Genomic DNA, 56,270 nt, shown 5'->3' with positions numbered 1-56,270 from the left:
GCTATGATCGCTATGATCGCTATGATCGCTATGATCGCTATGATCGCTATGATCGCTATGATCGCTATGATCGCTATGATCGCTATGATCGCTATGATCGCTATGATCGCTATGATCGCTATGATCGCTATGATCGTGATCACTAGGCTCCTCGCCTTCGATCGCCGCCATCAAGCCAATCACACGTGCCGATGTGCGCTGCAGAGGTCGCTGCAGAAACTGCTCCATCTCAGGCCCAACCCAGTAGACTAGATCCGCCTCCTGAAGTCGCTGCATATCCGAAGGGCGTAAGTTAAAGCCATGAGGTGACGCATTCGCTGGCACTAAGAGTTCAGGTTCAGCAATCCCCTGCATCACGTCCTGTGCAATCAACTGTAAGGGCTTGACACTGACCAACACTTGTTGAGCCGAAAGTGACGAACTCACGAAAAAGGCGGTGGCCGCCAAGGGCAAACTGAGGACGAATGGCTTGAATTTTGGCATGATGAGTTTTTTCCTGTAAAACGAACCTTAAGTTATAATATAACACACTCTTTTCTGCATTCGTTGAGTAAATCATGTCGGTTGATCACTGCGCTTTTGCCGGACACCATAATCACCAAGACTGCATCGACCAAGCGATGAGCCGTGCACGTGCCCTCTGTCGTCAGCGCGAACAACGTCTGACACCGATTCGTGAGCTGGTGCTTAAGCTGATCTGGCAAAGCCACAAACCACTCGGTGCTTATGATCTTCTGCCAGCCTTAGCTGCAGCCGGATTCAATTCGGCCCCCCCAACAGTCTACCGTGCACTGGAATTTCTTCAGGAACTGGGGTTGGTACACCGCCTGGCTTCGTTAAATGCCTTTATAGGCTGCTCGCAACCGCATCAGGAACACTCCAGCTATTTCTTTATCTGCCAAATCTGTCAGCTTGCGGAAGAACGCTCCATGCCTAGCCTTCATCAAGCCTTACAGGCTCAAGCGGACGAGTTAGGTTTTAAAATTCTACAAGAAACCGTTGAAGTGCTTGGTATCTGCCCAGCGTGCCGGAGTGAGCACTCACATCATGCCTAATACACACCGTGACTTGATTCGACTTGAGCAAGTGAGCGTCGAATTTAATCGCCATAGTGCACTCAAGCAGGTTTCTCTAGGGCTGCACGATGATTGCATTACCACCTTGATCGGTCCGAATGGCGCCGGCAAAACAACACTCGTGCGTGTCGTACTGGGATTGATTCAGCCAAGTTCGGGAAAGATCTGGCGCCAGCCGAATCTGCGCATAGGTTATATGCCCCAAAAACTGCAGATTGACCGCACCATGCCACTCACGGTGAAGCGGTTTCTGCATATAGGTTTAAAGCCCAACCCTGAACAACTTGAGGAAACACTGGGTCAGGTCGGGGCTGAACATCTACTTGAACACTCCTTTCATGACCTCTCGGGTGGGGAAACTCAGAGGGTGATGCTGGCGCGTGCGCTTCTACGTGATCCACAACTCCTGGTATTAGATGAACCCGTACAAGGCGTGGATTTAAATGGACAAGCGGAGCTTTATCAATTGATCGCTTCAATTCGAGATCAGCGCCAATGTGGAATCCTGATGATCTCGCATGATCTGCACCTGGTGATGTCTTCAACTGACCATGTCATCTGCTTAAATCAGCATATCTGCTGTTCGGGTCATCCCGCTAATGTAAGTCGTGACCCCTCATTTGTTGCACTCTTTGGTGAACGTCACGCGCAAGCTTTTGCCCTATATAACCATCACCATGACCACGAGCATGATATTCATGGTGACATCATCCTCGATCATCCTTCTCCCGAAGAAGGATGTAGCCATACGGGCAGTTCAGGAGAGACACCTCATGCCTGAGTTTCTTTGGTTAGCGCTTCTCGGCGGGCTGGGTGTGGCACTGGTGGCCGGGCCACTGGGCACCTTTGTGGTCTGGCGACGCATGGCCTACTTTGGTGATACCCTGGCGCATTCCGCACTGATGGGCGTCGCGCTCGGCTTTTTGTTCAAGGTCAATCTCAATCTGGCGGTGATGCTCTGCTGTGTTCTACTGGCTGTGATTTTAGTCTTCCTGCAAAAGCAGCATTGGGTCGCGACCGACACTCTGTTAGGAATTATGGCGCACTCCACACTTTCAATTGGCTTGGTCACTGTAGCGCTGCTGGATTCCATACGAATCGATTTGATGGAATACCTGTTTGGAGATCTATTGGCCTTAGCCCCTACGGATCTACTCTGGGTATGGGGAGGCGGTGGATTGATTCTCCTCCTGCTCTGGCGCTTATGGAATCCACTGCTGGCGATTACCATCAATGAAGAGTTAGCGCGCGTTGAAGGGGTACGCGTCGGTCAGGTGCGTCTAGCACTGATGCTGATGATCGCGGTCGTCATCGCCATCGCCATGAAACTTGTCGGGATCTTATTGATCACTTCACTGCTCATTATCCCCGCTGCTGCCGCACGACGCCTGGCACGCACACCAGAACAGATGGCCCTGTTTGCTTCCGTACTAGGGATGTTGGCCGTGAGCGGGGGCATCCTAGCCTCTTGGCATCTTGATACCCCTGCCGGGCCGTCTGTAGTGGTCTGTGCGTTATTGCTATTTTTATTCCTCTATAGCCTGCCGAGCCGACGTGTCTAATCTCGCCGCAGACTGAGATCTGAAACTCTAGAAGGCGGCATGATGGCTCGGTGTTTAGCGGTCTAACAGTTTCGACGCTGCGGCCAGCTATTCGCTAGAGCACCGAACAGGATGAGCACACCGCCTAACAGTGTCCACAGACTGGGAATTTCTTGGAAAAAGAACCAGCCGAGTAGGGCAGCAAACACCACCTGAACATAAGCATAGGCACTCACCTTCGCGGCGCCTTCCAGTGCCATCGCTTTAGTCAAACCTACCTGACCTATCTGAGTAAAAACCCCGACACCCAGCAATAAAAGCAAAGCCGGCAAGCTCGGCATCACAAAATCCTGGCCGAGAAACAGCAAAGAGCCGGGCAGAGCTACCAGCGGGAAATAGAAAATAATCACCGAGCTGTCTTCCGTCTGGCTTAAACGCCGAACCAACACATATGCCACGGCACTGCCAAAAGCGCCCGCTAAAGCAGCCACCAGACTGAATAGAGGCAGCGCATCCATCCCCCCGCCAAGCCCAGATTCTTGCCACTGCGGTTGCAACATCACGAGCAAGCCGAAGAAGCTGAAACCTAAGCAGAGCAGCGTCCGCAACTGTATCGCTTCACGCAGAAAAATCAGCGCTAAGAGTGCGGTAAAAGCGGGATAGGTAAACTGTAAAACACTGGCCTCAGCCAAAGGCAAGGTACTCACAGCGTAGTAAACACACACTAAGGCTAGAGAACCTACAAGACCTCGTGCAAAGAGTAAACCTCGCTCATTCCCCCAAACTGAAATGCCTTTACGCTTCACATCCAGATAGCTAATCAGCAGTGAAATCGCGGCACGTGCTGCGACTATTTCTAGCAAAGGAATTGCGTAAGCACTGACCGCTTTCACACAAGCCGCCATCAAGGCAAAACCCAGGGCTGAGATCAGCATATAGACAAGGCTGGAATGCATAAACACTCTCAGCCAGATCACCCTGCGGGTGTCTGGCGTATAGAAGGAAAAGCAGGGGGATCAGTGATCTTTGCGTGCCTGTTTGGGTTTTACATAGAACTTGAGCGGTTGTACCTGCACTTCATCGGCTTCCAACCTTGGAATCGATTTCGGTTTCTCACTATTCACGCGGGTTTCCAGCTCTGTCGGCTCAGGGCGGCCATCTAGGCGTAATGAGTCACTAAAACCACACTCCACACATTCGCGATGCTCACGCTCCTCATCACGATACATCCGCACACAATCCATCTTGCCACAGCGCGGACAAACCGCTCCCGCAATAAAACGCTTTACCACAGACATACATTTTACCCTTGCGTAATGCCGGAGTGGCGCAATAAAGCATCAACGCTTGGTTCGCGGCCACGGAAGGCAATAAATAGATTCATGGGTTCTTCTGAGCCACCCTTCTCTAGGATCTGCTCACGAAAATCACGTCCAGCCTCAGCACTAAAAATACCCTCTTCTTCAAAACGTGAGAAAGCATCGGCCGAGAGTACTTCAGCCCATTTATAGCTGTAATAACCGGCGGCATAACCTCCGGCAAAGATATGGCTGAAACTATGTTGGAAACGATTTTCACGGGGTGGTTTCAGCACCGAAACCTGATCCCGAACATCATTCAATACCGCCTGAATTTGCGTCTGTCCGGGTTGATACTCACGGTGGAGTCTGAGATCAAACAGGGAAAACTCCAATTGGCGCACCATCATCATACCGGCTTGGAAATGCTTCGCCGCCAGCATCTTATCTAACATATCTTGGGGCAGAGGTTCTGCACTCTGATAGTGTGCGGATATTTCAGCTAAGCCTTCCGCTTCCCAACACCAGTTTTCCATAAACTGACTGGGTAACTCGACGGCATCCCAAGCGACACCATTTATCCCACTGATATCGCTGTACTCCATACGCGTCAGCATATGATGCAGACCATGACCAAACTCATGGAAGAGGGTTGTCACTTCATCATGGGTCAGAAGTGCCGGCGTATCTCCCACCGGCGGTGTGAAATTACAAACCAGATAGGCCACTGGCAATTGTAAACTGCCATCCAAGCGTCGACGCCGTACGCGACAGGTCCCCATCCAAGCACCACCACGCTTGTTGGCACGCGCAAAAGGATCGAGATAACAATACGCCAGTGTTTCACCTTCACGACTCAAGCGGAAGAAGCGTACTTCGGGATGCCAAGTGTCAGCATCGTCCAGCTCTTCCACCTCAACACCAAACAGGCGCTCAGTCATCTTAAATAAGCCTTTCAACACCTGAGGCAAAGGGAAGTAGGGGCGTAATGCCTGCTGTGAAATGGCGTAGCGAGCTTGCTTGAGCTTTTCCGCAAAAAAACTGATGTCCCAAGGCTCTAGTTTATCCACACCCGTCGTTTCTTGAGCAAAAGCTTGTAAGGCGTGCAGATCCGCCTCTGCGACAGGGCGGCTACGTTGAGCCAAATCCTCTAAAAACCCTTGCACCTGCTCCGGTGTGTCGGCCATTTTAGTCGCTAAAGAGTAATGAGCATAAGACTCAAACCCCAGGAGCTGGGCCAACTCATGGCGCAAACTCAGGATCTCATCCATCACGGCTGAGTTATCCCACTGGCCCGCATTCGGACCTTGATCGGAGGCGCGTGTTGAGTAAGCCCGATATAGCGTTTCGCGCAGATTTGTGTTCTCCGCATAGGTCATAACGGCATAGTAAGCTGGAAAGTCTAAGGTAATCACCCAGCCCTGAAGATCACGGCTGCGAGCTGCCGACGCTGCGGCTTCCAGCGCATCTTCAGGCAAGCCCGCTAAAGCTTCAACCTGGGTAGTGTGGTAATACCAACCCTGAGTCGCATCTAGGAGGTTTTCAGAAAACTTATTATTCAATTCAGAAAGACGTGCTTGTATCTCGGCATAACGCTTCTTTTCCGCTTCCGGTAAAGCAATACCAGAGAGACGAAAATCACGCAGACTATTTCGAATCACACGCTGTTGAGCCGGATTCAGCTGTGCAAAGGCTTGGCTTTCAGCAAGACGCTCATAGGCTTTGAACAAGCCTAAATTCTGTCCCAACTCTGTCCAATAAGCCGACATCTTGGGTAAGCAGCGGTTGTAGGCTTCACGCAGAGCATCCGAATTCATCACGCTGTTAAGATGTGAAGCCACTCCCCAAGCTGCTGACAAACGATCACCACTCTCATCTAATCGAATGACCAGATCCTGCCATGTAAGTAACTGCTCACTTTCTGCAATCTCTTTGATCAAGGCGCGATTTTCTTCTAACAACTGATCGATAGCAGGCTCAATCTGTTCCACCTGAATTTGACTGAACGGCGGTAGAAGATGGTTTTCCAACAACGGATTATTCATGGTGCAGACTCCGAAACAAAAAAGACCTCAGCCGACAGCGCACGGCGACAATTGTTATACAATGGGGAAAGGCTTCTTGGTTTTCAACTGATTCAGGTAAGTGTAATGAAAATACGTTCCTATCAAGGTAAAACACCCAAACTGGGTGAGCGTGTCTTTGTCGATCCAAGCGCCGTGGTGCTTGGCGATGTGGTACTCGGTGATGATGTTTCCATCTGGCCACTGGCGGTCATTCGGGGTGACATGCACTTTATCCGTGTCGGGGCACGCACCAGCGTGCAAGATGGCGCCATTCTCCATATTACGCACGCAGGTCCCTATAACCCAGACGGCTTTCCTTTGATTATTGGTGAGGATGTTACGCTGGGTCATCAAGTGTTGTTACATGGCTGTGTGATCGGCAATCGTGTTCTGGTCGGTATGGGCTCGACCGTGATGGACGGTGCCGTGGTTGAAGATGATGTGGTGATTGGTGCCGGTAGCCTAGTGCCACCGGGAAAACGTTTGGAATCTGGCCATCTCTATATTGGCCGTCCGGTCAAACAGGTACGCCCCCTGACAGAAAAAGAGCTGAGCTTTTTCACCTACAGTGCGCAAAACTATGTGCGCTTGAAAGATCAACATCTAGAGGAAGACTGGGCACAAGACTCAACCCAGTCATAACCCTCTTATCAGGCTACAACTGCCAAGCCCAGAAGATTCCAAGCCCAAGGCAACAGTAGTGCTGTGAAGACACCCGTCAGCCCCATGCCCAGTGATGAAAACGCACCGGCAGTGGGGCTGATTTCAAATGCCCGCACCGTACCGATCGCATGCCCATTGATTCCCAAAGCAAACCCTATGACACGATGATCGGTAATCTGCAAAGCACGACAGAGTAGATTCACCCACAGAGTCGCCATTACCCCTGTAATCAATAACCCTCCCATCAGCAGAGGAATTTGCCCTCCCAACTGCTCGGTAATACCAATCGCAATCGGTGCGGTAACGGATTTAGCCGCCAAGGAGGCCAGCAACACGGAACTGCCTCCTGCCAGCCAAGCCAAAAATACCGAGTAAAAAGCCGCTAACATTGCCGCTAAGGGAAGTGTCAGCAAAATCGGGCGCCAGAGACGACGAATATGATGCATCTGCTGATATAAAGGCACACCCAAGGCAACGGTTGCAGGCCCCAATAAAGCCACCAACCAAGCGGCGCCCTGTTGATATTCCTGATAACTGATCTGCATCAACCCAAGAAATAGGCCCACCAAAAGCGCTGCCAATAGAATGCCTGGGCACCAGGTCGGACGGCCCATTTTTTGAAATAGATAATTGCCTAGAAAAAATGCACTGAGTGTCAGAGCGATGGCTAGGTAGGGGGTGAGCAGTAGCTGTTGTTTGAGCGACTCAAGGATCATGACTGAACATCCTCAGCCGTCTCTTGCTTAGATGCTGTAGGGGTCAATTTCGACATCAACACTAGGGTGGTAAAAACACTCAAGCAAGTGCCGATCACCAGCGCCAGAAAAATGGCCAGCCATTGATCCAAATAATCACCGGCCACAAAAAATACCCCGACAACACCCGGCATAATCAAGAGAGCCAACAAGCCGATCAGAGGCTGCGCCACGGCTTGTAAATCCTCCTGCATACGTCCACGCACTAGCAACCAAAAGGTCAAGCACAGCATGCCCAACACACCTGCTGAGATGGGTAGATTGAACAGTGCCGCCAGCACATCACCTAACAACAGAAAGCCCAGCAGAAACAGAAACCCTTTAATTACTGACATCTTTGACTCGAATTATCCCGCTGTCGTTTAAGCCTTGGCTTTCGCTACTTCACGCAAGCGATTCACCACCGCCGCATTGATACTGCGTTGGGTAAAATGACCATCGTCTTTGCGGATGCCGGCTTTACGACCCATCAAGACTTCCAAACACTCATCGACATGGCCAACGGCATGTATCGAAAACTCACCCGCCTTCACCGCATCCACGACCTCTTTTTTCAGCATCAAATTGCGAATGTTAGCTTTGGGAATGATCACACCCTGTTCTCCGGTCAGTCCGCGGGTTTTGCACAAGCGGAAAAAGCCTTCAATTTTTTCATTCACGCCACCAATCGCCTGCACCTCACCATACTGATTGATCGAACCGGTTGTGGCGTAATGTTGGCGGATAGGAATATGCGTGAGCGCGGAAATCAACGTACAGATCTCCGCTAAGGACGCACTGTCACCATCGATATAGCCATAGGATTGCTCCATTGCGATACTCGCAGAGAGGCTTAAAGGAAAATCACGGGCATATTTATGGCCTAGATAACCGGTTAGGATCAAAACTCCTTTAGAATGAATAGGTTGACCCAGGGTCACTTCCCGCTCTATATCAACGATCCCTCGGTTGCCAGGATTCACCGTCGCGGTAATACGTGCAGGTGTACCAAAAGAAACATCGCCCACCTGTAAAACGGTTAAACCATTCGCACAACCTATGGTTTCACCTTCGGTATCGATCAGTACCGTACGGTTCAGAATACTTTCCAAAATCTTTTCCGAGAGACGAGCCGTGCGGCGCTCCTTGGCCTGTAATGCCATTTCAACATGTGCCGCGGTAATCAGCTCCTCACTTTTTTGTTTACGTCGATAGTCGGCCTCACACAGAAGATCCACCAGCTCACCGATATGAGCAGATAAGAGTTCTTGATCTTCGGCTAGACGTGAACTGTGCTCAACCAAGCGCGCTACCGCCTGACGCTTGAGAGGTGCCAGACCTTCTTCTGTTGCCAGCGTTTTCATCAAACGAGCATAGTTACGAATGCTGTTCGCTGTGCGTCGTACATCTTCATCAAAATCAACGACCACACGAAACATCTTCTCAAAATCGTGATCCAGCTCTTGCAGTAGATAATAGGTTTCACGACTCCCGATTAAGACAATCTTAACCTTTAACTTAACCGGCTGAGGATTGAGTGTGATGGTACTCACCCCAGTGTATTCACTGATCGGGTTTTCGATCCGAATCTCATGGGATTTTAACGCACGCTTGAGCGCACTGTAGACAAAAGGCTGTTCGAGTAGTTTTTCCGCTTCCAACACCAAATAACCGCCATTGGCACGATGCAACGCTCCCGGACGGATCAGTTTAAAGTTGGTGATCATCGCCCCCATTTCGCTGGTGTACTCGATGCGCCCAAAGAGATTTTCATAGCTGGGATGCGCTTCATAGATCACCGGAGCGCCTTTGGTTTTATTGTTATCCACAATTAGATTCAAGCCGTAGCTCTCATCTAATACACTACTCCGCTGTTGGTCAGCACGTGCTTCTAACAAGCGCTCATCTGTGGATAACTCATTGGCATTTTTGATCAGATCTCTTTCCAGATGATTGAGATAATTCACCACTCCGGGTAGAGCGTTGTAGCGTTCACGCAGGGCGGAAAAGAGCGGATTCAGCGTGCGCTGGGCAGTCTCTCGATCCAACTTTTTAATGTCAGCCGAAGCATCACGACGCCACTTTGGCAGCTCCGTGAGCGCCTCATTCAACTGTTCTTCTAGCTCTTCTATATGGCGCTGAAAGGTTAAGCGTTCCTCTTCAGGCAGCTGTGAAAATACCGCCTCATCCATCGCTTGACCGTCAGCAACCGGTGTAAAACCGATACTGGCCGCATCGCGATACACCGCAATATTGTATTCACGTGCCTGACGCTCAACTAGATCGATAGCTTGGTCATAACGCCGGTTAAAATCACGTTCGATACGGCTTTTCATGCGCTGATAACCGGGACTTTCAAACGCAGCCGGCAAATCTGTCAACAAACTTTCCAACAGGTTATCCACATCTTTACGCAGTTGTACGGCTTTGCCTGCGGGCAATTCCAAGATGACAGGATAACGCGCATCCGAGAGATTATTTAGGTAACACCAATCACTGGGCTTCGCTTGTTTTTTAGCGTAGCCACGCAGACTTTCCATCGCGAAGGAAAAACGTCCGGTGTGCGGATTTCCCATCACAAAGAGGTTGTAACCCGGACGTTGCATATTGATCCCGAATTCCATCGCTTCAATAGCTCGTTCCTGACCAAAAAAGCCGCTGAAGGGTTCGAGAGTTTCTGTGGTGCGGAAAGGAAGGTCCTGAGGATCACATACCTTATAGAGCTGATCGGGCGTTAAACGGCTAGTGACAGTCATGGGCATTTCCCTCTACTGGACGCTTTCCCAAGTTTATAGCCTGATCCTGATGACAGACGCAAGCAATTGAATAGCTTGGGTTTCAAGGATTCATCTTGTTAAGTGCCTGAACTTGTGCCTGAGCTCGATGAATTAAACGTTCTGCAGTGCCTGTCGCAGCGCTTGCATGACACTCGCCGTCTGAGGTCGGACGCCACGCCAGATATAAAATGCCTCAGCCGCCTGCTCTATCAGCATCCCTAAGCCATCCAAGGCACGGCCACCTTGCGCTTCTGCCCAAAGACAAAAGGCCGTTGGCTCCGCCGCATACATCATGTCGTAACACAGGGTGTGAGTAGAGACTAACTTGGTAGAGATGGCAGGTAGAGCTCCCTGTAAACTGGCTGAGGTCGCATTGATAATGAGATCAAAAGGCGCCTCTCCCAGATCTGAAAAAGCACAGGCGTGTAATCGTGCTGCATTCAGCGCAAAAGGTGCTAAATCGTTCACGAGAGTTTCCGCCTTACTCAGCGTGCGGTTAGCGATCACCAATTCGGCAACACCGGCCTGAAGTAAAGGCAACACAACCCCGCGTGCCGCACCACCGGCTCCCAGTAACAAAACCCTTTGCCCAGATAACATCACGTGATGATTTTTGATCAGATCCGTGACAAGGCCACAACCATCCGTATTGTCACCACACAAACGACCCTGCTCATCTCGCCACAGAGTGTTTACCGCACCGGCCGCTTGTGCTGCTTGCGAGCGCACCTCAGCTAGCGCCCACGCTTGCTCTTTAAACGGGAGCGTCACATTCATTCCCTTACCGCTGCCCTGCAAAGCCTCCTGCACTTGTTGGGCAAACCGCCCCTCTTCACCCAGCAGGGGAGCATAGTTCAAAGACTCTTGTGTCTGTTCAGCAAATAAACGATGAATCAGCGGTGATTTACTGTGCGCGATCGGATTCCCAATCACCCAATATTGATCCATCAGTGATTCTCCTCTGTTAGATTGACCCAATCACGCGGTACAAGATAACGCTCATACAAACGCGCCTCTTCGCTACCAGCTTCTGGAGCCCAATCGTAACTCCAGCGGACCTCAGGTGGCAGTGACATTAAGATGGACTCGGTACGCCCACCTGACTGCAAACCAAACAGCGTTCCGCGATCAAACACAAGATTAAACTCAACATAACGCCCACGTCGATGCAGCTGGAAATCACGCTGACGTTCACCGTACGCACTATCACGACGACGCTCAATAATCGGCAGATAGGCAGGGAGATAACTGTCACCGATCGAGCGCATCAACGCAAAAGCTGTCGCAAAATCAGGCGTATTCAAATCATCAAAAAAGAGGCCACCGACACCCCGCGGTTCCTGGCGATGTTTTAAATAAAAATACTCATCACACCAGGTTTTAAATTTTGGATAGATCTCCGCGCCAAACGGCTCACAAGCGGCTTTAGCCGTGGCATGCCAATGCTGGCAATCTTCATCAAAACCATAGTAAGGCGTGAGATCAAAACCGCCACCAAACCACCAAACCGGCTCTTCACCCGGTTTTTCTGCAATAAAAAAGCGTACATTGGCATGCGAGGTCGGCACATAAGGGTTACGCGGATGGATCACTAGGGACACACCCATCGCCTGAAAATCACGGCCCGCCAACTCAGGACGATGCGCGGTCGCCGAAGCGGGTAGACGATCACCAAAGACATGGGAAAAATTGACACCACCTTTCTCTATCAGCTGTCCTTCCGCCAAAACACGGGTACGACCACCGCCACCGCCTTCACGTTGCCAAGCGTCTTCACTAAAGCCATGCCCATCCACCTCACTCAAGGATTGGCAGATCTGATCCTGCAGTGCCAACAAATAGGTTTTGACGGCTTGCACATCGACTTGGGACATTTGAAGACTCCTGTTCAGCTAGGTAAGCAAACACTTACTACGGTCGGATGATATATGAATCGTGTAGCGAACGAATGGTGCTGGGCTGACTATACCCCCCTGTTTGGCCATGCACGACCAAATCAAGCTTAGATCCGAAGTAAGTCATTACTCGCAGCCTATCCCTTGCAGGAGGGTAGCTCGCTGGATTGGCTGAAGTCGAAATTAGAGGGCGTCCCCAGGCTGAACACAAACGCTGCACCAGAGGATGATCACTGACTCGAACGGCCACACTCGCATGATGACCTTTGACCCAAGTGGGCACAAAACCCTGAGGATCCGGAATCAGCCAAGTATTCGGACCCGGCCAAGTGGCGGCAATACGCTCACGCTCTTGCTGTGTTAAGGGTGCCAGCAGGGGGTGTAGTTGCTCCATATTGGCGGCAACAAGGATTAAACCTTTATGTTCAGGACGACGCTTAATGCGCAATATATGTCTTACGGCATCGGCATTCCAAGGATCACAACCCAAGCCCCAGACCGCTTCGGTCGGATAGGCTAGCACCCCTCCCTGGTGAAGGATCCTGACAGCCTGATGTAACTGCCAGTTATTCATCTCATCACTCTCGTTACTGTTACACAACAAAACTAAATTTAGGAGCTGGTGCATCCGGTAATTTTTGGCTAGCTTGCTCAACGTTTTTGAGCAAACTTGCCGTATCCGCCGCCACCAGATTCAGATGACCCAGCTTACGCCCAGGGCGCTCTTCCTTACCGTAAAGATGCAAATGCGCCTCGGGTAAAGCTAATAACACCTCGGCAGGAGCCGATTGTCCAATAATGTTCACCATACAAGTCGGCGCTAAGGCTCGGGTATCCCCCAGAGGCAAGCCTTGAATGGCACGCAGATGGTTTTCGAACTGGCTGGTCACCGCGCCATTTTGGGTCCAATGACCCGAGTTGTGCACTCTCGGTGCCATCTCATTGGCCACTAAACGCCCATCGGCAGTTTGGAAAAGCTCAAGCGTGAGCACACCCACATACTCCAAAGCATCGAGTAGGGCATGAATATAGCCCTCGGCCTGACGCTGCACTTCAGCCGCAAGATCCGGCATAGGCGCCAAGGAGTAGCGCAGAATACCTTCGCTATGATGATTTTCCGCCATGGGATAAAACACCACATCCCCTTTTTGCCCGCGCACGGCAATCATGGACACTTCACGCACAAAGTCGACAAATGCCTCAACCACTAAACGCTCATGGCCAATCGCCTGCCAAGCCGCTTGAGCGTCTGAGGCATCACGCAGCACGGCCTGCCCCTTACCGTCATAGCCTTCTGTAATCGATTTAGCGACCACGGCGGCAGCACCCTGCTGCATCAACTCTCGGCACGCCTCAGCCAACTCTTCGGCACTGGCCACAAGACGATAGGGTGCAACAGGAATATTTAAGCGATCAAACAGTGCTTTTTCTTCAGCACGATTCTGGCAAACACGTATCGCTTCAACACTGGGATATAAAGGCTTAAGTGCCGCAACCTGGCGCACCAGCTCAACCGGCAGATGCTCAAACTCGTAAGTGACGAGATCCACCTCTTGCAAGAAGGCTTGCAGGGCGCTGCCATCTTCATTCGCATTGAAGGTGCGGCCTATATCGGCACTCGGGCTGCCACTGGTATCAAAAAAGACAAAGCGATTACCCAGTGGATAACCTGCCAGTGCCAACATCTGTCCTAATTGACCGGCACCCAGAATACCTATGCGCATAGGGCGAAAGACCTCATGGTTTTAAAATTGAACGAACCCAGCTTAGGGAAGCTGGGCTTAAGGACGCGGATCTGGATGATCCAGCACGTTTTGAGTCTGTTGTTGACGAAACTCAATCAAGGCCTGCTTAACCGCTGCATCCTGCAGAGCCACGATCTGTGCCGCCATAATGCCAGCGTTGGTCGCTCCCGCTTTACCTATGGCCAAAGTCCCCACGGGAACACCACCCGGCATCTGCACAATCGACAGGAGTGAATCCATACCACTCAGTGCTTTAGATTCAACAGGTACACCCAAAACAGGCAACTCAGTTTGTGAGGCGGCCATACCCGGCAGATGGGCAGCGCCCCCAGCACCCGCAATAATCACTTGTAAACCGCGTGATGCTGCACTTTTCGCATAGTCGAAAAGAAGATCTGGGGTACGATGGGCGGATACCACCTGAGTTTCATAAGGAACACCCAAGCGTTCCAACATTTCTACCGCATGTTCCATGGTCGGCCAATCCGACTTGGATCCCATGATTACGCCTACTTTTGGCTGCATCTGTCCATCCTGCGTTGTGGGCGCTCGGCGCCGCGCTTAACCTTGGAAAATAAAGCCCTGCAGGATACCTTGTATTGAAGAACTGGAAAAGTGAAACCCTTTCATTTCTGCTCAGCAAACACGTTCTACACGCTCAGCTTCTGCACGCACATAACCAAGTAGCTCCAACTCCATCAAGGCCTGCTGTAAGCGTGGAAAAGGCCATTGTAAGCGCTCACACAGCTCATCAAGACTCACAGCACTGAACTCTATCTTGTCCAGGACTTGATTCAGCTCAGGTGCTAAACCCGCCACACACGTCTGGGCAGGCAACTTAGTGTCAGCATCTGAGCGCAGGGTGTCAGCATCTGAGCGCAGGCTCATCGCTACGTCCGTTTCTGCAGCCTTAAGTAGAGCCGCGTCACTCAAGGATGTCATGGTCGATAATGAAGCCCTTTGAGCGGTGATTCCAGGAGCTAACGCGGTGAGCAGATGTTCCACTTCATAGACCAACTCAGCGCCCTCACGAATCAGTTGCAAACATCCACGACTCATCGGATTTTGTAGCGATCCAGGCAAGGCAAAGACCTCACGACCCTGCTCTAACGCTAAACGTGCGGTAATTAAGGAACCACTCAACTCAGCCGCCTCCACCACCAGCACCCCTAAACTTAATCCACTCAGGATACGATTACGTTTGGGAAAGTTTTGCGCCACAGGCGGTGTGCCCGGTGGCCATTCTGAGACTAAACAGCCTCCCTGTTCTAGAAGCGACTGAGCCAAACCCAAATTACGCCTCGGGTAGACCTGATCCAAGCTACTGCCCAAAACGGCAACACCTGGCATTTTTTCCTCGATACTCGCCCGATGCGCCTGACTGTCTACGCCCAAGGCCAAACCGCTGGTCAGAATCAAGCCTCGTTGTGTCAATTTCTGCCCGAACTCTAAAGCCAAGGCTTGCCCTTGGAAGCTAGGACGACGACTGCCAACCACAGCAATTTGTGGCCAATGTAGAATTTCATGATCACCCCGCACCCATAAAAGAGGAGGGGGATCAGGCAGTTGTAACAAACGAGCGGGATAACGCGGATCTTCTAAACAGAGACACAGCTGCTGATCCACTTCGGCCTGCACCAAGAGAGATTCAGCCAGGGCCAGCCAGTGATGGGGCTTGCGAGCAAGAGCCGCGTAGGTTTCATGGCGCAAACGCCAGCCGGTGGGTAATTGATTTTCCAGCAAGGCGAGGGGACGAATGCCTTGTTGATAGAGTTTAAACAGAGTTGCCGGGCCAATACCCGGCAGTAAGCTGGCGGCAACCCATTCCTTGGGTAACATAGGCCACTCCTTGGCAAGATGAAGAGCGTTGATGGTCGATGGATACTGAACCGCACCCGATCAACCCAATCATGTTAAGGCGCACGTACCTCATCACCGACCGTGATCACATCGGTTGCACGCATCACTAAACCATAACTGACTTTGTCGAATACACGATACACCATCAAGATACCGGCACGCTCGGCAGGCAACTGAATCGTTTCACGGGTGATCGGATCATTCAGCGTTTCACCCTTACGGAAAACCGCAAAAACATGACCTGGCTCAACCTGATCACGCTCACCTATATTCAACACAACCGAATCGAACTGACCGATTTTAGCAACGCCTTTCAGGACATCCATTATCTGTGCCTGCTCAATTTCTGGCCCAGGTTGCGGATAAAAGACCGACTGGATGCGCCGAGTATCTGAAGGCATCACACGATATTCAGAACGCACCTCTTCATGTGAACTGCGGATCTGCAAAGTCAGAATCTCTTCTTGCACCGATGTCACGGTGGCATCGGCCACTTTAAACAGCTCATGGCCAAGCAGCTCACCGGTCACCGGATCATAATAAGGCTTGGCGGGACGATAAATGACTTGATGGCGATCATCGGATTTCAAATGCCCACGCGCATAAACCCGATCACCGGCACCGGTAATGATACGGCGGTTATCCCCCCCCACGACATAAGGCGCATCCTGCAACAGATCTTCATCGACCACGAGGTTGTTATTGATAAAGCTGATGATATCGCGCAAAGGAATCGCGGGGATCGCCTGATCCAGTGGCAGAACACGAACCTGCGGCGAAAGCTTGCGCACACCGGAAGTTGGACGCAAACTCAAACGCGGCTGACCATCTACCCAAGTCAGGTAGATAACATCACCTGGATAGATCAGATGAGGATTATCAATTTGGGGATTCACACCCCATATTTCTGGCCATAACCAGGGACGATCCAGAAAACGACCGGAGATATCCCAAAGCGTATCACCCTTGACCACGACATACTCCGTCGGATGGCCTTCTTTTAATTGCAATCGATCTTGCCTGACCTCGGCCAATACCGATCCGGTCCAAAGCACGCTGGCTGTCAAAAGCCCACAAAGCAGTCGTTTCATATCCGGTTCCCTGTGAAAAACGCCCGCAAACAGGCTGTTTGGCTACGGGCCTTGGCATCTTAACAATGCATTCAGAAATCTATTGGTTATAATAGGCGGAACTGATAGGTACGTCACCTATCTGTGTCCGATCCTGCAGGTTAAAAAGTTGAATTCCTATGGCCCTACTGACAATTCTTGAATTTCCAGATCCGCGTCTGCGTACGATTGCCGAACCTGTCGAGCAGGTCGATGACGAAATCCGTCAATTGATCGATGATATGTTTGAAACCATGTATGACGCTCCAGGGATAGGCTTAGCCGCAACCCAGGTTAACGTACACAAACAAGTGATTGTGATCGATCTCTCAGAAGATCGCAGCGAACCGCTGGTCTTGATCAATCCTAAAGTTACCCTCCTGGCAGATGAGCTGGAAGAGATGCAAGAAGGATGTTTATCGGTTCCCGGTTTTTATGAAACGGTTGAGCGCCCAAATCGCATCCGTGTTGAGTGCTTGAATCGCCAGGGAGAAACCCAGATTTTTGAAGCGGAAGGCCTGTTAGCCGTTTGTGTGCAGCACGAGATGGATCATCTCAATGGCAAGCTTTTTGTTGATTACTTGTCTAATCTCAAGCGCACGCGGATTCGCAGTAAGCTGGAAAAAAAACACAAACAGGAACAGCTGCAACATTGATTTCTGTTCGCTGAATGTTTTGACCCTTTCGACTGCGGAGCCTGATATGAACGCCCCTTTACGTATAGTCTTTGCCGGAACGCCTGAATTCGCGGCCCAAAGCCTGGCCGCTTTACTGGAGACTGAACACGACATACTGGGCGTTTATACCCAGCCTGACCGTCCGGCGGGTCGAGGACGCAAACTCACACCTAGCCCCGTGAAGGCGCTGGCACAGGAACATCAATTGCCCGTGTTTCAGCCTCTCAGTCTGCGTACCCCAGAAGCTCAAGCGGAACTGGCGGCTCTTCAGCCTGATCTGATGATCGTGGTCGCCTATGGTTTACTCCTACCGCAAGCCGTACTCGATATTCCGCGCCTTGGCTGCCTCAATGTGCACGCCTCGCTCTTGCCACGTTGGCGCGGTGCCGCACCCATTCAACGTGCTCTCTTGGCCGGAGACCATGAAACTGGCATTACCTTGATGCAGATGGATGTGGGTCTTGATACCGGTGCGATGCTGTACAAAACACATCTCCAGATCGCTGAAGATGAAACCAGTGGCCAGCTGCATGATCGACTCGCTCAACTCGGGGCTCAAACCCTCGTCACTGGGCTAGAGCATTTAGTCGCCGGTAAGCTGACCCCAGAAGCCCAAGATGACACGCTCGCCTGTTATGCACACAAATTGAGTAAAGAAGAGGGGCTGATCGACTGGACACTTTCCGCTCAAACCCTGGCTCGACAAGTGCGTGGCCTGAACCCTTGGCCGGTCTGTTACACCCAGATGGCCGAAGCAACGCTACGCATCTGGGAGGCCGAGCCCAGTCAGCTCGCCCATACCTCAGCCGCACCCGGCACACTCATCGCTCTAGATAAGCAGGGCTTACATGTTCAAACCGGTTCAGGCGTGCTGTGTATTCGTTATCTGCAATTACCGGGCGCTAAAGCTCAACCCTTAGCAGCCTTACTCAACGGCAAACATCCCTTCCAAGTAGGCATGAGGTTTGGATCACATGAGGTTTAATTAAGTGAGTCCTTTTCGCCTCCAAGCCACCAAGCTGATCGAATCCCTAATTCTTGGACAGGGCTCCTTATCCAGCCTCCTGCCGCCTGCCTTAACCCAGGTGCGTGAAGAAGAACGCCCCTTACTACAGCAACTCTGTTATGGCACGTTACGAGAGTTTTTCCGCCTGGAAGCCATCGCTTTGCATCTACTAAGAGAACCTCCGCGTGAGCGAGATGCAGATGTCCTCGCACTCATTTTAATCGGCCTCTATCAGCTGCGAGAAATGCGTACAGCAACACACGCCGCTGTGGATGAAACGGTCAAAACGGCGAGGCTATTGAATAAGCCTTGGGCCAAGGGCTTGATTAACGCCTTACTCAGACGTTACCTGCGCGAAGAAGATCAACTGATTGCCGAGCTGCATGCAGAATCGAGCACTTTTCGTTATAACCATCCGGACTGGATGCTCGATAAATTGCGCCATAACTGGCCTGAGCATTGGCAACAATTAGTCTGGGAAAATGATCAAAGGGCACCGATGACGCTGCGTGTTAACTCACGCTTAACCTCTCGCGCAGCGATGCTCACCAAGCTACAAGAAGCCGGTATCCAGGCCCATCTCGGCGCACACAGCCCGACCAGCATTTATCTGCAAACACCTTGTGATGTGACACAACTTCCGGGATTTGCTCGTGGCGAGATCAGTGTTCAAGATGAGGCCGCGCAACTGAGCGCCGAACTGCTTCAACTAGCCCCCGGACAACGGGTCTTAGATGCCTGTGCCGCACCCGGTGGCAAACTCTGCCATCTTCTGGAAAAAGAAGAGAATCTGGCAGAGGTTATCGCCCTTGAACTCAATCCAAAACGCGCCGCACGCATCAACGAAAACCTAGAGCGCTTAGGTTTGAGTGATGCGTGTCATCTGATCTTGACCGATGCCACACAAACAGACTGGTGGGATGGGCGTCCCTTTGATCGTATTTTGATTGATGCGCCCTGTAGTGGCAGTGGGGTGATTCGACGTAACCCTGATATCAAGCTCTTGCGGCTGAGTGAAGACTTACTAGCTTTAGCCAAAATCCAGTTATCCCTACTCGAAGCGCTTTGGCCACTTTTGGCACCCGGTGGTTTATTGGTCTATGCCACCTGCTCCATCTTTCCACAAGAAAATGAGCGCGTCATCGAGCGTTTCTGCCGCCAACACGCGGATGCAGAGATTGATCCCATCCCCCTTAGCCTAGGCGTGGATCGCCAAGGGATGCGCCAGATTTTCCCGGCGCTGGATGGGCCTGACGGCTTCTTCTACGCACGCTTGCGTAAAGGGTCACCCGCTGAGGGAGAGCAAACAGGATGAACATCATTATCCTTGGTGCAGGTCAGGTCGGCGGTACGCTCGCTGAGAACCTTGCGAGTGAGGCCAACGATATCACCATTATCGATACCGACACTGCCCGTCTACGTGAATTAGCGGATCGTCTGGATATTCGTACCCTCGATGGTGCGGCCTCCAATCCTTCGGTCTTAGCTCAGGCCGGGGCTCAGGATGCCGACATGTTGATTGCAGTGACCAACAGCGATGAAGTCAATATGGTGGCCTGCCAAGTCGCACACACGGTATTTAATATCCCCACTAAGATCGCCCGCATTCGTGAACACGATTATCTCTATAACGATCGTGTCTTGTTTGCTGACAAAGCTATGCCGGTGGATGTCTTAATCAGCCCAGAAGAGCTGGTCACTCAACATATCAAAAAGATGATTCAGCATCCTGGCGCATTACAGGTACTGGACTTTGCTGAAGGGAAAGCCCAGCTGGTCGCCGTCCGCGCTTATTACGGTGGGCCCTTGGTCGGTCGTGAAATCTCCTTTCTGCGCTCACACATGCCCAATGTAGACACCCGAGTCGCCGCAATTTTTCGTCAGGATCGCCCCATCATTCCAAAAGGGGATACCGTGATTGAAGCCGATGATGAAGTGTTTTTTATCGCGGCGAAGAAGGATATCCGTGCGGTGATGAGCGAATTGCGTCGCCTCGACAATCCTTACAAGCGTATTATCATTGCCGGCGGGGGGAATATCGGTGCACGCTTAGCGGAAAGTCTGGAACAGGATTTCCAGGTTAAGCTAATCGAGCGCAATCTCTCGCGCTGTCATTACCTTTCACGTCATCTTAATAACACGATTGTTTTGAACGGCAGTGCTTCGGATCGTGATTTATTGATTGAAGAGAATATCGAAGATACCGATGTTTTCTGTGCGCTGACCAACGATGATGAAGCCAATATCATGGCATCCATGCTGGCAAAACGCTTGGGTGTGCGTACCGTGATGACTTTGATTAACAACCCCGCCTATGTTGAGCTAGTGCAGGGTGGGGTGATCGATATCGCCATTTCACCTCAGCAGACAACGATTGGTGCGCTACTGACTCATATACGTCGTGGCGACATTGTTGCCGTGCACTCTTTGCGCCGCGGTGCAGCTGAGGCTTTAGAAGCCATCGCACATGGTGATCGTAACTCTTCGAAAGTGGTCGGGCGTGCGATAGAGGAGATTCATCTACCTCCGGGAACGACCATCGGAGCGATTATCCGTAACGACAAAGTGCTCATCGCGCATGACGATATTGTGATTCAGAACGATGACCACGTAATTCTCTTCTTAGTCGATAAGCGGCGTATTGTTGAAGTAGAACGCCTCTTCCAAGTTGGCCTGACCTTCTTCTGATGGCTAACAGGAGATCTGCATGCACTTTCGCTTAATTCTCCGCGTCCTAGGTTTGTTGCTGATGCTCTTCAGCATCACCCAGCTGCCCCCCTTAGCTGTCTCCATCTATTACCAAGATGGTGCCGATATGGCGTTTGTGGCGTCTTTTTTCATTTTGCTGTTTAGCGGCTTTATGCTCTGGGTACCGGTCTATCGGGTGAGAGGCGAGCTAAGGGTCAGGGATGGCTTCTTAATTACCGTTCTGTTCTGGACAGTTCTCGGCTTGTTTGGAGCCGTGCCCCTGTATCTGGCACCCAATCCCGATCTGATCTTAGTGGATGCTGTGTTTGAGTCCATCTCAGGCCTTTCCACCACCGGAGCGACGGTCATTACCGGATTGGACGATTTACCCCGCTCAATTCTTTTTTATCGTCAACTTTTACAATGGCTAGGGGGTATGGGGATTATCGTCTTAGCCGTGGCCATTCTGCCGATGCTCGGTATCGGGGGGATGCAGCTGTATCGTGCTGAAATTCCAGGCCCGGTGAAGGACACCAAACTCACCCCCCGCATCACGGAAACAGCGAAAGCGCTCTGGTATATCTATGCCAGCCTGACTCTGCTCTGTGCGCTGGCCTATTGGGCCGCCGGGATGCAACCTTTTGATGCCATCGCGCACAGCTTTTCTACGGTGGCCATAGGAGGTTTTTCCACCTATGACGCCAGCATCGGCCACTTTGACAGCGGCTTAATCGAGCTGGTCGGCATCATCTTCATGATCATTTCAGCGATGAACTTCGCTTTACATTTTTTTGCTTGGCGACAACGCAGCCTTGGCCACTATTTTGCCGATCCCGAGGTGCGCTTTTTCCTTAGCATTCTGGCCATCACATTTATCATTACCTTTAGTGTGCTGCTGATCCATCAAGTCTATGAACCTGAAAGTTCGCTACGTCGCGCTGCATTTATGACCGTATCCATCGCCACTACGGCCGGTTTTGGTAATGGCGACTTTTCCTCCTGGCCGGTCATGCTGCCCTTTATGCTGTTTGTCACGGCGTTTGTCGGCGGTTGTGTGGGCTCTACAGGGGGCGGGATGAAGGTGATCCGTATTCTACTGATTTTGAAACAGGGCTACCGTGAGCTGCAAAGACTTGTCCACCCTAATGCTGTAATCCCGGTTAAGCTGGGTAAGCGTGCAATACCGGATCCGGTGTTACAGGCGGTTTGGGGGTTTTTCTCCGTGTATCTTCTGGTCTTCATTTTAATGATGATTGCACTGATGGGGACGGGTTTAGATCAGGTCACGGCCTGGTCAGCGGTCGGAGCGACCATTACCAACCTAGGCCCAGGCTTGGGTGAGGTCTCCTCTAACTTTGGTGGGATTAACTCCACCGCGAAATGGATTCTCTGTATCTCAATGCTTTTAGGGCGCTTAGAGGTCTTTACCCTGCTTGTACTGTTTACGCCTGTCTTTTGGCGGCGATAGGAACGTTATGCCTTCTGTATCGCCTGTATCGCCGCTTGCTGCACCCTAGCCTCAGTAAAAATGCGTTTCTCCTTCAGGGCGTGTATTAAAGCGCTTATATTCCCACTGATACTGTGCCGGTAGGGCGCGTACACACTGCTCAACAGAGCGGTTCATCGCCGCCGTCGCCTGCGCTAGATCCTTAGCATTCGTTTCAGGATCCGCTGCTACAAAGTAGATCTCAAAGCCCTTGCCTGAATCTAGGCGCTTTGCGTAACCACAAACCACCTGAGCTTGGGTTTGTGCCGCTAACTGTGGCAACAGCTTCATCGTCAGCGCAGGGATATTAAAGAAAGGAGCAAAAATCCCACCTTCAAGCTCGGGTTCTTGATCCGGCAGAATCCCCACCATCTCACCTTTTTTCAGTGCTTTCATCACCATCCGTACCCCCTGGACACTGGCCGGCGCCATACGGGTACCTAAACGCGCACGCATTTTCTTGATCAGATCATCCAAACGTTTTTGTTTCGGTGGTTTATACATCGCCGTGAAAGGGTAGCGACCCGACAGGTATAAATTCAAGATTTCCCAATTTCCCAGGTGCGGTGCGATTAAAATCACGCCACGCCCCTCGGCCAAGGCTTGAGTGATCAGTGCTTCATTCTCGACCTTCACAATCGTCTTCAGGCTGCGTTTAACCGGCCATAACCAGGACATGCCCATCTCAGCGAGCGCACAGCCTGTCTGCTCAAGACTCTCCTCTAATAACTGCTCCTGCTCTGCCTGCGACAACTCAGGAAAGCAACGTTGCAAATTACGTTGTGTAATCTGATACAGCTTAGATTTCTCTTTGCGCCGATAAATACGCTGACCTATAAAGCGCCCGATCGCCTGCGCCCAGCGCAGTGGCAGCAGAGAGAGGAGTCCGAGTAAAACGATTGCGAGCGTGGTTTTTAAAGCTTTCACTGTCTGTTCCCAATGCCAAATCGGTTTTTATTATACCTCGCACCCATGCGCTTGCCTGCTATGTCGAGATTATCCTTCTGAAGAAGGTTTCACGCGCAGGTTGTTGTATAATTGCGCACTTGTTTTGATCAATTGACAGCTAAGGTGATTCGCGTGACTGACAAGGCATCTCCAGACGTTAGCACATTTCAAGGGCTGATCCTCGCATTGCAGCAGTTCTGGGCGGACCAGGGCTGTGTCCTTGTCCAGCCACTGGACATGGAAGTAGGGGCCGGCACTTTCCATCCCGCAACTTTTTTACGGGCAATCGGCCCTGAATCTTGGCGCTCAGCCTATGTGCAGCCAAGCCGTCGCCCGACAGATGGTCGTTACGGTGAAAACCCAAACCGCCTGCAGCACTATTACCAGTTTCAGGTTGTGCTTAAACCCTCTCCCGATAATCTGCAGGAACTCTATCTCGACTCGCTGCGCCACCTCGGTATAGACCTGGCGATTCATGATGTGCGTTTTGTTGAAGACAACTGGGAATCGCCCACTTTAGGCGCTTGGGGTTTAGGTTGGGAAATCTGGCTGAACGGCATGGAGGTGACTCAGTTCACCTATTTCCAACAAGCCGGTGGCTTGGAATGCTATCCGGTAACGGGCGAACTGACGTATGGTCTTGAGCGTATCGCCATGTACCTGCAAGAGGTCGATAGCGTCTACGATCTGATTTGGGCCAAGCAGCCTGATGGCAGTGTGGTGACCTATGGAGATGTTTTCCATCAGAACGAAGTCGAAATGTCAGCGTATAATTTTGAACACGCCGATGTGCCGACTCTGTTTACCAATTTTGATCATTACGAAGCGGAATGTCTAAAGCTACTCGACGCTGGTTTACCGCTACCCGCCTATGAGATGGTGCTTAAAGCCTCCCATACTTTCAACCTGCTGGATGCACGCCATGCAATTTCAGTGACAGAACGTCAGCGCTTTATTCTGCGTGTCCGCACTTTGGCGCGCCAGGTCGCACAGGCCTACTTTGATGTACGCCGAGCTCTAGGTTTCCCACTCGCACCAGCAGATTTACGTGACGAAGTTTTGGCTGCATCTGAGGAGAAAGCGTAATGTCAGTTCAAGATTTTCTAGTTGAATTAGGGACAGAAGAACTTCCACCAACAGCACTTAAGGGCCTAGGTGAAGCCTTTTTATCCGGTATTGAAAAGGGACTGATGCAGGCGGGTTTAAACTATTCTGCCGCGGAGTTTTTTGCGGCACCACGTCGTCTAGCCGTTAAGGTGTCCGATCTAACCACTCAACAACCGGATCGTGCTTTTGAAAAGCGCGGCCCGGCAACCTCGGCGCCAACTCAGGCGGTTGAAGGTTTTGCGCGTTCTTGCCAAGTGAGTGTCGCGGATCTTGAAACAGCTGAGATCGGCAAAGGCACCTATTATATCTATCGTGCTCAAGAGCAGGGTAAAGCCGCTACTGAGCTTTTACCTGAGATTGTCTCACAGTCTCTGAACGATCTACCGATTCCTAAACGTATGCGCTGGGGAGCTCGCCGTACTGAGTTTGTACGTCCTGCACATTGGTTAGTTATGCTCTTAGGCGAAGAAGTAGTGCCTGCTACGATTCTAGGCCTCAGTTCAGGCCGCTACTCCCGTGGCCATCGTTTTCATCATCCCGATGCGATTGCGATCAATGCTCCGTCTGCTTACCTAGACACCTTGTTAGCTGCCAAGGTGATTGCCGATTTCCAGCAACGCCGCGAGACAATTCGTCATCAAGTCCAAGCAGAAGCTGCACGCTTAAAGGCTCAAGTAGTCATAGATGAAGATCTACTTGATGAAGTCACTGCTCTGAACGAGTGGCCTGTAGCACTAACGGGGCGTTTTGAAGAACGCTTCTTACAGGTGCCCGCTGAAGCACTGATCTCTTCTATGAAGGCTAACCAGAAGTATTTCCACTTGATCGATGAGGATGGAAAACTTCTGCCTTACTTCATCACTCTGGCCAATATTGAATCTAAAGATCCTGCACAGATCATCGCCGGCAACGAAAAGGTCATACGTCCTCGCTTGGCCGATGCCGCCTTCTTTTTTGATCAAGACCGCTTACAACCCCTTGCCCAGCGCATTGATCAGTTAAAAAACATTGTGTTCCAACATGATCTCGGCACCCTGTTTGATAAGTCACAGCGCATTGAGAAATTAGCTGTCGCGATTGCGAAAGAGATAAAAGGCTCTACGGAGTTTGCCGCACGTGCCGCGTTACTGGCGAAGTGTGACTTGATGACCAACATGGTCTTTGAGTTCACTGAACTACAAGGCTTGATGGGCTATCACTATGCCCGCCATGACGGTGAAGCAGATGAAGTTGCCACGGCTTTAAATGAACAATATATGCCACGTTTTTCGGGTGACCAGCTTCCCACTACCGCTACAGGGATGGCATTAGCCTTAGCTGATCGCTTAGATACCTTAACGGGTTTGTTTGCAATCAATCAGCCACCCACGGGCTCAAAAGATCCTTTTGCTCTGCGTCGCCAGTCTTTAGGTATCTTACGTATTCTGATTGAACGCCAACTCGATCTTGATCTGGAAACTTTGGTCTCTGCAGCTGCAGACAATTTCCAAGGCTTACCGGGTCAGGCCGATGTCGTCAAACGCGTTGTTGATTTTATGCTTGAGCGTTTCCGCGCATGGTATGAAGAGAAGGGTGTAGCACCTGAGGTCTACCTTGCTGTAGCGGCTCTACGTCCTACACGCCCATTAGATTTTGATCAACGTGTCATGGCTGTATCTGCTTTTTCACAACTTGCGGAAGCAGCCGATCTGGCCGCTGCCAACAAACGCGTTTCGAATCTGCTAAGCAAGCAGGACAGCGTTCAGGCATCACTCAATCCTGACCTTCTTACGGACAGCGCCGAGATCGCACTCTATGAGGCCATTTCTGCGCTCGAAGGTGAAGTCGAGACTCTGTTTAACGCTGGTGACTATGCTACGGCACTTAAGTCCTTGGCCAGCTTAAAGCCTGCTGTGAATGATTTCTTTGATGGGGTCATGGTCATGGCGGAAGATGAGGCACTACGTCACAACCGCTTAGCCTTGCTACAAAAACTGCGCAGCCTCTTCCTTGGCGCAGCAGATATTTCTCTGCTCTAAGCTTTTTGCTGAACCTCTTAGAAAGCCCCGCACCGCGGGGTTTTTTATTGCCTAATGCTTACTCATACTCATGGATTATTGAATCCTTCTTATCATAAATGGTTTCTTGGCATAGAGGGTGAAACCGCGACTGACTAAGCGGATGTTTCACGTGAAACACCCCATCATCGATGTACAGTTCCGAAATAATGTCTCGAGAGACTCACTCCGCCAAGCCAAATAGAATCAGAAATCCTGGCTAGTTGGCTTCGAGTATTTGATAACTATAGATCCCTTTACCGGTGCGTTAATAAGTGACTACTTAGACTACTTAATAGATGATTAAATAGATTAGGAGATGCTGATCATGAAGCTATCTACTGGTAGTGAGGCAGACAGCGCGTGACTGATGAACAATAGCAACAATTTGCTTTCGAATATTCGGGACTGATAGCGCGAGATAAAATGAAGGGAAATAAAAAAGCCCGATGTTCCACGTGAAACATTGGGCTTTTTAAATAGAGAACTAAAACTCTATACGTCTAGGTTAGAGACGTTTAAGGCATTAGACTCGATGAAGTTACGACGTGGTTCAACATCATCGCCCATAAGAGTCGAGAAAAGTTGATCCGCTGCAATCGCATCATCAATCGTGACCTGAAGCATACGCCGCGCATTAGGATCCATCGTAGTTTCCCAAAGCTGTTCAGGGTTCATTTCACCCAAACCCTTGTAACGCTGAATGGTGTTGCCACGACGTGACAAATCCATCAACCAGCGGATACCATCACCCAGATTACGCAAAGCAAAGGTGCGTTCACCACGTTGCAAGTAAGCGCCATCTTCCAGCAGAGATTGCAGCTCAGCACCCAACTCACACATCGCTAAATAATCACGCGAACGGAAGAAATCGATATCAAATCGATAGTAGGTATCGATGCCGTGCTGTGTCAGTTTTACCTGTGGAAGATAGAGACTATGCTCCTGATCCAATACAACACCTGCCTGGAATATCTCGGTATTCGTAGTGGCATGTGCCTGTAAATAGTTATTCAGTGCTTCGGCCCAAACTTGAACTTTACCTTCTTCAGACAGCTCGGCAACAGATAAACAAGGTAAATAGAGTAACTGCGATAAGACTGCGCGTGGGTAGACACGCGAGATACGCTCGATCAAAGATTCAACATGTCGATAACGATGAATCAGCGTTTCTAACGCCTGGCCAGAAATTGCAGGCGCCTCAGCCGATGGGAACAGAGAGGTACCATCTAAAGCACCTTGGAGTAGATATTGTTCCAGCGCTGCTTCATCTTTGAGATATTGCTCCTGCTTACCTTTTTTCACCTTGTAGAGAGGGGGCTGAGCAATATAGATATGCCCACGCTCAACCAACTCATGCATCTGGCGGAAAAAGAAAGTGAGAAGTAGGGTACGAATATGAGATCCATCAACGTCCGCATCCGTCATGATAATGATGCTGTGATAACGCAATTTATCGACATTAAATTCGTCACGGCCAATGCCACAGCCTAAAGCCGTAATCAAAGTCCCCACTTCTGCCGACGTCAGCATCTTGTCAAAACGTGCTTTTTCAACGTTAAGAATTTTACCCTTCAGAGGCAGAATGGCTTGAGTGCGACGATCACGCCCCTGCTTAGCCGATCCACCGGCCGAATCACCCTCGACTAAATAGAGTTCGGACAAAGCAGGATCTTTCTCTTGGCAATCGGCCAATTTACCGGGTAGGCCCGCAACATCCAGCGCACCCTTACGGCGCGTCATCTCACGAGCTTTACGTGCTGCTTCACGCGCACGCGCCGCATCAATCATTTTTGACACGATGGATTTTGCGTCTTGTGGATTCTCTAGAAGGTATTCATTAAAGAATTGAGCCATCAATTGTTCAACGGCCGTCTTCACTTCAGAAGAGACCAACTTATCCTTCGTTTGCGAAGAGAATTTAGGATCAGGCACCTTAACCGAGATGATGGCATTTAAGCCTTCACGACAGTCATCACCGGTCGTGGCCACTTTACCGTTCTTATTCAGTTGCTCGGATTCAATATAGCTGTTCAGAGAGCGTGTCAGCGATGCACGGAAACCAGAAAGATGTGTGCCGCCGTCTCGCTGTGGGATGTTATTCGCGAAACAGTGAATACTTTCTTGGAAGCTGTCGTTCCATTGCATGGCCACCTCCACACCCACACCATTCTCGTGCATGGCGTTGAAATGGAAGATGCTGTTCACCGTCGATTTATTTTGATTCAAATAAGAAACAAAGGAAGCCAAGCCGCCTTCATATTCGAAAATCTCTTCGCGACCCATACGCTCATCTTTAAGACGAATACGCACACCCGAGTTTAAGAAGGACAACTCACGCAAACGCTTGGCGAGAATATCGAACTGGAAGTGGATATTGGTGAAGGTCTCTTCTGAGGCCTTAAAACGCACGATCGTGCCTGTCGTTTCTGTTTTACCGACAACTCTGAGCGGTGCTTCCGGTACACCATGATGATAGATCTGCTCGTGCACCAAACCATCACGACGAATCGTCAGCGTCAAATCGCTCGATAGCGCATTGACCACCGATACTCCTACACCATGCAATCCACCGGAAACTTTATAGGTATTGTCATCAAATTTACCGCCTGCATGGAGAACGGTCATGATCACTTCGGCAGCCGAGACGCCCTCCTCAGGATGGATGTCAGTCGGAATACCACGGCCATTATCGGCAACACTCACACTCTCATCGGGATGAATGATGACCGTGACTTCCGTACAGTAACCGGCCAAAGCTTCATCTATGCCGTTATCCACCAACTCGAAAACCATGTGGTGGAGGCCGCTACCATCATCCGTATCGCCGATATACATACCTGGGCGCTTACGCACAGCATCCAAGCCCTTGAGAACTTTTATGCTCGACGAATCATAGTTCTGGTGTTCACCACTCATGTTTCTCTCCTAAGCTGATCAAACAAGCTGACCGGCTGCAATTTCAAAGCACGACAAACGGGTATCTGTCGCCCAAAAACGTTTTAAGGTGTCAGACTCGACACAGGTAATAAAGCACTGATCGGCACTTTGCTCGAGGTAATGACAGAACAACTCAAGATGTTGTGCATCCAATTCAGCCGGCAGATCATCAATTAAGTAAATACAGGGGCGCGCGCTCAGACTGCGATACAGAACGCCCTGAGCCAGCTTCAAAGCACTGACCACCAGTTTCTTTTGCCCCCGCGATAAAAGATCGGCGGCGTTTTGACCCTGCCAACGTAAGCGAAAATCCGCCCTTTGCGGCCCCACTAAGGAGAAACCTTGCTGACGTTCACGCTCTGCATATTCAAACAAGGCTTCCTCTAATGAACGCTTGCGATCCCAACCCGCCGAAAAACGTAAGTCAAGACTCACTTCGGCCAGAAGATCCGCCAATATGCGATTAAAAACCGGCACAAATGCGCTCAAATAGGCTTGGCGATGCTCGCTAAGCGCTGAACCATATTCAATAAATTCATGGTTCCAAGCCTGCAACAGCAAAGGATCGATTTTACCATATTTCAGCAATGAGTTCCGTTGTTTCAATGCGCGTCGAAAGCCACGCCAAAGCTGAATAAATCCGGGGTTAAAATGAAAACACCCCCAATCAAGAAACTGACGACGGATCGCTGGGCTACCGTCCAACAACTCGAAAGTGCCTGAATGTAAAACCTGCAGAGGGAGCTGAAGCGCCAGTTGCGCTGAATCGAGGCTTTGGCCATCAAAGCGGGCACGCACTTGGCCATCCAAGTGCCGCTCAACACCTAAGGGCTGAGTTTGCCCCGAGCCAACATGAGCCAGACGTGCAAACACTAGGGCTGACTGACAGCCATGACTTAAAAAATGGCGGAACTGATGGCTACGAAAAGAGCGCGTGGTGCCTAAAAAATGGATCGCCTCAAGCAGACTGGTTTTACCACTGCCGTTCATGCCGGTAATTAGATTAATAGGCGACAGACTCTCCAACTCTAAGTGTTGAAGATTCCGGATAGAATGTATACGCAGAGAGACAAGAGACATAGCTAGAAAGGGGAGCCGAAGCTCCCCCTAGGCCGCATCACATACGCATCGGCATAACAACAAAAAGGGCATCTTCTTCATCAAAGCCCTGAACCAAAGCGCTGCTGTTTGCATCGGAGAGGGTAAAGCGCACGACATTAGAATCCAGAATCGACAGTACATCGAGCAGATAATTGACGTTAAACCCTATCTCTAAAGCGGCGCCATCATAATCGACTGCCACGGCTTCTTCCGCTTCTTCCTGTTCAGGGTTATTGGCCGTGACTTGCAACATGCCTTGCTGGATATGCAAACGCACACCGCGATACTTTTCATTCGACAGTATCGCGATACGGCTAAACACCTGACGCAACTCCAAACGATCACCCAACAAGATCTTATCGCCATTGCGTGGAATCACACGTTGGTAGTCGGGGAACTTGCCATCGACCAGTTTTGACGTAAAGGTAAAATCACCGACCACGGCTCGGATATGGCTGGCCCCGATCACCAACTGCACGGGTGTATCGCCACCCTGAAGCAGGCGCGCCAGTTCCAGAATCCCTTTACGGGGAACGATGATTTGATGATTGATATCACGATCCGTTTCCGCATCGGCCACACAGGTGGCTAAACGATGGCCATCCGTTGAAACAGTGCGTAACTTGCCTTCCTTAATCTCCATCAACATCCCGTTCAGGTAATAACGCACATCCTGTTGCGCCATGGAGAAACCGGTTTTTTCGATCAGATGACGCAGAGACGCTTGCGGCAAGCTGAGTGTTAACGCCTGAGGGCTGTCTTCTACATTAGGAAAATCTGCTGCCGGCAAGGTGGTCAGAGTGAAACGACTGCGCCCGGCACGGATCTGCGCCTTGCTGCCACTTAACTCAAACTCAACACGGGCGTCATCGGGTAAAGATTTACAGATATCCATCAACTTACGCGCTGGCACGGTGATGGAACCCGCTTCAACATCTTCCGTTAAAGGAATACGTGCGACCAGCTCAACTTCTAGATCCGTCCCCGTCAGCGCAAGTTGACCCTCCTGGGCCACCAACAATACGTTCGATAACACCGGCAGCGTCTGACGGCGCTCTACCACACCGGCCACCAATTGCAGTGGTCTGATCAGTGCTTCTCTTGAAATAACGAATCTCATGGCGGTTTTACCTTAAGTCAGCTGGATTCGAGACTACGCCGTCAGATGACGCAGCAAGTTCTTATAATCTTCTGCGATGTCGGCTTCGGTTTCCCGAAGCGATTTGATTTTACGACAGGCATGAAGAACGGTTGTATGATCACGTCCACCAAAGGCGGAACCGATCTCGGGCAAACTATGGTTGGTTAACTCTTTGGATAAACTCATGGCGACCTGACGTGGGCGCGCAACAGAACGGCTGCGACGCTTAGAAAGCAGATCGGCAATCTTAATTTTGTAATAATCCGCTACCACTCGCTGTATGTTATCGATACTGACCTGCTTATCTTGCAAAGCCAACAGATCCTTTAGCGACTCTTTGATAAAAGGGGTGGTAATGCTGTTACCGGTAAAATGAGCATTCGCGATCACGCGTTTTAACGCTCCTTCCAGCTCACGAACGTTAGAGCGAATCTTCTGTGCTAAGAAAAAAGCCGCATCATCGGGAAGACGTATGCGTGCTTCTTCCGCTTTTTTCATCAAAATCGCCACGCGTGTTTCCAACTCCGGCGGCTCAATTGGAACCGTTAAACCCCAGCCGAAGCGCGACTTCAGACGCTCTTCCACCCCAGTAATCTCTTTCGGATAACGATCACTGGTCAAGATCAACTGTTGCCCCCCTTCAAGCAGGGCATTAAAGGTATGGAAGAACTCTTCTTGCGAACGCTCTTTGCCAGCAAAAAACTGAATATCGTCGATCAGCAAAGCATCCACGGAGCGGTAGTAACGTTTAAAATCATTAATCGCGTTCAGCTGTAAAGCTTTCACCATATCTGCAACAAAACGTTCCGAGTGCAGATAAACGATCTTAGCGTTCGGATTACGACGCAACATTTCACAACCCACGGCATGCATCAAGTGGGTTTTACCCAAGCCCACGCCACCATAGATAAAGAGTGGGTTGTAACCGCCACCGGGATTATCCGCGACTTGTTGCGCTGCGGCTAACGCCAACTGGTTTGATTTACCCTGAACAAAGGCTTGGAAGGTGAAGGCTGGGTTGAGGTTAGATTGATGCTTAACACCACCCTCAACATCGACCTTACGCGGTTTGCGTCGACGCGTGTCTTCTACCGGTGCCATTTCCAGCTCAAGCTGTGGTTCCGCTTCAAGCAAAGCAAAACTGGAATTTGAGGGCTCACTCTGACGCAATTGTGTCCAATCTTCAGGTGACTGCTGCGGTGGAGGATTAAGCGCGGTGACTGACTCTTGTGCTGGGTAGACATCAGTCACCCTAGATTCTGTCAGCGGCTGACTCGGCACAGGAGGCGCAGCAGGCGTTTGAAAGCTAAGGGGCTCAACATCTGTTTCCTGGGCACGAACGGGAGGGGTGATCCGTGTCGCAACACGCGCAGCGAGTGCGGCAGAAGGCTGCTGCGAAATTTCAATCAACACCTCAGCGCTGACGTTCTGTGTGATATCCACAAAGATCTGGCGAATGTGCTGCAAATACTTATCACTGACCCAATCTTTCACAAAACGATTAGGCGCCAGTAATACCAGCTGATCCGATTGGCTCTCAGCGCAGCGCAGCGGACGTATCCAGGTATTGAATTGCTGGGCTGGAAACGCCTCTTGCAACTCTTGAAGACAGCGCTGCCATAACGCTTCGGACATCCTGGAACCCCAAAAAAAGAATGATAAGAATCAACTTGATAAAGAGGATTATTCTAACGGCATCTGTAAGAGTTATCCACAGTGCGCAGCGCTTGAACGCTTTTTTACCCAACACCATTACCCTGCAACTTGATATAGAAGCAGGAATCGGGCTTTATACATTCACTTCACTGATATTTTTCTAAAAATGATTTGCAACGACAAGGCCATATACCTATAATCTCGCGTCTGATTTTTTACATACATCGTGGATAAAACCCACACACCTACTCAACGTAAGCAGGACTGGGGCAATGAAAAGAACATTCCAACCTAGCGTTTTAAAGCGCGCCCGTACACATGGTTTCCGTGCACGCATGGCAACCAAAAATGGCCGTCAGGTTCTGAACCGTCGTCGTGCTAAAGGCCGCAAAAGTCTGACTGTTTAATCAGTCAGAGCGGATTCCGACTGAATGGCCGAATTCGGATACCCCCGCCAGTTACGTCTGTTAACTGGTGGGGACTTCAAAAGGGTATTCGACAGAGCCACTCTCAAGGTCTCTGACCCATCTCTGTTGATCCTCGCCCGCCAAAATACTCTTGGCCATCCTCGCATCGGCTTTGTAATTTCTAAAAAAAACATCCGCCGGGCTGTCAAACGTAACCGCGTTAGACGTATCATTCGCGAATCCTTTCGTCTGCATCAGCATGAGCTGCCCTCAGCCGATCTCGTGATACTCGCTCGTAAGGGCTTGGATCAGTTAGATAATGCAACGCTGAATCAACTCATTCTACGCAGCTGGTCAAGGCTACAACGTAAAGCTTCGAGCGCCCACAAAGACAACTAATGGTTTAATCGCGATGGATGTACAGCGAGTCATATTAATATCTGCTCTGGCCCTGATCACCTATCTGGTGTTCCTACAGTGGAATAAAGATTACGGCCAGCCTCCCGTTCCTGAATACCAGGAAGTCACCAGTGCTTATACGAGCCAGAACTTAAGTGAGCTGCCAACGGCCAGCGAGCGTTCAGTCAACCCCGATCTGCCCTCAATTGATCAAGCAGATACCCCTGCGTCAATGCAGGAAAATCAGGGTGTGCAGGCTCAGTTGATTCAGGTGACAACCGATGTTCTGGATCTTGTCATTGATACCCAAGGCGGCGATATCATTCGTACCGCGCTGTTGCAACACAAAGCACAACTTGGATCTGAGCAACCCTTTGTTTTACTTGAGCAAAATCCTGCACGCACCTATGTTGCGCAGAGCGGCTTGGTCGGTCGTGATGGTCCAGATGCTCAAGCTGAAGGGCGCCCTGTTTACCGTGTCAGCCAATCACAGTTTGTGATGGGGGATGAGGAAACGCTGGTCGTCGATCTGAGTTACACCAATGAAGCCGGCGTCGAAATTACAAAACGCTACAGTTTTGTGCGTGGCTCTTACCAAGTGGGTCTGGAATATCTGATCAACAACCAGAGCGATGCGCCTTTCCGCAGCACGCTGTTTGGTCAGTTAAAACGTGATCGCAGTGCGGATCCAACCAGTTCCACAGCGCTCGGTATGGCTTCTTATCTGGGAGCACTCTTCTCTACAGAAGACAACAAGTACCAGAAGGTCACCTTCAAAGACATGGATAAGGAAAACTTTAATCGCAGCAGTCAAGACGGCTGGGTGGCGATGAGTCAGCACTACTTCCTGTCTGCCTGGATTCCTGAAGCCGGCTTGACCCATACCTATCAAACACGTCGGATCAACGATCAGTATATTGCCGGTTTCTTGTCACCCAGCGTGGAAGTTGCCGCAGGTGAGCAAACAGAGATGCGTGCCACGCTGTTTGTGGGTCCGAAAGATCAGCGTCAATTGGAAGCGACGGCGCCTAATTTGAAGCTGGCGGTGGATTATGGCTGGCTCTGGTGGATCGCTTATCCTTTGTATTGGTTGCTGACCTTTATCCAGAGCTTTGTGGGTAACTGGGGTCTGGCGATCATCGGTATCACCATCGTGGTGAAAGCGGCACTCTTCCATCTGAATGCTAAAGCTTTCCGCTCCATGGCTAAAATGCGCAAATTCGGCCCTGAAATGATGCGCATGAAAGAGTTGTATGGTGATGACCGCCAGAAGATGTCTCAAGAGATGATGAAGCTCTATAAGAAAGAGCAGATTAACCCTCTTGGTGGCTGTTTACCGATTCTGGCACAGATGCCCGTCTTCATTGCTCTTTACTGGGTTTTGATGGAATCGGTTGAACTGCGTCATGCGCCTTTCTTTGGTTATATCCAGGATCTATCGGTGATGGACCCTTATTTCATCCTGCCGATCTTGATGGGTGTGACCATGTTCTTACAACAGAAACTTAACCCCACACCGCCCGATCCAATGCAGGCGAAGATTATGAAAATGTTGCCGATCATTTTCACCTTCTTCTTCCTCTGGTTCCCTGCAGGTCTGGTTCTGTACTGGTTGGTGAACAACATTCTATCTATCGCACAGCAGTGGTATATCACGCGTCAGATTGAAGCAGACGATAAGAAAAAGGCTTAGGAGCTGGGCTCCTGATTCAATCAAGGCTCCCGCGGGAGCCTTTTTTCATGCTAGTGTGTGCTCGCTTAGGTTTTTAGAGGATAGTCTTATGCCCGTGACTCAACAGGATACCATTGCCGCACAAGCCACAGCGCCAGGACGAGGGGGTGTTGGCATCTTACGGGTTTCTGGACCAGACAGCCTACGCATTGCCGAGGCGGTGTTACAGCTACAACCCAAAGCACGTTATGCACATTTTGGTAACTTTTATGCCAGCGATGGTCAGATCATGGATCAGGGCATCGCTCTCTTTTTTCCAGGCCCTCACTCTTTTACCGGCGAAGATGTCTTAGAGCTTCAGGCGCATGGCGGACCGGTGGTCATGGATCTACTTCTGCAGCGTGTGGTCAACCTAGGTGCACGTCCAGCACGTCCAGGAGAGTTTTCTGAACGTGCTTTTTTAAATGACAAGTTAGATTTGGCGCAAGCCGAAGCCATCGCCGACTTGATCAATAGCACTTCAGAACAAGCTGCTCGCTGTGCACTGCGCTCTCTGCAAGGTGAGTTTTCACGTCGGATTGAAGCCTTAGTCGAAGCTCTGATTCAATTACGCATCTATGTCGAAGCCGCCATCGACTTTCCTGAGGAAGAGATCGATTTTCTTGCCGAAGGTAAGGTAGAAAGCCAGCTTCTAGAAATTATCCACCGCCTGGAAAGTGTTCAAGCCGAAGCGCGGCAAGGCAGTTTGATCCGTGAGGGCATGAATGTTGTGATTGCCGGAAAACCTAATGCCGGTAAATCCAGCCTGTTAAATGCCTTGGCCGGGCGTGAGACCGCAATCGTCACCGATATAGCAGGCACCACGCGTGACGTCTTGCGCGAACATATCCACATTGATGGTATGCCTCTGCACATCATTGATACCGCAGGGTTACACGAGACCCCAGATGCCGTTGAACGCATCGGTATTGATCGAGCCTGGCAAGAGATCCATCATGCTGATCGCATTTTGATGGTCGTAGACAGCAGCCAGAGCCCTGCGGCTTCACCCGAGACGATCTGGCCTGAATTTACCGCTCAACTTAAATCCACAGACCACGTTACCGTGATTCGTAACAAAATCGACCTACAGGCCGAAACCCCTAAATTGATTAATCAAGGTGATTTCTCTCTCATCTCCTTATCGGCTAAAAAAGGCGAGGGGATCGATCTTCTACGTGAGCATTTAAAAGCCTGTATGGGTTATCAAGCCACTACCGAGGGTGGATTTATGGCCCGGCGACGTCATCTGGATGCATTGAATCGTGCACACTTGGCGTTAGGCCAGGGGTTAAATCAGCTGCGTGATTTTAATGCCGGGGAGTTGCTGGCTGAAGATCTGAAAAAAGCCCAGGAAAATCTCGGTGAGATCACCGGTGCATTCAGTTCAGATGATCTTCTTGGCCGCATCTTCTCAAGTTTTTGTATCGGAAAATAAGCTCAATCAAATTGCAGCCAGAACACCTCAGAAGCCTGCACTTGGCCATTGATCAAAAGATCGACTCGGTGCTCGCCTGGATAAAGCTTACGGGTTGAGAAATGAACCATTTTTTGTTTTTTCATCCAACAATAGGTGACACCGGGTTCTAAACTGGCAGCTTTCCATTTAAACACCTTGCGCCGAGGTTGAGTGCCCGCACCGACATACTGCAGTGCGTAATCCACCACAACATTTTGTGCCTCTTCAGCACTCGAAACTAAGGTTAAATTAAGCGGTAAGGAATCTCCCAATGTCAGTTGAGTGGCCGCCAAGGAGAACTCCAGAGTCGCTAGTTTCAGATCAGGCTCTACCCCCAAACAGGCCAAAGCTTCCTGATGACCGGCTTTAATCAAACTGCGTAGCGCATGCCGACAGATCCACAAGGTCGGAGGTTGTTCCAGTGGCCAGCTTTTTAGCTCGGCAACCAACCAGTTGGGATGGTCTTTACCCAGATCATTCAGATGATTCGCCACGGAGCGGCGCACATAAAGACTGGCATCCACTTGTAATGCTCTGAGCAGAGGCAAGGTCAGCTGTGGATTCTGGCGTGCCGCCCACCAATGCGGAGCCCAGGGCAGACGCGGTCGTGTGGCTTCGCTGCACAGACGCCGAACCTGTGCATCAGGGTCTTGGCACCACACCAAGAGGTGACTTTGGATCAACTCAGGTTTTTTCTGCAAAAATGGCCGTAAGGCAAACTCCGACGAGCCATAACGAGTGAAGGATTTTAGTGCCTGCAAAGAGGCTTCCTGATGCTGATCTGCCTGACCATATAAGGCGACGAATTCAGATATACAAAGGCCGACAAAGGCCTGATCAATCTGTGGAGCCCAGGCCTCTAAAATCTCTAGCTGTTCTAAATAATCCACAGGCAAGGCCTGATGCAGAGCCTGAGCCATTTGCCGCATACGCTGTAAAAGACTTAAACTATCCAAGTCACGCTGAGCCAAATGTAGAAAAGATTCCAGCTGGAATCTAGGTGATACCTGCTGTAGCTGCTGACCTAACGCAAGAAAGCGTTCGGGGTTAAACCAGTCTTTCAGTGCCGGCTGCGCCATCTCAGCTCCTTAACCTCGCTTAGACACTCAATGTACATAACGATCGACATAACTACAGCGAGAATGTATCCCAAAACCTTGCGTTTGGGCCCACTGTAAGCCCGCTTGCACCAGCTGTTCAGCTAAACCACGACCACGCAAAGCCGGGGGCACATAGGTATGGGTGAAGTACACCTGATCTGCTTGAATTTGATACTCAAGACGACACTCGGCACCGGCTTCTTGCAAAATAAAACAGTTATTTTCCGGTTGATGTTGAATCATTTTTTCTCCAGAGACTTAAGAGTTAGGCTAAGATAAGCGCCTTAATGATCGCCAAGAGAAGCAGCATGGCCCAAAAAGCACGCGTCATCCGAGTTCAACTGCAACTGGCCGATATGGATCGCCAGCATTATCAAGATTATTCACTGACCTTAGCACAACATCCTTCCGAAACGGATGAGCGCTTGATGGTACGCTTAATGGCATTTGCCTTGAATGCCAGTGAAACACTTGAGTTTGCACGTGATCTCAGCGATGAAGATGGAGCCGAGCTCTGGTCACGTAATCTGCAGGGTGAGGTCGAACTCTGGATTTGTTTTGGTCAACCCGATGAAAAGTGGTTGCGTAAGGCCTGTCAGAAATCAAAACAGGTCAAACTCTACGCCTATGGCGCTCGCAGTCTGCCCATTTGGTGGCAGCAGATCGCCTCCTCCCTGCAACGCTTTGACAATCTGGAAGTCTGGGAATTACCTGAAGAGAGTGTCAGCGCACTCGGACAGCTACTCAGCCGGGGTTTACAACTGCAAGTCAATATTCATGAAGGCCAGATCTGGGTATCGACACAAGCAAGCTCCGTCTGTGTAGAGCCAATCGCTTTGATGCGATCTAAAGGCCAGAGATAAGCTATAAGCCCTTCAACGTAAGGGGGCAGGCGTTTGGTAACTGAGGATTTCCACCGGCATACCGCGCATGATCAACCCCGGCTTAATCACACTCAGATTCTGGCCAAAAATGGCTCCACCCTCTTGCAAGCGGTGATGCTGGCTCAGATATTTGAGCGGTTGCTGCTGGGGATGAAACTGTGTCTGACCGGGCTGCAAAGTAATCAACTTACAGCGTTCACAGGGTGAGTGAACACGCAAATAACAATCCCCGATTTTCAGATCCAACCAGCTCTCTTCGACAAAGGCTTCCAACCCTTTCACCACCAGATTAGGTCGGAATTGCAGCATCTGCACCGATTCCTCTAGTCCCGCATTTAAAGCCTCCAAAGAAGCAGTATGCGTTAATAATAGAGGATAACCATCTGCAAAACTGACCTCAGCTCCAGGTTGAGCCTTCACCGGTCGACGCGTGTCCGCACCAAAAAAGACCAGTTGGCATTCCACGCCCAGAAACTCCGTCATCCATTCGGCAGCTTGAGGTCCACAGGATTGCGCACGGACATCCTGCCCCCAGATCACAACTTCACGGTACTCCTGAGGAAAGTCCGCGATAGAGAGCGATAGACTGCTCAACCCGGATGCCGCCAGTACCAATCCTCCCTGCACAGGCGTGGCGTCCAGTAGCGTTAAACGTGGATACTGACGCGCCGTCATAAAATGCCCACTCGGATCAATCACCAAGTAACGGCGATCATCGTTCAGCCCCTTATCATCCACCCAGGCACGACTCAGAGACAGCGGTGCAGAAGATTTGACCGGATAGATCCAAAGTTCATCAACCCTCAGTTCAGACATGCGCATCACTCCTTAAGCTTTAGTTTTTCACCGCTAAACTGGCGCGTTGTGCTCGTGACGATTCATCCAAGCGCTGGGCCGTCGCGTCCGTCAACTTTAACAGAAGAATCAAGAGTGTCCCCAAGCACATCACGCTACCCGCTATGATTAAGCCAAGATTATAATCGCCGCTACGTGCCGCCAAGATACCGGTTAGGGCTGGAGCAAAAACCTGTGCCACTCCGTATGAGAGGGTCATACGTCCCATCAGCTTAGCCGGACGAGAAGGGTAAAGCCGTCCCGCCATGGTTAAAACAAGACCGACACAACCAATTGAGGTGACGCCAAAAATAAAAGCACTGAGGAAAACCATCTCCGCACGTGTGTCCCAAACGGGCAGCAGAATACTCACGATTTTTAACAGCATCGCTAAAATTAAAGCATTAAGATACCCAGTTCGACGCGCCACCAGATCCCAGATAATCACCGAAGGTGCAGCCCCCAAACCCAGCACTGCAAACACCCAAGTACCTTGGCCTTGAAGTTCAGGGACACGTTCCACAATCGCCACGATGAAGGTCGCACTGACGACATAACCATATCCGGCACAGAAATAAGCCGCTTGCATCGCCCACATAAAGCGTGCAGTCGGTGGCTGATCGGCCATCGTCTGACTAGACTGACCGGATGGAAAAGGATCCGGGCGGGGCAACCAACGCCACGCCGGTAACAATAACACTCCGCCGATCAGCGCTAAGCCAAACCACTGAGCATCCCAACTTTGCTGACTGCGGAGCATCCACTCAACTGCCAGGGCGGCAAAAATAATTCCAATCCCCACCCCAGCAAAATGGATGCCCAATTCACTACGCTGATTATGACGTATCAGCCAGTTTAAGATGAGTCCGGATGCGATCAGCATCGAAGCCGAGCTGCTGAGGCCGGCTAAAAAACGCATGCTGGACCAAAGCAGAAAATTATCTGCCAAGGCCATGCCCAGAGTAGAGAAAATGGCTAGGATCAAACCTACCCGATACAAACGATCTTTGAGATGTAGGTCACTAATGGACGCGGCCAAAAGTGCGCCACACATATAACCACTGTAATTAATGGCGGCTAGCCAACCCCCTTCGGCATCGCCCAACCAAGTCTCAGCCTGCATCACTGGCAACAGCGGGGTATACGCAAAACGTGCAATCCCGATACAGAGTATCTGACTGAAGACTCCGGCTAAAAGTACCTGAAAGCGCTGAAGACGATACATCCTTGAACTCCTATTGTTATTTTAAGTAGCGGTTTTTTCAGGTGCTTCAGCCTAATCAAGCCTAGGGATCTACAACAATCAATTTTGCTGATGAGCTGCGCTGATTTCCTTGATACTTTCTAGCGCATGCATTTGCTCTAAGAAGCGAATCAAACTACCAACGGAAACCATTTGCAGGCGATTGGATTTTCGTTCACGCCAAGTATGGTCCTTAACCGTGGCATTATCAGGCCCCAAACCTAAATGGCTACCAAGATTCTCCCATACACTAATAGCTACCTCTTCCGGTTCAAACACCTTGGCCAGTCCAGAAAGATTAAAGTAAGTTTTGCTTTCGGTTCGAGTTTGTGGACGGTAACCTGCCTGATGCGCCAAGGCCATCACCAAGGTATCCAAAACGTATTCGTTTGAGTTTTGGAAATCGATCGAGTAGGGCGATGAGACTTGGCTGTAACCCTGGGGATGGTGCAAGGCCAAAGCAAGATCTTGATGGAGAATCAAATCCGCTAGGACGCTCTGCAACGCTGGGCTTGGTACAGCCATCACCAGATCCAGTCGATACAGCTGATCATTTAAAAAATCCTGCAAAGATTCGGTCACAATCTCTGAATATTGAGCGCAACGATGAACTAAATGCACGAGCGTCCAGGCACCCTGAGGATGATCACGATACGCCAATCCAGCATGGGTATAATTCCAGGGACCGACTTTGCGCACAAAGCGCTCTTGCGGCGCAGCACTGCCTAAACGCCCTAGGAGCACCACCTCCGCATCCATCTGCTCCAACTCCGTCAACAGCGTCTGACTAAACTGGCGAATCTCTTCCGTGATCTCAGGCAATACCCGCGCTGGACACGGCGTGTCCGCTTGCACCCAACTGGCCAATCCCCAGGCTCCTAAAACACAAAGTACTTTAAGTTTTGTTAACAATGAATTCACCCTAACCCAGGCTCAGATGCAAGCAAAAAACACCCTGCTGATTTCTGATAGACTAAAAAGGAATGTGTGTTTCACATGGAACATGCCTGAATCTCATCCAAAGGAGGCTAAGGATGTCATCTTCTCAAGCTGATACAACGCAAAAGGTTCACTCGGCGCTGCTCTTACCCGTGTTTATTCCCGCCGTAGTCGTGATTGCCTTAATGGTGATCGGTACCATGTCCAACCCCACCCTTGCAGGTGAGCTGTTTGCACACACGCTTGCCTATATTACACAGAGTTTCGGCTGGTTCTATATGCTTGCCGTTGCGCTCTTTTTAATTTTTATTGTGTCCATCGCTTTTACCCGCTGGGGACAAATTAAATTAGGCCCGGATCATGCCGAACCGGAATACAGCTTTTCAGCTTGGTTTGCCATGCTCTTTTCCGCCGGTTATGGCATCGCCTTACTATTTTTTGGGGTAGCTGAACCTGTTTTGCACTATGCATCTCCTCCAGAAGGGAGCCCAGAAACCATTGCCGCGGCTAAACAAGCGATGCAGATTGCTTTTTTTCATTGGGGTTTTCACATCTGGGCGATCTATGGTTTAGTCGGCCTCTGCTTAGCTTATTTTGCCTTTCGCCACGGCCTTCCTCTGTCGATGCGCTCTACGCTCTACCCACTCATCGGTGAGCGGATTCATGGCCCGATTGGCCACACTGTCGATACCTTTGCAATTCTCGGCACTCTCTTTGGGATCGCCACCACGCTTGGCCTCTCCGTTGCCCAAATTAATGCCGGCCTTAATTATCTTTGGCCCAGTATTCCGGTGAGCACCAACGTACAAATCCTTTGTATCCTGGTCATTACAGGCTTAGCGATTCTTTCCGTTGCCGCAGGGATGGATAAGGGTGTCAAACGCCTCTCTATTCTGAATATCCTGCTGGCGATCGCCCTCATGTTATTTGTATTCATAGTCGGGCCCAGTATTTTTATTCTTGAGACTTTCCTCGAAAACACCGGCAGTTATCTAAGTAACATCGTCGAACGTACTTTCAGTTTACAGGCCTATGTGGCCAGTGATTGGATCGGTAACTGGACACTGTTCATCTTTGGTTGGACCATCGCTTGGGCACCCTTTGTCGGGCTGTTTATCGCCAAAATCAGCCGAGGCCGTACCATTCGCCAGTTTGTTGTCGGGGTGATGCTGGTGCCAACGATTTTTACCTTCTTTTGGTTTTCTGTCTTTGGTGATACCGCCCTGCATTTGATTATGAAAGAGGGCTACACCGCTTTAATTACAGAGGTGCAAAATGACCATGCCATCGCTCTGTTTAAACTTTATGAACGCCTGCCTCTGACTTCGATCGTAAGCTTTGTGACAGTGGTATTAATTATCACCTTCTTTGTGACCTCATCCGACTCCGGTTCCTTGGTGATTGATTCCCTAGCCTCTGGAGGCGCGTTGAAAACCCCAGTTTGGCAACGCATCTTCTGGGCCAGCACCGAAGGCTTAGTCGCAGCAGCTTTATTACTCGCGGGTGGTCTCAGTGCCTTACAAACCGCATCAATCGTCAGTGCTTTGCCTTTTGCCATCATTATGTTGATCGCTGCTTTGGGTATGTGGCGAGCATTGATTATTGAAGGGCACCATGAAGTCAGTTTGCAAAACCCTATGCAAAGTCGTCAGAGTGTTAAGCAAGGGCCGGGGTTCTGGAAAAAACGCCTGGCGAATCTAGTCGACTTTCCAGCCCGCAGTGATGTAGAAAACTTTATCCGCAGCACGGCTCTGGAAGCGATGCAGAAGGTGGAATCTGAGTTACAAGAAAAGGATTGGCCCGCCGAAGTCAGCTTTGATGAAGCCAACTGCCGCGTCATCATTCAGGTGATTAAGCAGGATCAAATGGAGTTTATCTACGAGATTCGCTTACGTGGTTATGCTATGCCAGGTTTTGCTTATCCAGAGATGGATAGAGATCCGGATGGAGATGAGCACTATTACCGCGCGGAAGTTTTCCTACGTCGAGGCGGTCAAGCCTATGATGTCTATGGATATGATCGCCAGGATATCATCAGTGACATCCTCGATCAGTTCGAAAAGTACTTCCACTTTTTACACAACTCTCCTGGTATTCTGCCGTGGAAAATGGAGGCGCATGACGATCAGCTCATTACGGAAGAGGAGGTGGAGGTGGAGACTTTGCATCATGAGCCTGAAACGGATGCCACATCGGTGGACACTGATAAACCTAGCCACTCAACTAGGCTAGAGAACTGATCCAAAAGCTCAGAAACAACGGTAAAGACAGGTTTAAAGTGATGAGTTTGAGTCTAATATCCTGTGTCTGTACCACATCTAATTTGGTTTAAACGTGATCTGCGTTTACAGGATCATCCCGCTTTACAGGCCGCCTCTAAAGAGGCGGCCTCGATTTTTTGTTTTTATGTGTTTGAACCCTCTTTGCTTGAAGATCCTCACTATGAGACACGTCATTTCCGCTTTATTGTGCAAAGCTTGGAAGATCTGTCACAAAGATTAGGTGCTTTTGGGCACAAGCTCTGGGTTTTCTGGACAGAGATCGAACCTCTTCTCCAGGCATTTAAACAAGATTTTGGTCAGTTTCGACTCTTTAGTCATGAAGAGATTGGACTGGCTAAGAGCTTTCAAAGAGATCTTCGGGTTAAACAATGGTGTCAACAACAGGGCATACTTTGGCTGGAGTTTCCACAATTTGCAGTACAGCGTGGCACACAAGGACGATGCGGTTGGCGGCGCTTTGCCGATCAGTTTTTTGCACAGCCCTTGGCACAGGTCGATCTATCACAACTTCGTCCAACCCATCTGGTTCCTGAGGCTCAAGCGCAGAACTATCTCTGTCGTGCTTTACCTAAGTCCTGGTTGCAAAAGCCTGCTTCCTTTCAAGCGGGAGGTGAAACGGCAGCCTGGCAAAGAGTCGATCAATTTTTTCGCCATCATTTGTGTCATTACGCACACCATATCAGCCAACCCGAAGCCAGTTTACAAAGCTGCTCAAGACTCAGCCCCTATCTGGCTTGGGGCAATCTTTCCCTTCGCCAACTCTTGAAAAAGCTGAATCGGCAGGCCCATAGCCATCATCGCTCTGCGCTCGAATCACGCCTACGCTGGCACTGCCACTTTGTGCAAAAGTTTGAATCAGACTGCCGCATGGAGTTTGAACCCTTAAATCCCGCTTTTATCCCTCTGCTGGCACAGGCGCGAGCTGAACGTATCCGGAGTGAAACAGCGGATTTTGAAGCCTGGTCACAGGGACAGACCGGTTATCCACTGGTGGATGCCTGTATGCGTGCTTTATTGGACACCGGGTACTTGAATTTCCGCATGCGCGCTATGTTGGTCAGTGTGGCCTGCCATCATCTACAACTCGACTGGAAAGCGGTGGCTGAACATCTCGCTCGCTGCTTTCTCGATTTTGAACCTGGCATACATTATCCACAGATTCAGATGCAAGCCGGCCTCACCGGATTTAACACTCTGCGGATCTATAATCCTTTACAGCAATCCCTGAAACAGGATGCTCAAGCCCATTTTATTCAACGCTATCTACCTGAATTAAAAGAATTACCTCTACCACTTCAACATCAACCCTGGTTGATCACACCACTGGAAGCCTTGATGTATAAAAGCCATGATTCAACAGGATGTTCAAATACTTATCCAGAATTTTATCCACAGCGATGCTTTGATCATCTCTTGACTGGAAAAGCCGCACGCGAGCGTTTATGGCAGTGGAAATCCTTACCTCAAGTCAAAGCGTATCTTCCGCAACTTCTTCACAATCAAGTCAGTCAAGATGATTAAAAAGCAGCATCTACCGGAAAAAATCTGTGTTGTGTGCCAACGTCCCTTTCGTTGGCGGAAAAAGTGGGCCAAAGTCTGGCTGGAGGTACGTTATTGTAGCGAAGCTTGTCGTCGAACACGTCGAACCTCGGTCTCGGTAAAGGAGATAGAAGATGGCGCGTGAACTGCGTTTGATTCTCGGAGATCAGCTCAATGCTCGGCACTCTTGGTATCGGCAAGTGGATTCTGATGTGCTGTATGTGATGGCGGAACTGCGCCAAGAAACGGATTATGTGGTGCATCATGTACAAAAAGTCTTGGCTTTTTTTGCGGCCATGCGCAAATTCAGCCAAGCGCTGAAAACAGCAGGCCATCAAGTACTCTATTTAACTCTCGATGACACTCAGGATTGGCCCGATCTTCTCCAGGGGCTGGCCCAACTCTGTGCAACGCATAAGATCAAAAGCCTCAGATATCAAGCCCCCGATGAATACCGCTTGGATCAGATGTTGAGCCGTTTACCCGGGTTACTAGACGCTGAAGTCTTCATGGATGACACCGAGCATTTTCTGACCTCACGTGATGCTTGGCAGAACTATCCCAATAGTCGCATGGAGTTTTTTTATCGAGCTCTGCGCCGCCACTACCGTGTCTTGCTGGATGAAGCGGGCCAACCGCTCGGTGGACGCTGGAATTTTGATCAGGAGAATCGTCATAAACTGCCGGCGAAACAGCCTTTACCTTCACCTTTACTCTTTGATGAAGATGTTACGGAACTGCATGATCAACTTCAACGCCACGCCATTCAAACGCTGGGACAAGTAGACCCAAAACATCTGATTTGGCCGTTAACCCGCAAAGACGCTAAACATTTATTCCAATTTTTCTTGGAACACTGTTTAGCCAATTTTGGGCGTTATCAGGATGCCATGACCGATCGTGGCTGGAGTCTGTTTCACAGCCGTCTTTCCTTCTGTTTGAACACAAAAATGCTGCATCCACTCGAAATCATTCAAACGACAGAAAACTATTGGAAGACACATCAAGAGCAGATCTCTCTGGCTCAGGTCGAAGGCTTTATCCGCCAAATCCTCGGCTGGCGAGAATATGTGCGGGCCCTCTATTGGGAAAAAATGCCCGATTATGCGGAGATGAATGAGCTGGCGGCAACACGTCCTCTGCCCGAATTTTACTGGCATGGAAAAACGCATATGGCTTGCATGGCACAAGCCATTCAACAGTCACTTGAACACGCCTACGCTCACCACATTCAACGCCTCATGCTGACCGGAAATTTTGCTTTACTCGCCGGTATTCATCCAGATCAAGTAGATGCTTGGTATCTCGGGATCTACATAGATGCAATCGAATGGGTTGAGCTGCCCAACACACGCGGGATGAGTCAATTTGCCGATGGTGGATGGATTGCCAGCAAACCCTACGCCGCTTCCGCCAATTATATTCACAAGATGAGTGATCACTGTGCAGGCTGTCACTATGACCATAAACGCAAAACGGGACAGGGCAGCTGTCCTTTTAACAGTCTGTATTGGCATTTTTTGCACAGGCATCGTGATCAATTCTGCAAAAATCCACGCCTTGCTCTGACTTACGCCAATTGGAATAAGTTTTCCACCTCCGAACAAGAAGCCATTCTGGCAACCGCAGAGACTTATCTACAGCAGCTGGATCAACTTTGATCCGGCTGTATCGCTCACATCTCCGCTTTTGACTCTGTTTTTCCATCCTAAAGCCTGGCAAACGCAGGTCATTTTCCCAATATCTGCATTAAAAACCATCTGTGTGCAAATATTTTTATAAAATTATCAACTTTTTATTCACAGAATTAAAAAAACAAAAATCAAGTATAAATTATTGATATTTAATCATTTATTATCTTAATGATTCCCATCATACCAAGCTTTACAACAGGTTATTCACAAGAATAAAACAGAATTTATTTACACACAGGCTCTTGTGGGCAAACTGTATAACTTAACAAGGACAATCGGATGAGCAATCTGTGGATAAATGAGCCTGTTGATAACCACCCTATTTATCAACAAACCATCCCCAGCTGCTCTACATGTCCACAGGGGGGATAAATACAGAAGCATACATAGTCTAATTCATTGTTATGAATAGAAAAAAAAGCCTTTTCCTCAGATTTTTGGGGGCTTAATAATCATCACAAACATAATCTTCTTTTCATATACATCTTAATTTTCTTTATTTAATCATCGTAAGTAAGAATTGGTTATTTTTTGAGCATTTCTTCTCTGTGCGCTCAGGGGTATACTTAGCCGCTTCGAAAAACCGCTCAAGAATGGGCTTGTAGACCAAGGGTGAAATGAATGGTGGACTATCCTGACCACTTTGATGTGATTGTTATAGGCGGCGGACATGCCGGTACTGAAGCGGCCTTAGCCTCGGCTCGATTGGGAGCTAAAACGCTGTTACTGACACATAACATCGAAACTCTTGGACAGATGTCCTGTAATCCCGCCATCGGGGGCATAGGAAAGAGTCATCTTGTACGTGAAATTGATGCCTTAGATGGCGCGATGGCGCGTGCAACAGATCTAGGCGGCATTCAATTTCGAGTTTTGAATGCGCGTAAAGGCCCTGCGGTACGAGCAACACGTGCACAAGCCGACCGTTTACTTTATAAAGCCGCCATTCGTCAGATGTTGGAAAATCAGCCGAATCTGCAAATTTTTCAGCAGGCGGTAGATGATTTAGTTTTACAAGGCGATCAGGTACAGGGGGTCATCACCCAGAGTGGTCTGAAGTTCTATGCGAAAAGTGTGGTACTGACGGCAGGGACTTTCTTAGCGGGTCTTATCCATATTGGCTTGGAAAACTACCAGGGAGGACGTGCCGGTGATCCACCTTCCGTCCGTTTAGCTCAACGTCTGCGTGAATTACCTTTCCGTGTGGATCGTTTAAAAACCGGCACTCCGCCGCGTATCGATGCGCGCAGTGTTGATTTCTCCAAGATGCAGGCTCAACCCGGTGATACCCCGACACCGGTGATGTCTTTTATGGGCAAGGTCAGTGATCATCCTGCTCAAATAGATTGTTACATTACACACACCAATGCACGTACACATGAGATCATTCGTGACAATCTTGATCGTTCACCCATGTACAGCGGAGTCATCGAAGGGATAGGTCCGAGATACTGCCCATCTATTGAAGATAAAATTCATCGTTTTGCCGATAAAGAACAGCATCAGGTGTTTATTGAACCTGAGGGTTTGACCACCCACGAACTTTATCCAAATGGCATCTCAACAAGCTTACCTTTTGATGTACAGCTGGATTTAGTGCGTTCCATCCGCGGCTGTGAGCAGGCATTTATTACACGCCCAGGTTATGCGATTGAGTATGACTTTTTTAACCCTCAGGATCTAAAACCCACACTGGAGACACGCTTTATTCAGGGCTTGTTCTTTGCAGGTCAAATCAATGGTACCACGGGTTATGAAGAAGCCGGTGCACAGGGTTTGTTAGCCGGACTGAATGCCGCTCGCCAAGCTCAAGAACGAGAAACCTGGTCACCTAGACGCGATGAGGCTTACATCGGTGTGCTCGTTGACGATTTGATTACACTGGGCACATCTGAGCCTTACCGGATGTTTACCAGCCGTGCGGAATATCGATTGATCTTGCGTGAAGATAATGCCGATATGCGACTGACAGAAAAAGGACGTGAGCTAGGGTTAGTGGGTGAGGAACGCTGGCGCTATTTTGAACAGAAACGCGAAGCTATCGAGTTAGAATCTCAGCGTTTGCGCAGTACCTGGATCCACCCCGACAGTCCTGAAGCGGAACAGATCCATCACAAACTGAGTAGCCCGATGCAGCGCGAATATGCCCTGGCTGATTTGATTAAGCGTCCTGAACTGACCTATGCCGATATTGCTGATTTGAAGGGACAGGCTGTTGCCGATACTGCGGTGGCTGAACAAGTGGAAGTTCAATTCAAATATGCCGGTTATATTGAGCGTCAGCGCGAAGAGATTGAGCAGATGCGTCGTCAAGAAAATACGCGTATTCCTGAAGGCTTTGATTATGCTGCCGTCAGTGGGTTATCGAATGAGTTGCGCTTAAAGCTCAGCGCCATTCAACCCTTAACCTTGGCTCAGGCTTCACGTATTCAGGGTATGACACCGGCGGCTTTGTCATTACTTCTGGTGTATCTGAAAAAACAGCAGATGACGCAAAAAATGGCACAGGTGGCACCCTGAATGGAGGCGTTAAAAGCTCAATTAGCGGCAGGCATATCAGCGCTTGGATTAGCCATTTCTGCGCCTCAGCAGGACTCTTTGTATCAATATTTATGCCTGCTGATGAAATGGAATCAGGCCTATAACTTGACGGCAGTGCGCGATGCTTCGGAGATGGTCAATCGCCATCTTCTTGATAGTTTATCGGTCTTACCTTATGTACAGCCGCAAGGGAGGTTGTTGGATGTCGGCAGCGGTCCCGGTTTACCGGGCATCCCTTTGGCCATCTGCTATCCCGAACTTAAAGTCACCACCTTGGACAGCAATGGCAAAAAAACACGCTTCCAACAACAGGCGAAATTTGAACTGGGTTTAGAGAATCTTGAGGTGGTACAAAGTCGAGTTGAAAAGCTGGTTAGAGAACCTTTTGATCAGGTGATTTCACGGGCTTTTGCATCCTTAGAAGATATGTTGAATTGGAGTGGCCATCTCTGTGCGCCGTCAGGCGTATGTTTGGCCATGAAAGGGGTGTATCCTGAACAAGAATTGCAAGCGATCCCTCAGGGATTTGCACTGAAAGCCTGTCACTCCTTAGCGGTACCGGGTACACCAGGCGAGCGCCATCTTTTGATCTTAGGGAGAGCCTGAAGTGGCGAAAATTCTGACCATCACCAATCAGAAAGGCGGTGTGGGTAAAACCACCACCTGTGTCAATCTGGCCGCTTCACTCGCAGCCACGAAAAAACGTGTCTTGATGATTGATCTGGATCCGCAGGGAAATGCGACCATGGGCAGTGGAGTGGACAAACACACTCTACAATCTTCTGCTTATGAAGTGCTGATGGGCGAAAAAAGCGTTGAGGAGAGCCTCATCACAGGCCTGCCTTGTGGTTATGATCTGTTGGGCGCGAATGGAGATCTCACGGCAGCTGAAGTTGAGCTATTACAGCTGCCGCGTCGTGAATTTCGCTTAAAAATGGCACTGATGCCAGTGATGGATCGTTATGATTTTATTCTCATCGATAACCCCCCTTCATTAAATTTACTTACGGTGAATGCGCTTTCCTCCTCCTCAGGTGTCATCATCCCGATGCAATGTGAATACTATGCTTTAGAGGGGATCAGCGCGTTAATCGGCACCATCGAGAAAATTAACAAACGCTTGAATCCGATGCTCAAAATCGAAGGGATCTTGCGCACCATGTTTGATCCACGGATGAGTCTGACCAAAGATGTATCCGCCCATTTGGTCGAGTACTTTGGAGATAAGGTGTATCGCACGGTGGTGCCAAGAAATGTTCGCCTTGCCGAAGCGCCTAGCCACGGTATGCCCGTGCTCCAGTATGACAAACACTCACGTGGAGCCCTCGCTTATTTAGCCTTGGCCGGTGAGTTAATTCGTCGCACTGAACATTCTCAGCAGGACTTAGAAGAAACTCTGACTGACGCACAGGAATCTGCTTAATTATGGTCATTAAAAAACGTGGCCTCGGACGTGGCCTGGATGCTCTATTATCTGGCTTGAGTGATGAACCTGCTGTCAGCCTGACCCCAGAAACGCAAGAACAGAAGAGTGCTGAAGCCAGTCGCGCATCAGACCTGTGTTATTTAAGTTTGAATCAGATCGAAAGAGGCCGTTACCAGCCACGTCGTGATATGTCACCCCAAGCTCTGGAGGAGTTGGCTGAGTCCATCCGCCAACAGGGGGTGATGCAGCCGATTATTGTGCGTCCCATTGCCGAGCAACAGTATGAAATCATCGCCGGTGAAAGGCGCTGGCGTGCCGCCGGTATTGCAGGTTTACAGCAGATTCCGGTGCTCATTCGTGATGTCCCAGATGAAGCCGCGATTGCTATGGCGCTGATCGAAAATATTCAGCGTGAAAATCTAAATCCAATGGAAGAAGCGATAGCGCTCCAGCGCTTACAGCAAGAGTTTGGATTAACTCAGCAGGCTGTCGCTGATGCAGTAGGTAAATCACGCTCCACCATTGCCAATCTTCTGCGTTTGATGCAACTCGAAGATCAGGTTAAGGAGTGGTTAGAGCGCGGTGACCTGGATATGGGTCATGCTCGTGCATTGTTAACCTTAGTGCCTGAGCAACAGGTGGAATTAGCGCGGTGCGTGATTGCAGAAGCCTTGTCAGTACGCGAAACTGAATTGCGGGTGAAACGTTTGCAGCAGGGTGAATCGGCCTTAGCACCTAAAGCGAAACCCCCAGTTGGCAATGCTTATCAAGATCTGTCGGGAAGTTTATCGCGTTTGCTGGCCGCCCCAGTGAAAATATCTGCCAGTGCTCAGGGCAAAGGGCAGATCAGTATTCGTTTCAGTTCTGATGAGCAGCTTGAAGCGATCTTACAGCATCTTCAGAAGGGTATAGAATAACTGCTGCCTCGGGCCAAGAAGCTTAAGACCTTAGTGCTAGAGCGGTGATACAGCTGTTGAGTCAGCAGGGTATAACCCCTATAATCGCCCGACTGAAAAGACTGCGACCCAAAAATGATACAACAGGATCGACAGAAATTGATGAACACTGCAGGTCTTGGTTTAGGCCAAAGCAAACAAAACCAGCAGTTGTCACGAAGTCAACTGCAAGTGCATCTTCTGCAACTTGCACTGACTAGCGCGATATCCTTGTTGTTGATGCTGAAAGACTTTACCTCAGCCTATTCAGCATTTATTGGTGGCCTGCTCTATATCATTCCAGCCGCCTGGTTCAGTCTAAGAGTGTTAGCGAAAGGTCAGTTGAGATCACCAAAGCAGATCTTAGCCAATGTATACACAAGTGAAGTGGGGAAAGTGCTGTTAGCCATCGCCCTCTTCAGTCTGACCTTTGCATGGGTCAGTCCGTTGAATGGGTTTGCCCTGTTCACCACCTATATTCTGCTGCAGCTATCCGGTTGGTATTTGCAGTTAAAAATGAATAACCGATTCCAAAAACTTTGACTGAGAGTAACTGAGAATGGCAAGCGAAAACCCAACATCCTCAGAATATATATCCCATCACCTAAGTAATTTGACCTTTGGTAATCACCCTGTCGATGGCTGGGGATTTGCTGGAGGCCAGAAAGCGGCTGAGATGGGTTTCTGGGCGATCCATGTCGATACCATGTTCTTTTCAATCTTAACCGGTGTGTTCTTCATCTGGTTATTCAAGAAAGTTGCTGATGCTGCCGTGAGTGGTGTGCCAGGTAGCTTGCAGAACTTCGTAGAAGTAGTGATTGAATTTGTACAGGACAACGTTAAGAGTATTTTCCATCACAATAATCCGACTATAGCGCCTCTGGCGTTGACGGTGTTTGTCTGGATCTTCTTGATGAACCTGTTGAAACTGATCCCAGTTGACTTCATTCCTTATATTGCCGGTGAAATGGGTCTTCCTTACTGGAAAATCGTACCGACCACCGACATCAATGCCACTTTGGGCATGAGTTTCAGCGTCTTTTTCTTGATCATCTATTACAGTATCAAGGTGAAAGGCGTGAAAGGTTTTGCTGCAGAGCTCTCATTGCAGCCATTAGGTAAATACTTCATTCCGTTCAACCTCTTCCTAGAGTTGGTTAACCTGTTTGCTAAGCCGGTTTCTCTGGGGCTGCGTTTGTTCGGAAACATGTATGCAGGCGAAATCATCTTTATCCTGATCGCGCTCTTGCCGTTCTGGATTCAGTGGGTGCTTTCAGTACCCTGGGCGATCTTCCATATCCTGGTAATCGTTCTGCAGGCGTTTATCTTCATGGTTCTGACTATCGTTTATATGGCGATGGCGCATGATGAGCACGAGCACTGATCTACTGGTCAGTGCTGAACTTAAAAACTGGTTTTCATTTAACTTTAACCTTTGAAAATGTTGGAGAAAAAAAATGGCTGAACTGCTGTTTATCGCTGTTGCTCTGCTACTGGGTCTGTCTGCACTGGCTGGTGCTCTGGGCGTAAGTTTGCTGGGTGGTAAGTTCCTGGAAGGTGCTGCACGTCAGCCTGAGCTGGTTCCTCTGCTGCGTAGCCAGTTCTTCATCGTCGTCGGTCTGGTGGACGCGGTTCCGATGATCGGTGTAGGTATGGCACTGTACATGCTGTTCGCAGGTTGATAGCCGGTAATTATACCTTTGGGGCTGGCCTTAGGGTCTTAACCATACAAATCAACCGCGAGGGGTAATGGCGTGAATATTAATCTCACCATCATTGGTCAGGCCATAGCGTTCGCGATCTTTGTCATGTTCTGCATGAAATATGTATGGCCGCCGATTACGGCTGCCATGGCAGAGCGTAAGAAGAAGATTGCCGAAGGTTTGGATGCAGCTGATCGTGCTGAACGTGATCTGAAACTGGCTCAAGAGCGAGTGGCAGATGATCTGCGTGAAAGCAAGATCCAGGCTGCTGCCATCATTGAACAGGCCAACAAGCGCGCTAACCTTATCATCGAAGAAGCAAAAGAACAGGCTCGTGTTGAAGCTGAGCGCGTGAAAGCCGCTGCTCAAGCCGAAATCGAGCAGGACATTAACCGTGCGAAGGAAGCTCTCCGTGCACAGGTTGCAGTCCTGGCTTTTGCTGGCGCTGAGAAGATTTTGGAAGCCTCTGTTGACCAAAAAGCACATGTCAAGCTAGTTGAAAAACTGGCCGCTGAGCTTTAAGCGAGGTTTATGATGGCTGAACTCAACACAATCGCACGGCCTTATACCAAAGCAGCGTTTGAGTTTGCGCTGAATAAGGGCGGCCTCGATCAGTGGTCAGAAATGCTCTCATTTACAGCGGTCGTTGTGAATGACAGCGAAATGAAGCGAGTTCTTGGAACGCCTTCACTGAGTGCGGAACAGAAAGCACAGCTGATCATCTCAGTCTGTGACAAAAAACTAGACGATGCAGGTAAGAACTTTATTTATCTGCTGGCTGAAAATCAGCGTCTGGCTCTGCTTCCCAAAATTTCAGTACAGTTCGACCAGCTCAAAGCTGAGCATGAAAAGTCAGTCGATGTTGATATGACGACTGCTTATGAGTTGGATCCGCAACTGGTTGATACACTGGCTCAAGCACTGCGCTCCAAACTGGGACGCGAAGTCAAAATTACTTCTCAGGTGGATCAGTCCATTCTGGGAGGAATCATCCTTCGCGCAAATGACCTTGTGATCGACGGTTCGGTTCGCGCGAAATTGGCGAAACTGGCCGAAGCGATGAATTCCTGAGTATGGGGAATAACAATGCAGCAACTGAATCCATCTGAGATCAGCGAGATTCTCAAGAAGCGCATCGAAAAACTGGATGTGTCTTCTGAAGCCCGTAATGAGGGCACAATCGTAAGCGTATCTGATGGTATCATCCTGATTCACGGTCTGGCCGATGTAATGTACGGCGAAATGATCGAGTTCCCAGGTGGTATCTATGGTATGGCTCTGAACCTTGAGCGCGACTCTGTCGGTGCTGTGGTTCTGGGTGATTATCAAGGTCTGGTAGAGGGCATGACTGCTCGCTGCACAGGTCGTATTCTTGAAGTACCTGTGGGTCCTGAACTGCTTGGCCGCGTTGTTGACGCGCTGGGTAACCCGATTGATGGTAAAGGCCCAATCAATACCAAACTGACGGATGCTGTTGAAAAAGTAGCACCGGGCGTAATTGCTCGTAAGTCAGTTGATCAGCCTGTACAGACAGGTCTGAAGGCAATTGATGCGATGGTACCGGTTGGACGTGGTCAGCGTGAGTTGATCATCGGTGACCGTCAGGTTGGTAAATCAGCAATCG

54 protein-coding genes (1 of these 54 only partly in view) are annotated in these 56,270 nt (G+C 49.9%); 30 read left to right on the top strand and 24 right to left on the bottom strand.

Annotated elements, in window-relative coordinates:
- Window positions 1–483 (bottom strand): metal ABC transporter solute-binding protein, Zn/Mn family (locus E1H14_RS12160; RefSeq protein WP_160142064.1); only part of this gene is annotated, 483 nt, incomplete at its 3' end.
- Between the two features lie 74 nt (window positions 484–557).
- Here E1H14_RS12160 and E1H14_RS12155 point away from each other — a divergent pair.
- From E1H14_RS12155 to znuB, 3 genes are read left to right on the top strand one after another with little or no spacing between them, the layout of a single operon-like run.
- Window positions 558–1,055 carry a Fur family transcriptional regulator gene (locus tag E1H14_RS12155; RefSeq protein ID WP_149391753.1) on the top strand — a complete coding sequence of 166 codons (498 nt, stop codon included), beginning with the start codon at window positions 558–560 and terminating at the stop codon, window positions 1,053–1,055.
- Window positions 1,048–1,857, top strand: a complete 810-nt coding sequence (gene znuC / locus E1H14_RS12150; RefSeq protein WP_149391752.1) for a zinc ABC transporter ATP-binding protein ZnuC — start codon at window positions 1,048–1,050, stop codon at window positions 1,855–1,857. Before E1H14_RS12155 ends, znuC begins: the two co-directional genes overlap by 8 nt.
- A complete protein-coding gene (gene znuB / locus E1H14_RS12145) occupies window positions 1,850–2,638 on the top strand; it encodes a zinc ABC transporter permease subunit ZnuB (RefSeq protein WP_149391751.1) in 789 nt (262 codons plus the stop codon). Before znuC ends, znuB begins: the two co-directional genes overlap by 8 nt.
- Before the next feature lie 62 nt (window positions 2,639–2,700).
- On the opposite strand, the gene E1H14_RS12140 is transcribed toward znuB, so the two are convergent.
- Genes E1H14_RS12140 through prlC form a run of 3 tightly spaced genes read right to left on the bottom strand, consistent with a single transcriptional unit; the run spans window position 2,701 to window position 5,960 of the window.
- Complete coding sequence (locus E1H14_RS12140; protein ID WP_200834099.1) at window positions 2,701–3,573, bottom strand: DMT family transporter; 873 nt, start codon at window positions 3,571–3,573, stop codon at window positions 2,701–2,703.
- A 60-nt stretch (window positions 3,574–3,633) separates the two neighbouring features.
- Complete coding sequence (locus tag E1H14_RS12135) at window positions 3,634–3,915, bottom strand: YheV family putative zinc ribbon protein (protein ID WP_149391750.1); 282 nt, start codon at window positions 3,913–3,915, stop codon at window positions 3,634–3,636.
- A 5-nt stretch (window positions 3,916–3,920) separates the two neighbouring features.
- Window positions 3,921–5,960 carry an oligopeptidase A gene (gene prlC / locus E1H14_RS12130; protein WP_149391749.1) on the bottom strand — a complete coding sequence of 680 codons (2,040 nt, stop codon included), beginning with the start codon at window positions 5,958–5,960 and terminating at the stop codon, window positions 3,921–3,923.
- 105 nt (window positions 5,961–6,065) lie between these two features.
- Between prlC and E1H14_RS12125 the strand changes: the two genes are divergently transcribed.
- Complete coding sequence (locus E1H14_RS12125; protein ID WP_149391748.1) at window positions 6,066–6,623, top strand: gamma carbonic anhydrase family protein; 558 nt, start codon at window positions 6,066–6,068, stop codon at window positions 6,621–6,623.
- Between the two features lie 8 nt (window positions 6,624–6,631).
- Here the strand turns inward: E1H14_RS12125 and E1H14_RS12120 are convergent, their stop codons facing one another.
- The 10 genes from E1H14_RS12120 to E1H14_RS12075 form a co-directional block, all read right to left on the bottom strand.
- Window positions 6,632–7,360: an LrgB family protein gene (locus E1H14_RS12120; RefSeq protein ID WP_149391747.1), complete on the bottom strand. Its 729-nt coding sequence runs from the start codon at window positions 7,358–7,360 to the stop codon at window positions 6,632–6,634.
- Window positions 7,357–7,734, bottom strand: coding sequence for a CidA/LrgA family protein (locus tag E1H14_RS12115; protein WP_149391746.1), 378 nt, complete (start codon window positions 7,732–7,734; stop codon window positions 7,357–7,359). The genes E1H14_RS12120 and E1H14_RS12115 overlap by 4 nt, the downstream gene beginning before the upstream one ends.
- Before the next feature lie 27 nt (window positions 7,735–7,761).
- Window positions 7,762–10,134: a Lon protease family protein gene (locus E1H14_RS12110; protein WP_149391745.1), complete on the bottom strand. Its 2,373-nt coding sequence runs from the start codon at window positions 10,132–10,134 to the stop codon at window positions 7,762–7,764.
- A 132-nt stretch (window positions 10,135–10,266) separates the two neighbouring features.
- A complete protein-coding gene (gene aroE, locus E1H14_RS12105; RefSeq protein ID WP_149391744.1) occupies window positions 10,267–11,103 on the bottom strand; it encodes a shikimate dehydrogenase in 837 nt (278 codons plus the stop codon).
- A complete protein-coding gene (gene hemF, locus E1H14_RS12100) occupies window positions 11,103–12,029 on the bottom strand; it encodes an oxygen-dependent coproporphyrinogen oxidase (RefSeq protein WP_149391743.1) in 927 nt (308 codons plus the stop codon). Before hemF ends, aroE begins: the two co-directional genes overlap by 1 nt.
- 37 nt (window positions 12,030–12,066) lie before the next feature.
- On the bottom strand, window positions 12,067–12,624 hold the full coding sequence (locus E1H14_RS12095) for an L-threonylcarbamoyladenylate synthase (protein ID WP_149391742.1): 558 nt from the start codon (window positions 12,622–12,624) through the stop codon (window positions 12,067–12,069).
- Window positions 12,625–12,643: 19 nt separating this feature from the next.
- Window positions 12,644–13,774 carry a 5-(carboxyamino)imidazole ribonucleotide synthase gene (locus E1H14_RS12090; protein ID WP_149391741.1) on the bottom strand — a complete coding sequence of 377 codons (1,131 nt, stop codon included), beginning with the start codon at window positions 13,772–13,774 and terminating at the stop codon, window positions 12,644–12,646.
- Window positions 13,775–13,831: 57 nt separating this feature from the next.
- Window positions 13,832–14,320, bottom strand: a complete 489-nt coding sequence (purE, locus tag E1H14_RS12085) for a 5-(carboxyamino)imidazole ribonucleotide mutase (RefSeq protein WP_149391740.1) — start codon at window positions 14,318–14,320, stop codon at window positions 13,832–13,834.
- Between the two features lie 111 nt (window positions 14,321–14,431).
- On the bottom strand, window positions 14,432–15,634 hold the full coding sequence (gene dprA, locus E1H14_RS12080; protein ID WP_149391739.1) for a DNA-processing protein DprA: 1,203 nt from the start codon (window positions 15,632–15,634) through the stop codon (window positions 14,432–14,434).
- A 74-nt stretch (window positions 15,635–15,708) separates the two neighbouring features.
- Entirely contained in the window at window positions 15,709–16,746 is a 1,038-nt protein-coding gene (locus E1H14_RS12075) for a LysM peptidoglycan-binding domain-containing protein (protein ID WP_149391738.1), read from the bottom strand.
- Window positions 16,747–16,904: 158 nt separating this feature from the next.
- Here E1H14_RS12075 and def point away from each other — a divergent pair, with 158 nt between their 5' ends.
- Genes def through E1H14_RS12050 form a run of 5 tightly spaced genes read left to right on the top strand, consistent with a single transcriptional unit; the run spans window position 16,905 to window position 22,603 of the window.
- On the top strand, window positions 16,905–17,420 hold the full coding sequence (gene def, locus E1H14_RS12070; RefSeq protein WP_149391737.1) for a peptide deformylase: 516 nt from the start codon (window positions 16,905–16,907) through the stop codon (window positions 17,418–17,420).
- 46 nt (window positions 17,421–17,466) lie between these two features.
- On the top strand, window positions 17,467–18,426 hold the full coding sequence (gene fmt / locus E1H14_RS12065; RefSeq protein ID WP_149391736.1) for a methionyl-tRNA formyltransferase: 960 nt from the start codon (window positions 17,467–17,469) through the stop codon (window positions 18,424–18,426).
- A gap of 4 nt (window positions 18,427–18,430) precedes the next feature.
- Window positions 18,431–19,762: a 16S rRNA (cytosine(967)-C(5))-methyltransferase RsmB gene (rsmB, locus tag E1H14_RS12060; protein WP_149391735.1), complete on the top strand. Its 1,332-nt coding sequence runs from the start codon at window positions 18,431–18,433 to the stop codon at window positions 19,760–19,762.
- Window positions 19,759–21,135, top strand: a complete 1,377-nt coding sequence (trkA, locus tag E1H14_RS12055; RefSeq protein ID WP_149391734.1) for a Trk system potassium transporter TrkA — start codon at window positions 19,759–19,761, stop codon at window positions 21,133–21,135. The genes rsmB and trkA overlap by 4 nt, the downstream gene beginning before the upstream one ends.
- A 19-nt stretch (window positions 21,136–21,154) precedes the next feature.
- Entirely contained in the window at window positions 21,155–22,603 is a 1,449-nt protein-coding gene (locus E1H14_RS12050; RefSeq protein WP_149391733.1) for a TrkH family potassium uptake protein, read from the top strand.
- A gap of 51 nt (window positions 22,604–22,654) precedes the next feature.
- Here the strand turns inward: E1H14_RS12050 and E1H14_RS12045 are convergent, their stop codons facing one another.
- Complete coding sequence (locus E1H14_RS12045) at window positions 22,655–23,548, bottom strand: lysophospholipid acyltransferase family protein (protein WP_149391732.1); 894 nt, start codon at window positions 23,546–23,548, stop codon at window positions 22,655–22,657.
- 153 nt (window positions 23,549–23,701) lie between these two features.
- On the opposite strand from E1H14_RS12045, the gene glyQ reads away from it, so the two are divergent.
- Together glyQ and glyS are read left to right on the top strand one after the other, a co-directional pair.
- Entirely contained in the window at window positions 23,702–24,655 is a 954-nt protein-coding gene (gene glyQ, locus E1H14_RS12040; protein WP_149391731.1) for a glycine--tRNA ligase subunit alpha, read from the top strand.
- Entirely contained in the window at window positions 24,655–26,694 is a 2,040-nt protein-coding gene (gene glyS / locus E1H14_RS12035) for a glycine--tRNA ligase subunit beta (protein ID WP_149391730.1), read from the top strand. The genes glyQ and glyS overlap by 1 nt, the downstream gene beginning before the upstream one ends.
- 513 nt (window positions 26,695–27,207) lie before the next feature.
- Here the strand turns inward: glyS and gyrB are convergent.
- From gyrB to dnaA, 4 genes are read right to left on the bottom strand one after another with little or no spacing between them, the layout of a single operon-like run.
- Window positions 27,208–29,631, bottom strand: coding sequence for a DNA topoisomerase (ATP-hydrolyzing) subunit B (gyrB, locus tag E1H14_RS12030; protein WP_149391729.1), 2,424 nt, complete (start codon window positions 29,629–29,631; stop codon window positions 27,208–27,210).
- A gap of 18 nt (window positions 29,632–29,649) precedes the next feature.
- On the bottom strand, window positions 29,650–30,732 hold the full coding sequence (recF, locus tag E1H14_RS12025) for a DNA replication/repair protein RecF (RefSeq protein WP_149391728.1): 1,083 nt from the start codon (window positions 30,730–30,732) through the stop codon (window positions 29,650–29,652).
- A gap of 37 nt (window positions 30,733–30,769) precedes the next feature.
- Window positions 30,770–31,873 carry a DNA polymerase III subunit beta gene (gene dnaN / locus E1H14_RS12020; protein WP_149391727.1) on the bottom strand — a complete coding sequence of 368 codons (1,104 nt, stop codon included), beginning with the start codon at window positions 31,871–31,873 and terminating at the stop codon, window positions 30,770–30,772.
- A gap of 33 nt (window positions 31,874–31,906) precedes the next feature.
- Window positions 31,907–33,529, bottom strand: a complete 1,623-nt coding sequence (gene dnaA / locus E1H14_RS12015) for a chromosomal replication initiator protein DnaA (RefSeq protein ID WP_149391726.1) — start codon at window positions 33,527–33,529, stop codon at window positions 31,907–31,909.
- Between the two features lie 293 nt (window positions 33,530–33,822).
- Between dnaA and rpmH the strand changes: the two genes are divergently transcribed.
- The 4 genes from rpmH to mnmE all read left to right on the top strand — a co-directional run bounded on the left by rpmH (window position 33,823) and on the right by mnmE (window position 37,505).
- Entirely contained in the window at window positions 33,823–33,957 is a 135-nt protein-coding gene (gene rpmH / locus E1H14_RS12010) for a 50S ribosomal protein L34 (RefSeq protein WP_036512751.1), read from the top strand.
- A gap of 24 nt (window positions 33,958–33,981) precedes the next feature.
- Window positions 33,982–34,356 (top strand): ribonuclease P protein component, encoded by a 375-nt coding sequence (gene rnpA, locus E1H14_RS12005; protein ID WP_149391725.1) that lies wholly within the window; start codon window positions 33,982–33,984, stop codon window positions 34,354–34,356.
- Between the two features lie 13 nt (window positions 34,357–34,369).
- The gene (gene yidC, locus E1H14_RS12000) at window positions 34,370–36,049 is read left to right on the top strand and encodes a membrane protein insertase YidC (protein ID WP_149391724.1); all 1,680 of its coding nucleotides are present in this window, start codon (window positions 34,370–34,372) and stop codon (window positions 36,047–36,049) included.
- Between the two features lie 88 nt (window positions 36,050–36,137).
- Window positions 36,138–37,505 (top strand): tRNA uridine-5-carboxymethylaminomethyl(34) synthesis GTPase MnmE, encoded by a 1,368-nt coding sequence (mnmE, locus tag E1H14_RS11995; RefSeq protein ID WP_149391723.1) that lies wholly within the window; start codon window positions 36,138–36,140, stop codon window positions 37,503–37,505.
- A gap of 2 nt (window positions 37,506–37,507) precedes the next feature.
- Here the strand turns inward: mnmE and E1H14_RS11990 are convergent, their stop codons facing one another.
- Both E1H14_RS11990 and E1H14_RS11985 read right to left on the bottom strand, forming a co-directional pair.
- The gene (locus E1H14_RS11990; RefSeq protein ID WP_149391722.1) at window positions 37,508–38,605 is read right to left on the bottom strand and encodes a DNA alkylation repair protein; all 1,098 of its coding nucleotides are present in this window, start codon (window positions 38,603–38,605) and stop codon (window positions 37,508–37,510) included.
- Between the two features lie 27 nt (window positions 38,606–38,632).
- Complete coding sequence (locus E1H14_RS11985) at window positions 38,633–38,869, bottom strand: GNAT family N-acetyltransferase (RefSeq protein ID WP_149391721.1); 237 nt, start codon at window positions 38,867–38,869, stop codon at window positions 38,633–38,635.
- Between the two features lie 65 nt (window positions 38,870–38,934).
- On the opposite strand from E1H14_RS11985, the gene E1H14_RS11980 reads away from it, so the two are divergent.
- Complete coding sequence (locus tag E1H14_RS11980) at window positions 38,935–39,489, top strand: YaeQ family protein (RefSeq protein WP_149391720.1); 555 nt, start codon at window positions 38,935–38,937, stop codon at window positions 39,487–39,489.
- Window positions 39,490–39,501: 12 nt separating this feature from the next.
- Here E1H14_RS11980 and E1H14_RS11975 read toward each other — a convergent pair whose 3' ends face one another.
- The 3 genes from E1H14_RS11975 to E1H14_RS11965 form a co-directional block, all read right to left on the bottom strand.
- Entirely contained in the window at window positions 39,502–40,326 is an 825-nt protein-coding gene (locus E1H14_RS11975; RefSeq protein ID WP_160142063.1) for an MOSC domain-containing protein, read from the bottom strand.
- A gap of 19 nt (window positions 40,327–40,345) precedes the next feature.
- On the bottom strand, window positions 40,346–41,569 hold the full coding sequence (locus E1H14_RS11970) for a YbfB/YjiJ family MFS transporter (RefSeq protein WP_149391718.1): 1,224 nt from the start codon (window positions 41,567–41,569) through the stop codon (window positions 40,346–40,348).
- 78 nt (window positions 41,570–41,647) lie between these two features.
- A complete protein-coding gene (locus E1H14_RS11965; RefSeq protein ID WP_149391717.1) occupies window positions 41,648–42,454 on the bottom strand; it encodes a DUF2145 domain-containing protein in 807 nt (268 codons plus the stop codon).
- Window positions 42,455–42,621: 167 nt separating this feature from the next.
- Between E1H14_RS11965 and E1H14_RS11960 the strand changes: the two genes are divergently transcribed.
- From E1H14_RS11960 to atpA, 14 genes are all read left to right on the top strand, one after another.
- Window positions 42,622–44,766, top strand: coding sequence for a BCCT family transporter (locus E1H14_RS11960; RefSeq protein WP_149391716.1), 2,145 nt, complete (start codon window positions 42,622–42,624; stop codon window positions 44,764–44,766).
- 63 nt (window positions 44,767–44,829) lie between these two features.
- On the top strand, window positions 44,830–46,329 hold the full coding sequence (locus tag E1H14_RS11955; RefSeq protein WP_149391715.1) for an FAD-binding domain-containing protein: 1,500 nt from the start codon (window positions 44,830–44,832) through the stop codon (window positions 46,327–46,329).
- Window positions 46,322–46,492 (top strand): DUF2256 domain-containing protein, encoded by a 171-nt coding sequence (locus E1H14_RS13375; protein ID WP_149391714.1) that lies wholly within the window; start codon window positions 46,322–46,324, stop codon window positions 46,490–46,492. Before E1H14_RS11955 ends, E1H14_RS13375 begins: the two co-directional genes overlap by 8 nt.
- Entirely contained in the window at window positions 46,482–48,008 is a 1,527-nt protein-coding gene (locus E1H14_RS11945) for a cryptochrome/photolyase family protein (protein ID WP_149391713.1), read from the top strand. The genes E1H14_RS13375 and E1H14_RS11945 overlap by 11 nt, the downstream gene beginning before the upstream one ends.
- A 657-nt stretch (window positions 48,009–48,665) precedes the next feature.
- Window positions 48,666–50,561: a tRNA uridine-5-carboxymethylaminomethyl(34) synthesis enzyme MnmG gene (gene mnmG, locus E1H14_RS11940; RefSeq protein ID WP_200834103.1), complete on the top strand. Its 1,896-nt coding sequence runs from the start codon at window positions 48,666–48,668 to the stop codon at window positions 50,559–50,561.
- Window positions 50,562–51,188, top strand: a complete 627-nt coding sequence (gene rsmG / locus E1H14_RS11935; RefSeq protein WP_149391711.1) for a 16S rRNA (guanine(527)-N(7))-methyltransferase RsmG — start codon at window positions 50,562–50,564, stop codon at window positions 51,186–51,188. It abuts the gene before it with no gap.
- Window position 51,189: 1 nt separating this feature from the next.
- Window positions 51,190–52,005, top strand: coding sequence for a ParA family protein (locus tag E1H14_RS11930; protein ID WP_149391710.1), 816 nt, complete (start codon window positions 51,190–51,192; stop codon window positions 52,003–52,005).
- Window positions 52,006–52,007: 2 nt separating this feature from the next.
- Entirely contained in the window at window positions 52,008–52,925 is a 918-nt protein-coding gene (locus E1H14_RS11925; protein ID WP_149391709.1) for a ParB/RepB/Spo0J family partition protein, read from the top strand.
- A gap of 141 nt (window positions 52,926–53,066) precedes the next feature.
- Window positions 53,067–53,486: an ATP synthase subunit I gene (locus E1H14_RS11920; protein ID WP_160142062.1), complete on the top strand. Its 420-nt coding sequence runs from the start codon at window positions 53,067–53,069 to the stop codon at window positions 53,484–53,486.
- Window positions 53,487–53,502: 16 nt separating this feature from the next.
- Window positions 53,503–54,327, top strand: coding sequence for a F0F1 ATP synthase subunit A (gene atpB / locus E1H14_RS11915; RefSeq protein ID WP_149391707.1), 825 nt, complete (start codon window positions 53,503–53,505; stop codon window positions 54,325–54,327).
- A 73-nt stretch (window positions 54,328–54,400) separates the two neighbouring features.
- Entirely contained in the window at window positions 54,401–54,625 is a 225-nt protein-coding gene (atpE, locus tag E1H14_RS11910) for a F0F1 ATP synthase subunit C (RefSeq protein ID WP_036520659.1), read from the top strand.
- Between the two features lie 72 nt (window positions 54,626–54,697).
- A complete protein-coding gene (locus E1H14_RS11905) occupies window positions 54,698–55,168 on the top strand; it encodes a F0F1 ATP synthase subunit B (protein WP_149391706.1) in 471 nt (156 codons plus the stop codon).
- A 12-nt stretch (window positions 55,169–55,180) separates the two neighbouring features.
- The gene (locus E1H14_RS11900) at window positions 55,181–55,717 is read left to right on the top strand and encodes a F0F1 ATP synthase subunit delta (RefSeq protein WP_149391757.1); all 537 of its coding nucleotides are present in this window, start codon (window positions 55,181–55,183) and stop codon (window positions 55,715–55,717) included.
- 15 nt (window positions 55,718–55,732) lie between these two features.
- Window positions 55,733–56,270 carry the 5' portion of a F0F1 ATP synthase subunit alpha gene (gene atpA / locus E1H14_RS11895; RefSeq protein ID WP_149391705.1) on the top strand. It continues 1,007 nt past the right edge of the window, so only the first 538 of its 1,545 coding nucleotides appear in the window; it begins with the start codon at window positions 55,733–55,735; the stop codon falls past the right edge of the window.

The organism is Nitrincola tapanii (assembly GCF_008368715.1).
GTDB lineage: Bacteria > Pseudomonadota > Gammaproteobacteria > Pseudomonadales > Balneatricaceae > Nitrincola > Nitrincola tapanii.
This window is presented reverse-complemented; position numbering and strand designations above follow the sequence as displayed.

What these genes read in the sequence shown, in the direction of transcription:
- E1H14_RS12155 (WP_149391753.1), top strand. Translation starts at nt 558, where the DNA reads ATGTCGGTTGATCACTGCGCTTTTGCCGGACACCATAATCACCAAGAC.
- znuC (WP_149391752.1), top strand. Translation starts at nt 1,048, where the DNA reads ATGCCTAATACACACCGTGACTTGATTCGACTTGAGCAAGTGAGCGTC.
- znuB (WP_149391751.1), top strand. Translation starts at nt 1,850, where the DNA reads ATGCCTGAGTTTCTTTGGTTAGCGCTTCTCGGCGGGCTGGGTGTGGCA.
- E1H14_RS12140 (WP_200834099.1), bottom strand. Translation starts at nt 3,573, where the DNA reads ATGCATTCCAGCCTTGTCTATATGCTGATCTCAGCCCTGGGTTTTGCC.
- E1H14_RS12135 (WP_149391750.1), bottom strand. Translation starts at nt 3,915, where the DNA reads ATGTCTGTGGTAAAGCGTTTTATTGCGGGAGCGGTTTGTCCGCGCTGT.
- prlC (WP_149391749.1), bottom strand. Translation starts at nt 5,960, where the DNA reads ATGAATAATCCGTTGTTGGAAAACCATCTTCTACCGCCGTTCAGTCAA.
- E1H14_RS12125 (WP_149391748.1), top strand. Translation starts at nt 6,066, where the DNA reads ATGAAAATACGTTCCTATCAAGGTAAAACACCCAAACTGGGTGAGCGT.
- E1H14_RS12120 (WP_149391747.1), bottom strand. Translation starts at nt 7,360, where the DNA reads ATGATCCTTGAGTCGCTCAAACAACAGCTACTGCTCACCCCCTACCTA.
- E1H14_RS12115 (WP_149391746.1), bottom strand. Translation starts at nt 7,734, where the DNA reads ATGTCAGTAATTAAAGGGTTTCTGTTTCTGCTGGGCTTTCTGTTGTTA.
- E1H14_RS12110 (WP_149391745.1), bottom strand. Translation starts at nt 10,134, where the DNA reads ATGACTGTCACTAGCCGTTTAACGCCCGATCAGCTCTATAAGGTATGT.
- aroE (WP_149391744.1), bottom strand. Translation starts at nt 11,103, where the DNA reads ATGGATCAATATTGGGTGATTGGGAATCCGATCGCGCACAGTAAATCA.
- hemF (WP_149391743.1), bottom strand. Translation starts at nt 12,029, where the DNA reads ATGTCCCAAGTCGATGTGCAAGCCGTCAAAACCTATTTGTTGGCACTG.
- E1H14_RS12095 (WP_149391742.1), bottom strand. Translation starts at nt 12,624, where the DNA reads ATGAATAACTGGCAGTTACATCAGGCTGTCAGGATCCTTCACCAGGGA.
- E1H14_RS12090 (WP_149391741.1), bottom strand. Translation starts at nt 13,774, where the DNA reads ATGCGCATAGGTATTCTGGGTGCCGGTCAATTAGGACAGATGTTGGCA.
- purE (WP_149391740.1), bottom strand. Translation starts at nt 14,320, where the DNA reads ATGCAGCCAAAAGTAGGCGTAATCATGGGATCCAAGTCGGATTGGCCG.
- dprA (WP_149391739.1), bottom strand. Translation starts at nt 15,634, where the DNA reads ATGTTACCCAAGGAATGGGTTGCCGCCAGCTTACTGCCGGGTATTGGC.
- E1H14_RS12075 (WP_149391738.1), bottom strand. Translation starts at nt 16,746, where the DNA reads ATGAAACGACTGCTTTGTGGGCTTTTGACAGCCAGCGTGCTTTGGACC.
- def (WP_149391737.1), top strand. Translation starts at nt 16,905, where the DNA reads ATGGCCCTACTGACAATTCTTGAATTTCCAGATCCGCGTCTGCGTACG.
- fmt (WP_149391736.1), top strand. Translation starts at nt 17,467, where the DNA reads ATGAACGCCCCTTTACGTATAGTCTTTGCCGGAACGCCTGAATTCGCG.
- trkA (WP_149391734.1), top strand. Translation starts at nt 19,759, where the DNA reads ATGAACATCATTATCCTTGGTGCAGGTCAGGTCGGCGGTACGCTCGCT.
- E1H14_RS12050 (WP_149391733.1), top strand. Translation starts at nt 21,155, where the DNA reads ATGCACTTTCGCTTAATTCTCCGCGTCCTAGGTTTGTTGCTGATGCTC.
- glyS (WP_149391730.1), top strand. Translation starts at nt 24,655, where the DNA reads ATGTCAGTTCAAGATTTTCTAGTTGAATTAGGGACAGAAGAACTTCCA.
- gyrB (WP_149391729.1), bottom strand. Translation starts at nt 29,631, where the DNA reads ATGAGTGGTGAACACCAGAACTATGATTCGTCGAGCATAAAAGTTCTC.
- recF (WP_149391728.1), bottom strand. Translation starts at nt 30,732, where the DNA reads ATGTCTCTTGTCTCTCTGCGTATACATTCTATCCGGAATCTTCAACAC.
- dnaN (WP_149391727.1), bottom strand. Translation starts at nt 31,873, where the DNA reads ATGAGATTCGTTATTTCAAGAGAAGCACTGATCAGACCACTGCAATTG.
- dnaA (WP_149391726.1), bottom strand. Translation starts at nt 33,529, where the DNA reads ATGTCCGAAGCGTTATGGCAGCGCTGTCTTCAAGAGTTGCAAGAGGCG.
- rpmH (WP_036512751.1), top strand. Translation starts at nt 33,823, where the DNA reads ATGAAAAGAACATTCCAACCTAGCGTTTTAAAGCGCGCCCGTACACAT.
- rnpA (WP_149391725.1), top strand. Translation starts at nt 33,982, where the DNA reads ATGGCCGAATTCGGATACCCCCGCCAGTTACGTCTGTTAACTGGTGGG.
- yidC (WP_149391724.1), top strand. Translation starts at nt 34,370, where the DNA reads ATGGATGTACAGCGAGTCATATTAATATCTGCTCTGGCCCTGATCACC.
- mnmE (WP_149391723.1), top strand. Translation starts at nt 36,138, where the DNA reads ATGCCCGTGACTCAACAGGATACCATTGCCGCACAAGCCACAGCGCCA.
- E1H14_RS11990 (WP_149391722.1), bottom strand. Translation starts at nt 38,605, where the DNA reads ATGGCGCAGCCGGCACTGAAAGACTGGTTTAACCCCGAACGCTTTCTT.
- E1H14_RS11985 (WP_149391721.1), bottom strand. Translation starts at nt 38,869, where the DNA reads ATGATTCAACATCAACCGGAAAATAACTGTTTTATTTTGCAAGAAGCC.
- E1H14_RS11980 (WP_149391720.1), top strand. Translation starts at nt 38,935, where the DNA reads ATGGCCCAAAAAGCACGCGTCATCCGAGTTCAACTGCAACTGGCCGAT.
- E1H14_RS11975 (WP_160142063.1), bottom strand. Translation starts at nt 40,326, where the DNA reads ATGTCTGAACTGAGGGTTGATGAACTTTGGATCTATCCGGTCAAATCT.
- E1H14_RS11970 (WP_149391718.1), bottom strand. Translation starts at nt 41,569, where the DNA reads ATGTATCGTCTTCAGCGCTTTCAGGTACTTTTAGCCGGAGTCTTCAGT.
- E1H14_RS11960 (WP_149391716.1), top strand. Translation starts at nt 42,622, where the DNA reads ATGTCATCTTCTCAAGCTGATACAACGCAAAAGGTTCACTCGGCGCTG.
- E1H14_RS13375 (WP_149391714.1), top strand. Translation starts at nt 46,322, where the DNA reads ATGATTAAAAAGCAGCATCTACCGGAAAAAATCTGTGTTGTGTGCCAA.
- E1H14_RS11945 (WP_149391713.1), top strand. Translation starts at nt 46,482, where the DNA reads ATGGCGCGTGAACTGCGTTTGATTCTCGGAGATCAGCTCAATGCTCGG.
- rsmG (WP_149391711.1), top strand. Translation starts at nt 50,562, where the DNA reads ATGGAGGCGTTAAAAGCTCAATTAGCGGCAGGCATATCAGCGCTTGGA.
- E1H14_RS11925 (WP_149391709.1), top strand. Translation starts at nt 52,008, where the DNA reads ATGGTCATTAAAAAACGTGGCCTCGGACGTGGCCTGGATGCTCTATTA.
- E1H14_RS11920 (WP_160142062.1), top strand. Translation starts at nt 53,067, where the DNA reads ATGAACACTGCAGGTCTTGGTTTAGGCCAAAGCAAACAAAACCAGCAG.
- atpB (WP_149391707.1), top strand. Translation starts at nt 53,503, where the DNA reads ATGGCAAGCGAAAACCCAACATCCTCAGAATATATATCCCATCACCTA.
- atpE (WP_036520659.1), top strand. Translation starts at nt 54,401, where the DNA reads ATGGCTGAACTGCTGTTTATCGCTGTTGCTCTGCTACTGGGTCTGTCT.
- E1H14_RS11900 (WP_149391757.1), top strand. Translation starts at nt 55,181, where the DNA reads ATGGCTGAACTCAACACAATCGCACGGCCTTATACCAAAGCAGCGTTT.